56 protein-coding genes and 1 pseudogene (1 of these 57 running past the window's edge) are annotated in these 57,671 nt (G+C 44.0%); 19 read left to right on the top strand and 38 right to left on the bottom strand.

Annotated elements, in window-relative coordinates:
- Window positions 1–113: 113 nt before the first annotated feature.
- From ACRQQK_RS11310 to ACRQQK_RS11325, 4 genes are all read right to left on the bottom strand, one after another.
- Window positions 114–941 (bottom strand): ABC transporter ATP-binding protein, encoded by an 828-nt coding sequence (locus ACRQQK_RS11310; RefSeq protein ID WP_457511471.1) that lies wholly within the window; start codon window positions 939–941, stop codon window positions 114–116.
- Between the two features lies 1 nt (window position 942).
- Window positions 943–1,995: a FecCD family ABC transporter permease gene (locus ACRQQK_RS11315; protein WP_457511473.1), complete on the bottom strand. Its 1,053-nt coding sequence runs from the start codon at window positions 1,993–1,995 to the stop codon at window positions 943–945.
- Window positions 1,996–2,376: 381 nt separating this feature from the next.
- On the bottom strand, window positions 2,377–3,294 hold the full coding sequence (locus tag ACRQQK_RS11320) for an EamA family transporter (RefSeq protein ID WP_457511475.1): 918 nt from the start codon (window positions 3,292–3,294) through the stop codon (window positions 2,377–2,379).
- Window positions 3,295–3,424: 130 nt separating this feature from the next.
- Complete coding sequence (locus ACRQQK_RS11325; RefSeq protein WP_457511477.1) at window positions 3,425–4,480, bottom strand: lactonase family protein; 1,056 nt, start codon at window positions 4,478–4,480, stop codon at window positions 3,425–3,427.
- A gap of 235 nt (window positions 4,481–4,715) precedes the next feature.
- Between ACRQQK_RS11325 and ACRQQK_RS11330 the strand changes: the two genes are divergently transcribed.
- On the top strand, window positions 4,716–5,627 hold the full coding sequence (locus ACRQQK_RS11330) for a ZIP family metal transporter (RefSeq protein ID WP_457511479.1): 912 nt from the start codon (window positions 4,716–4,718) through the stop codon (window positions 5,625–5,627).
- 62 nt (window positions 5,628–5,689) lie between these two features.
- Here ACRQQK_RS11330 and ribB read toward each other — a convergent pair.
- From ribB to ACRQQK_RS11385, 11 genes and pseudogenes are all read right to left on the bottom strand, one after another.
- Window positions 5,690–6,319 (bottom strand): annotated as a pseudogene (ribB, locus tag ACRQQK_RS11335) (3,4-dihydroxy-2-butanone-4-phosphate synthase); the annotation flags it as partial.
- A 48-nt stretch (window positions 6,320–6,367) separates the two neighbouring features.
- Window positions 6,368–7,129, bottom strand: a complete 762-nt coding sequence (locus ACRQQK_RS11340; protein ID WP_188233700.1) for an SDR family NAD(P)-dependent oxidoreductase — start codon at window positions 7,127–7,129, stop codon at window positions 6,368–6,370.
- A 72-nt stretch (window positions 7,130–7,201) separates the two neighbouring features.
- Window positions 7,202–8,683, bottom strand: coding sequence for an NCS1 family nucleobase:cation symporter-1 (locus ACRQQK_RS11345; protein ID WP_457511481.1), 1,482 nt, complete (start codon window positions 8,681–8,683; stop codon window positions 7,202–7,204).
- 273 nt (window positions 8,684–8,956) lie between these two features.
- Complete coding sequence (locus tag ACRQQK_RS11350; RefSeq protein ID WP_457511483.1) at window positions 8,957–9,514, bottom strand: flavin reductase; 558 nt, start codon at window positions 9,512–9,514, stop codon at window positions 8,957–8,959.
- Entirely contained in the window at window positions 9,507–10,097 is a 591-nt protein-coding gene (locus ACRQQK_RS11355; RefSeq protein ID WP_457511485.1) for a malonic semialdehyde reductase, read from the bottom strand. The genes ACRQQK_RS11350 and ACRQQK_RS11355 overlap by 8 nt, the downstream gene beginning before the upstream one ends.
- Window positions 10,098–10,109: 12 nt before the next feature.
- Window positions 10,110–10,886, bottom strand: a complete 777-nt coding sequence (rutD, locus tag ACRQQK_RS11360) for a pyrimidine utilization protein D (RefSeq protein WP_457511487.1) — start codon at window positions 10,884–10,886, stop codon at window positions 10,110–10,112.
- Window positions 10,887–10,923: 37 nt separating this feature from the next.
- Window positions 10,924–11,313 (bottom strand): pyrimidine utilization protein C, encoded by a 390-nt coding sequence (gene rutC, locus ACRQQK_RS11365; protein WP_042481033.1) that lies wholly within the window; start codon window positions 11,311–11,313, stop codon window positions 10,924–10,926.
- A 14-nt stretch (window positions 11,314–11,327) separates the two neighbouring features.
- Entirely contained in the window at window positions 11,328–12,056 is a 729-nt protein-coding gene (gene rutB, locus ACRQQK_RS11370) for a pyrimidine utilization protein B (RefSeq protein WP_457511490.1), read from the bottom strand.
- Window positions 12,053–13,144, bottom strand: a complete 1,092-nt coding sequence (gene rutA / locus ACRQQK_RS11375; protein WP_457511492.1) for a pyrimidine utilization protein A — start codon at window positions 13,142–13,144, stop codon at window positions 12,053–12,055. The genes rutB and rutA overlap by 4 nt, the downstream gene beginning before the upstream one ends.
- Before the next feature lie 364 nt (window positions 13,145–13,508).
- Window positions 13,509–14,192 (bottom strand): HTH-type transcriptional regulator RutR, encoded by a 684-nt coding sequence (rutR, locus tag ACRQQK_RS11380; RefSeq protein ID WP_457511494.1) that lies wholly within the window; start codon window positions 14,190–14,192, stop codon window positions 13,509–13,511.
- Window positions 14,193–14,505: 313 nt separating this feature from the next.
- Entirely contained in the window at window positions 14,506–14,928 is a 423-nt protein-coding gene (locus ACRQQK_RS11385; protein ID WP_457511496.1) for a (deoxy)nucleoside triphosphate pyrophosphohydrolase, read from the bottom strand.
- Window positions 14,929–15,071: 143 nt separating this feature from the next.
- On the opposite strand from ACRQQK_RS11385, the gene ACRQQK_RS11390 reads away from it, so the two are divergent.
- A complete protein-coding gene (locus tag ACRQQK_RS11390; RefSeq protein WP_457511498.1) occupies window positions 15,072–16,010 on the top strand; it encodes a DUF3427 domain-containing protein in 939 nt (312 codons plus the stop codon).
- Between the two features lie 55 nt (window positions 16,011–16,065).
- Here the strand turns inward: ACRQQK_RS11390 and ACRQQK_RS11395 are convergent, their stop codons facing one another.
- Window positions 16,066–17,109: a GMP reductase gene (locus ACRQQK_RS11395; protein ID WP_457511500.1), complete on the bottom strand. Its 1,044-nt coding sequence runs from the start codon at window positions 17,107–17,109 to the stop codon at window positions 16,066–16,068.
- Between the two features lie 571 nt (window positions 17,110–17,680).
- Between ACRQQK_RS11395 and ACRQQK_RS11400 the strand changes: the two genes are divergently transcribed.
- Window positions 17,681–18,235 (top strand): outer membrane beta-barrel protein, encoded by a 555-nt coding sequence (locus tag ACRQQK_RS11400; protein WP_457511502.1) that lies wholly within the window; start codon window positions 17,681–17,683, stop codon window positions 18,233–18,235.
- Between the two features lie 26 nt (window positions 18,236–18,261).
- Here ACRQQK_RS11400 and ACRQQK_RS11405 read toward each other — a convergent pair whose 3' ends face one another.
- From ACRQQK_RS11405 to ACRQQK_RS11425, 5 genes are all read right to left on the bottom strand, one after another.
- Entirely contained in the window at window positions 18,262–19,734 is a 1,473-nt protein-coding gene (locus ACRQQK_RS11405) for an NAD(P)H-hydrate dehydratase (protein ID WP_457511504.1), read from the bottom strand.
- 59 nt (window positions 19,735–19,793) lie between these two features.
- Window positions 19,794–20,240, bottom strand: coding sequence for a PAS domain-containing protein (locus ACRQQK_RS11410; RefSeq protein WP_457511506.1), 447 nt, complete (start codon window positions 20,238–20,240; stop codon window positions 19,794–19,796).
- Complete coding sequence (locus ACRQQK_RS11415) at window positions 20,240–21,244, bottom strand: response regulator (RefSeq protein WP_457511508.1); 1,005 nt, start codon at window positions 21,242–21,244, stop codon at window positions 20,240–20,242. The genes ACRQQK_RS11410 and ACRQQK_RS11415 overlap by 1 nt, the downstream gene beginning before the upstream one ends.
- Before the next feature lie 101 nt (window positions 21,245–21,345).
- Entirely contained in the window at window positions 21,346–21,579 is a 234-nt protein-coding gene (locus ACRQQK_RS11420; protein WP_457511510.1) for a hypothetical protein, read from the bottom strand.
- Window positions 21,580–21,726: 147 nt separating this feature from the next.
- Window positions 21,727–22,095: an NADH:ubiquinone oxidoreductase gene (locus ACRQQK_RS11425; protein ID WP_457511512.1), complete on the bottom strand. Its 369-nt coding sequence runs from the start codon at window positions 22,093–22,095 to the stop codon at window positions 21,727–21,729.
- A 468-nt stretch (window positions 22,096–22,563) separates the two neighbouring features.
- On the opposite strand from ACRQQK_RS11425, the gene ACRQQK_RS11430 reads away from it, so the two are divergent.
- Window positions 22,564–23,727, top strand: coding sequence for a threonine/serine exporter family protein (locus tag ACRQQK_RS11430; RefSeq protein ID WP_457512340.1), 1,164 nt, complete (start codon window positions 22,564–22,566; stop codon window positions 23,725–23,727).
- 53 nt (window positions 23,728–23,780) lie between these two features.
- Here ACRQQK_RS11430 and ACRQQK_RS11435 read toward each other — a convergent pair whose 3' ends face one another.
- Window positions 23,781–23,984, bottom strand: a complete 204-nt coding sequence (locus ACRQQK_RS11435) for an alternative ribosome-rescue factor A (protein WP_042481127.1) — start codon at window positions 23,982–23,984, stop codon at window positions 23,781–23,783.
- 358 nt (window positions 23,985–24,342) lie between these two features.
- Between ACRQQK_RS11435 and ACRQQK_RS11440 the strand changes: the two genes are divergently transcribed.
- Window positions 24,343–24,552, top strand: a complete 210-nt coding sequence (locus ACRQQK_RS11440) for a cold-shock protein (protein WP_042481129.1) — start codon at window positions 24,343–24,345, stop codon at window positions 24,550–24,552.
- Window positions 24,553–24,623: 71 nt separating this feature from the next.
- Entirely contained in the window at window positions 24,624–25,166 is a 543-nt protein-coding gene (locus ACRQQK_RS11445; protein ID WP_457511515.1) for a YaeQ family protein, read from the top strand.
- 49 nt (window positions 25,167–25,215) lie between these two features.
- Here the strand turns inward: ACRQQK_RS11445 and ACRQQK_RS11450 are convergent, their stop codons facing one another.
- The 3 genes from ACRQQK_RS11450 to ACRQQK_RS11460 form a co-directional block, all read right to left on the bottom strand.
- A complete protein-coding gene (locus ACRQQK_RS11450; RefSeq protein ID WP_457511517.1) occupies window positions 25,216–26,091 on the bottom strand; it encodes a mechanosensitive ion channel family protein in 876 nt (291 codons plus the stop codon).
- Window positions 26,092–26,240: 149 nt separating this feature from the next.
- The gene (gene pepT / locus ACRQQK_RS11455) at window positions 26,241–27,473 is read right to left on the bottom strand and encodes a peptidase T (protein WP_457511519.1); all 1,233 of its coding nucleotides are present in this window, start codon (window positions 27,471–27,473) and stop codon (window positions 26,241–26,243) included.
- Window positions 27,474–28,189: 716 nt separating this feature from the next.
- A complete protein-coding gene (locus ACRQQK_RS11460) occupies window positions 28,190–29,539 on the bottom strand; it encodes an alpha-amylase family protein (protein WP_457511521.1) in 1,350 nt (449 codons plus the stop codon).
- Window positions 29,540–29,850: 311 nt separating this feature from the next.
- On the opposite strand from ACRQQK_RS11460, the gene ACRQQK_RS11465 reads away from it, so the two are divergent.
- Window positions 29,851–30,507: a DsbA family oxidoreductase gene (locus ACRQQK_RS11465; protein ID WP_457511523.1), complete on the top strand. Its 657-nt coding sequence runs from the start codon at window positions 29,851–29,853 to the stop codon at window positions 30,505–30,507.
- Between the two features lie 68 nt (window positions 30,508–30,575).
- Here the strand turns inward: ACRQQK_RS11465 and ACRQQK_RS11470 are convergent, their stop codons facing one another.
- Both ACRQQK_RS11470 and ACRQQK_RS11475 read right to left on the bottom strand, forming a co-directional pair.
- The gene (locus tag ACRQQK_RS11470; protein ID WP_457511525.1) at window positions 30,576–32,936 is read right to left on the bottom strand and encodes a Lon protease family protein; all 2,361 of its coding nucleotides are present in this window, start codon (window positions 32,934–32,936) and stop codon (window positions 30,576–30,578) included.
- Window positions 32,937–33,079: 143 nt separating this feature from the next.
- On the bottom strand, window positions 33,080–33,979 hold the full coding sequence (locus ACRQQK_RS11475; RefSeq protein WP_457511527.1) for a LysR family transcriptional regulator: 900 nt from the start codon (window positions 33,977–33,979) through the stop codon (window positions 33,080–33,082).
- Window positions 33,980–34,099: 120 nt separating this feature from the next.
- Here ACRQQK_RS11475 and ACRQQK_RS11480 point away from each other — a divergent pair, with 120 nt between their 5' ends.
- The 4 genes from ACRQQK_RS11480 (at window position 34,100) to ACRQQK_RS11495 (ending at window position 39,864) form a co-directional block, all read left to right on the top strand.
- Window positions 34,100–34,858 (top strand): (Fe-S)-binding protein, encoded by a 759-nt coding sequence (locus ACRQQK_RS11480; RefSeq protein ID WP_457511529.1) that lies wholly within the window; start codon window positions 34,100–34,102, stop codon window positions 34,856–34,858.
- Entirely contained in the window at window positions 34,855–36,318 is a 1,464-nt protein-coding gene (locus ACRQQK_RS11485) for a LutB/LldF family L-lactate oxidation iron-sulfur protein (protein ID WP_457511531.1), read from the top strand. Before ACRQQK_RS11480 ends, ACRQQK_RS11485 begins: the two co-directional genes overlap by 4 nt.
- Window positions 36,315–36,974 (top strand): LutC/YkgG family protein, encoded by a 660-nt coding sequence (locus ACRQQK_RS11490; RefSeq protein WP_457511533.1) that lies wholly within the window; start codon window positions 36,315–36,317, stop codon window positions 36,972–36,974. Before ACRQQK_RS11485 ends, ACRQQK_RS11490 begins: the two co-directional genes overlap by 4 nt.
- A 61-nt stretch (window positions 36,975–37,035) precedes the next feature.
- The gene (locus ACRQQK_RS11495; RefSeq protein WP_457511535.1) at window positions 37,036–39,864 is read left to right on the top strand and encodes an FAD-binding and (Fe-S)-binding domain-containing protein; all 2,829 of its coding nucleotides are present in this window, start codon (window positions 37,036–37,038) and stop codon (window positions 39,862–39,864) included.
- A 96-nt stretch (window positions 39,865–39,960) separates the two neighbouring features.
- Here ACRQQK_RS11495 and ACRQQK_RS11500 read toward each other — a convergent pair whose 3' ends face one another.
- Complete coding sequence (locus ACRQQK_RS11500; protein WP_457512342.1) at window positions 39,961–40,380, bottom strand: PaaI family thioesterase; 420 nt, start codon at window positions 40,378–40,380, stop codon at window positions 39,961–39,963.
- 428 nt (window positions 40,381–40,808) lie between these two features.
- Here ACRQQK_RS11500 and cspE point away from each other — a divergent pair, with 428 nt between their 5' ends.
- The 5 genes from cspE to ACRQQK_RS11525 all read left to right on the top strand — a co-directional run bounded on the left by cspE (window position 40,809) and on the right by ACRQQK_RS11525 (window position 45,381).
- Window positions 40,809–41,018, top strand: a complete 210-nt coding sequence (gene cspE, locus ACRQQK_RS11505) for a transcription antiterminator/RNA stability regulator CspE (protein ID WP_042481174.1) — start codon at window positions 40,809–40,811, stop codon at window positions 41,016–41,018.
- A 98-nt stretch (window positions 41,019–41,116) separates the two neighbouring features.
- Complete coding sequence (gene trmY, locus ACRQQK_RS11510; protein ID WP_457511538.1) at window positions 41,117–41,713, top strand: tRNA (pseudouridine(54)-N(1))-methyltransferase TrmY; 597 nt, start codon at window positions 41,117–41,119, stop codon at window positions 41,711–41,713.
- A 9-nt stretch (window positions 41,714–41,722) separates the two neighbouring features.
- Window positions 41,723–42,106: a GFA family protein gene (locus tag ACRQQK_RS11515; RefSeq protein WP_457511540.1), complete on the top strand. Its 384-nt coding sequence runs from the start codon at window positions 41,723–41,725 to the stop codon at window positions 42,104–42,106.
- A gap of 244 nt (window positions 42,107–42,350) precedes the next feature.
- Complete coding sequence (locus tag ACRQQK_RS11520; RefSeq protein WP_457511542.1) at window positions 42,351–43,907, top strand: methyl-accepting chemotaxis protein; 1,557 nt, start codon at window positions 42,351–42,353, stop codon at window positions 43,905–43,907.
- Between the two features lie 148 nt (window positions 43,908–44,055).
- The gene (locus ACRQQK_RS11525) at window positions 44,056–45,381 is read left to right on the top strand and encodes an MATE family efflux transporter (RefSeq protein WP_457511544.1); all 1,326 of its coding nucleotides are present in this window, start codon (window positions 44,056–44,058) and stop codon (window positions 45,379–45,381) included.
- A 51-nt stretch (window positions 45,382–45,432) separates the two neighbouring features.
- On the opposite strand, the gene aroG is transcribed toward ACRQQK_RS11525, so the two are convergent.
- Together aroG and ACRQQK_RS11535 are read right to left on the bottom strand one after the other, a co-directional pair.
- On the bottom strand, window positions 45,433–46,485 hold the full coding sequence (aroG, locus tag ACRQQK_RS11530) for a 3-deoxy-7-phosphoheptulonate synthase AroG (RefSeq protein ID WP_042481189.1): 1,053 nt from the start codon (window positions 46,483–46,485) through the stop codon (window positions 45,433–45,435).
- A 177-nt stretch (window positions 46,486–46,662) separates the two neighbouring features.
- On the bottom strand, window positions 46,663–47,271 hold the full coding sequence (locus tag ACRQQK_RS11535; protein ID WP_457511546.1) for a TetR/AcrR family transcriptional regulator: 609 nt from the start codon (window positions 47,269–47,271) through the stop codon (window positions 46,663–46,665).
- A gap of 199 nt (window positions 47,272–47,470) precedes the next feature.
- Between ACRQQK_RS11535 and ACRQQK_RS11540 the strand changes: the two genes are divergently transcribed.
- On the top strand, window positions 47,471–48,532 hold the full coding sequence (locus ACRQQK_RS11540; protein ID WP_457511548.1) for an MBL fold metallo-hydrolase: 1,062 nt from the start codon (window positions 47,471–47,473) through the stop codon (window positions 48,530–48,532).
- A 17-nt stretch (window positions 48,533–48,549) separates the two neighbouring features.
- On the opposite strand, the gene cyoE is transcribed toward ACRQQK_RS11540, so the two are convergent.
- Genes cyoE through ACRQQK_RS11560 form a run of 4 tightly spaced genes read right to left on the bottom strand, consistent with a single transcriptional unit; the run spans window position 48,550 to window position 51,779 of the window.
- The gene (cyoE, locus tag ACRQQK_RS11545) at window positions 48,550–49,452 is read right to left on the bottom strand and encodes a heme o synthase (protein ID WP_457511550.1); all 903 of its coding nucleotides are present in this window, start codon (window positions 49,450–49,452) and stop codon (window positions 48,550–48,552) included.
- Window positions 49,445–50,524, bottom strand: a complete 1,080-nt coding sequence (locus ACRQQK_RS11550) for a COX15/CtaA family protein (RefSeq protein WP_457511552.1) — start codon at window positions 50,522–50,524, stop codon at window positions 49,445–49,447. The genes cyoE and ACRQQK_RS11550 overlap by 8 nt, the downstream gene beginning before the upstream one ends.
- An 8-nt stretch (window positions 50,525–50,532) precedes the next feature.
- The gene (locus ACRQQK_RS11555; protein ID WP_457511554.1) at window positions 50,533–51,078 is read right to left on the bottom strand and encodes a hypothetical protein; all 546 of its coding nucleotides are present in this window, start codon (window positions 51,076–51,078) and stop codon (window positions 50,533–50,535) included.
- The gene (locus ACRQQK_RS11560) at window positions 51,075–51,779 is read right to left on the bottom strand and encodes an SURF1 family protein (protein ID WP_457511556.1); all 705 of its coding nucleotides are present in this window, start codon (window positions 51,777–51,779) and stop codon (window positions 51,075–51,077) included. The genes ACRQQK_RS11555 and ACRQQK_RS11560 overlap by 4 nt, the downstream gene beginning before the upstream one ends.
- Before the next feature lie 31 nt (window positions 51,780–51,810).
- On the opposite strand from ACRQQK_RS11560, the gene ACRQQK_RS11565 reads away from it, so the two are divergent.
- On the top strand, window positions 51,811–52,035 hold the full coding sequence (locus tag ACRQQK_RS11565) for a DUF2909 domain-containing protein (RefSeq protein WP_042481210.1): 225 nt from the start codon (window positions 51,811–51,813) through the stop codon (window positions 52,033–52,035).
- 16 nt (window positions 52,036–52,051) lie between these two features.
- Here ACRQQK_RS11565 and ACRQQK_RS11570 read toward each other — a convergent pair whose 3' ends face one another.
- From ACRQQK_RS11570 to coxB, 4 genes are read right to left on the bottom strand one after another with little or no spacing between them, the layout of a single operon-like run.
- The gene (locus tag ACRQQK_RS11570; RefSeq protein WP_457511558.1) at window positions 52,052–52,936 is read right to left on the bottom strand and encodes a cytochrome c oxidase subunit 3; all 885 of its coding nucleotides are present in this window, start codon (window positions 52,934–52,936) and stop codon (window positions 52,052–52,054) included.
- On the bottom strand, window positions 52,933–53,544 hold the full coding sequence (locus ACRQQK_RS11575) for a cytochrome c oxidase assembly protein (RefSeq protein WP_457511560.1): 612 nt from the start codon (window positions 53,542–53,544) through the stop codon (window positions 52,933–52,935). The genes ACRQQK_RS11570 and ACRQQK_RS11575 overlap by 4 nt, the downstream gene beginning before the upstream one ends.
- 24 nt (window positions 53,545–53,568) lie before the next feature.
- Window positions 53,569–55,206 (bottom strand): cytochrome c oxidase subunit I, encoded by a 1,638-nt coding sequence (gene ctaD, locus ACRQQK_RS11580; RefSeq protein WP_457511562.1) that lies wholly within the window; start codon window positions 55,204–55,206, stop codon window positions 53,569–53,571.
- A gap of 5 nt (window positions 55,207–55,211) precedes the next feature.
- Window positions 55,212–56,390 (bottom strand): cytochrome c oxidase subunit II, encoded by a 1,179-nt coding sequence (coxB, locus tag ACRQQK_RS11585; RefSeq protein ID WP_457511564.1) that lies wholly within the window; start codon window positions 56,388–56,390, stop codon window positions 55,212–55,214.
- A 382-nt stretch (window positions 56,391–56,772) separates the two neighbouring features.
- Here coxB and ACRQQK_RS11590 point away from each other — a divergent pair, with 382 nt between their 5' ends.
- Window positions 56,773–57,671: the 5' portion of a phospho-sugar mutase gene (locus ACRQQK_RS11590; protein ID WP_457511566.1), read on the top strand. The gene runs 808 nt beyond the window's last position; only the first 899 of its 1,707 coding nucleotides appear in the window; the start codon lies at window positions 56,773–56,775; the stop codon falls past the right edge of the window.

Consider the following 57,671-nt stretch of genomic DNA (forward strand, 5'->3'; position numbering starts at 1 on the left):
CCTTAAAATACAAAACGCCCGATGAAGTACACCGAGCGTTTTAACTAAAATGTGTCAACCCATATCAGGACGGGTCACACTCATATCAGAAACATAGAAGTGAATACTTTGTGTTACGCAGCACTAGGTCGGCGAGTACGGACGAAAGGCGTTCCGTTGTCATCGGTAAGAACATCCGCTTCCACATGATACAGCTCTTGAATCAGTTCGCTGGTTAACAGTGCCTTCGGACTTCCAAAGGCTCTCAACTCTCCCTGCTTTAATATCAGAAGGTTATCAGCGTATTGTGCCGCTAAATTGAGGTCATGCAGAACCATTAACGTAGTGTAATTTCGAGCTTTGGTTTGAGTGACCAAATGGTTTAACAATACGTGTTGGTAGTGTAGGTCTAATGCACTAACTGGCTCATCCAGCATCAAAATCTCAGGACAACGCATCAGTGCTTGTGCGAACAGAATCATCTGACACTGACCACCACTGAGAGTTCTTACGTCACGACTGGCAAGATGTTCCAAACCAATGCTCTTGAGAATGCTTAATGCTTCTTCCAGCATTTTAGTTTCAATTCGCATACTCAGCGCATCAAGTCTACCTAACAACACCACTTCGATTACCGTCATATTGACATCGAGATGAATGTCTTGCGGCATGTAACCAAACTTAGTTCGCCACTCAATCAGCGACTTGCTAGATAGAACATTCTTACCATACTGAATCGCTCCGCTTACGGTTTTGATATCACCGAACAAAGTCTTCAACAAAGTACTTTTACCCGTACCATTTGGACCAAGAATAACGTTCACCTGCCCCGGTTGCAGTGTAAAGCTGATGTCTCTTGCTAGGACCAAGTCGCCTAATCGTACATTGAGGTTGTTGACCTGCAAGAGATTGCTTTTTAGTACTAAATCGTGGGGTTGCGATAAATGGTTTACTTCAAACATATTATCTTCTCTTCGCAATGATGAGCCAGAAGAAGAAAGGCACACCAATGATGGCAGTTACGATGCCGATTGGAAACAATGCCCCCGGTACGATCACTTTTGATAGAACAGAAGCAGTCGACAGCAAAAATGCACCGATTAAGAATGAAAGCGGCAAGAAGAAACGCTGATCTTCACCAACCAGAATTTTAGCGATATTAGGTGAAACAATGCCGATGAAACCAATGATTCCAACGAAACTGGTCACTGTTGCTGTCATCACAGCGACAATCAGCAAGGTTTTCAAACGCAGCTTTACGATGTTGACGCCAAGGCTTTTTGCACGCTCTTCGCCAAGTTTCAATGCAGTCAACTTCCATGAATCTTGCAGTAACAAGAACAGGCTCACCATCACTACCGTTGCCGTAATGGCCAAGTTTGTCCACGTGGCTTTTGAAAGACTTCCGAATAACCAAAAAAGAATCTGTTGGCTTAATTCAGGTGAAGAAACGAACTGCACCAGTGATAGTAAAGATTGGAACAAAAACAGTAACGCGATACCCGCAAGGATTAGCTGCCCCGAACCAATATGCCGAACAGAAGCCAGTGCAAATAGAAAACACGCCGAAAGCATACAGAATGCAAACGCACCGATAGGTACAGCTAAGTTGCTATCAATACCCAGTGAGCCAGTGTAGAGCATTAATGCAGCGCCAAACCCCGCAGCCGCAGCCATACCTAAAGTGTATGGGCTTGCCATGGAGTTGTTCAACAAGGTTTGCATTTCCGCACCACCCATACCTAACGATCCGCCAACAAAAATGGCCATCAGGGCGATAGGTAAGCGTAGATTACTGACAATGACTTGCGTTGAGGCATCCACTTGAAATGGTAATCCAACCCACTCAAGTAGAGCATAAATAACCGAGCTGGCATCAATCATTGAAGGGCCGGTCATAATATCGAGAACAAAAGAAGCGGCGAGTAATGCGCCAAAACTGGTTAATATCATTCCGCGACGCTTTTCGCTTTTTCGCTGCGCCTCTACGGCCTGCTGTACTACATCCGATAGCATCTCAACTCACCAAACTTAGAATATCGCTTAATCTCCAGACCTTATTAATATTGGCTTTCACCGTCATTAACGTACAAGATCCGAGTTAATTTTTAAGGTCAGATGGTAACACCATGTAAATGATAATTGCTAGTATTTATAGTTCTATTTGCAATTGAAAAAATAAGTAGCACAAGCTCGAGTACTGGTAATAGCCAAGTACCATAAGCCGACTTTCTTGATAGAGAGCTTTAATCGTATTGAGATGGTTCTGCGAGTAGCAAACACGCTCGCTGGCAAAGTGGAAGGCAAACATCCTTATGAGCCGATTGAATCTGACATTTGCTATTAAACGCGGAGAGCCGTTGAACGGCTCTCGCTTTTGAAACTATTTGCCCGCTCTTACTTATCAAGCGCTGGCGCTTTAGCTACCCTTTTCACACCAAACCAGTTCTTACCAAACACGTTGATCACTAGGCCCATTGCGATCACTATCACGCCGATGATTTGATACATACTTAAGCTTTCGCCAAGCAGTATCCATGCGCTTAGCAAACCAAACACTGGTACTAACAACGAAAGCGGAGCGACCATTGAAGTTTCATAACGGCTAAGTAAGTAGCTCCAGCCGCCGTAACCCAGAATTGTCGCCAGTAGAGACAAGTAAACAATGGAAAAAACGTTATGCCATTCGATATTGACCAGTGATTCAACAATAAGCTCTGACCCTTCTATCACATACGAGGAAATGAAGAATGAAACCATTGGAACCAGCGCGCTCCATACGATGAGCGACATAGTAGGAACCGGATAACGTTGCATGATGACTTTATTCACGATATTACCTAGAGCCCAAAAGGCCGCAGCACCGATAATTAAAACCAAGGTGAATAAGGTTAATGACGTTGAATCATGCCCCTGAGCTGCCGCGAGAAGGTATATCCCCGCACCAGCAACAGACACCGCTATCATATTGTGAATGCGTAGTTTCTCTTTCAACAGCAAAACGCCAAAGCCCAGAGTAATAAACGCTTGCGCCTGCAAAAGCAGAGAGGCTAGACCTGCCGCCATACCTACTTTCAATGCCCAGAAAAGCAACGAGAACTGTAGAAAGTTGATGGTTAAGCCGTAAGCAACCAGCCACTTCAAAGGCACTTGAGGTCGCTTAATAAAGAAAATGGCTGGCAAAGCGACAAACGCAAAACGTAACCCAGCTAATAGAAGAGGCGGCATCCCTTGCAAGCCCACTTTGATAACCACAAAGTTAACACCCCACACCAAAACAATGGCAAGAGCTAAAAACCGATCACGTACCGACATCCAATATCCTTAAAACGCTACTCTACGCATCCTTGATACATTCTATCGGCACTTCACATAGACGATTTCAGTACATATGCATAAACAAATTTTAACCAAATTGAAACAGCAGAGTGCCTCAAAGTGTGAGCTAAGACAAGCGATAATCCGTCATTGAAACCCAGCCAGCACCCTTACCACATGGCGCTGCGGATACTTTGGATAATTGCCCAGTATTTGCATCGATAGAGTAAGCGCCTAGTTCAGCAGCCAATTCACCACTGGCTAAAATGTATTGATCATCCGGTGAGATGATAAAACTACGCGGTTGCTTCTCAACCTGATGGTGATGTCGGTAATAAGGAATATGCGTTTCTTTATCAACTTCAAGACATGTAACAACACTTAATGTCCGTTCTGACACATAAATGAACCGACCATTCCGAGTGATCTGAATATCAGCAGCCCAAACTCTTGGTACATCATTGGCCACTTTTTGTGCTGGCGGAAGGCCTCGTTCCAACCCTAACGCTTCTCTTGGTATCGCTGGTGATTCGGCAACGAATGCCAACTGGCCTGTTTCAGAATCAAATGTTAACGTCACCACTGTCGCGTCCATTTCCGTCACTACATAAAGGAATGCTCCACATGGCGAAAACGCAATGTGTCTTGGGCCAGCGTCCTTTGCAAACTGATAACTCGCTACAGGCTTATCAACCGTTCCCTGTGAGTTTGGTCGCGGGTAAACAAGTATTTTGTCTACTCCGAATTCTGTCGCTACCATCCATTTATCATCAGGACTGAAGAGACAAGTATGACAAGCACTGCTGTGCTGAATCGTTACCGTTTTATCGGTAAAGTGCCCAGTTTCAGTCATAGGTTTGGCGACAACATTATGTTGATCGAACGACGATGCTAACAACCACTGGTTGTTTCTGTCGGTAGTTAAACTTACAAGCCCCTCATTAACTGGCGTTTCACCTTCAAGAGTCAGATCGCCCGTCTGCGGATCTATTCTCAACTGTTTTAAGTGAAACGGCTCGTTATGAATGGCCGCATAAAGGTAATTCTGACAAGGGCTTACCGCCATTGGCATTACCATGTAACCTACTTCTGTTTCTCCTAGCAATGTAAGCTCGCCCTGATGAAGTTTATAGCGAGAAATTGTCCCTGATAATGCGTTAGACAAATAAACAAACTGTGTCATTATTAGCCCTAATTAAGCGTTAAATAATAAGAAGATAAACCCAGACTACTCGATTTATGGAAGCAACGTAAACCGTATGGGTTACCACTATATCCCAGTTAAAACTATATCCCAGTTAAAAAAGAAGGATAGAGTCGAAATTTGCCATTCTCGGTAGATTTACGACATTGGGTAAAGGTACATGTGAGCAGGAAACAACCGTATATTTCTATAAATAATCTCTAGGATTGACTCTATGAACCACACTCAAGAACAGTCATGGGTTGAAGTGTTAAGAGGACACTCAAACCAGCACCCAATTATGGCGGGTGGATTGATTGTCTCTTTGCTTTTAATCGCCTTTTTCCTTTTTCACGCCTTAACTGGTGAAAGACAACTAAACGCGCAATATGCACTGGTTGGTGGTGGTATTGCTTTTCTCGCCACTGCATCTGGCACCTTACCTGCCCTGTTCATTCGAGATATTCCGCAAAAGCTTTCTGACTGCATGCTTGGCTTTGCCGCAGGCATGATGCTCGCCGCTTCTGCTTTCTCACTTTTATTACCCGGCATAGAAGCAGGCACAGCGTTTTTTGCTAACGGATTTCTTGGTGGCATGATCGTTATCCTCGGCATGGCTATCGGTGTTGCCCTGATGCTCGGTTTGGATGCTTTCACACCTCATGAACATTTGGAAACCGGACCTTGTGGTCCAGGGCACGACAGATGCAGTCGCGCTTGGCTATTTGTGTTTGCCATAGCACTGCACAACTTTCCTGAAGGAATGGCGATTGGTGTCGGGTATGCGCAAGGCGACCTTTCTGTAGGTATTCCACTGACCACCGCCATTGCTCTACAAGACATTCCCGAGGGTTTAGCCGTGGCTGTGACTCTGAGAGCCGCAGGATTCAATGCAAGATTATCAGTTTTAGTCGCCGCACTGACTGGCTTACTGGAACCGATCGGCGCTTTGCTCGGTGTGAGTTTAGCTGGAGGATTAATGATTGCTTACCCTATCGGGCTCGGCTTAGCTGGCGGTGCAATGTTGTTCGTGGTTTCACACGAAGTAATTCCAGACACCCACCGCAACGGTCATCAAACGTTAGCTACGATTGGTTTGATGATAGGTTTTGCTTTGATGATGGTATTAGATACCACTCTAGGTTGAGCAATGTTTTATTTAGGAATCACAACACCGTGGTTCCTAATCCTTCCAATTAGTTAACGCTAAGCAACAAGCTCCTGCGGTGTTTCTTGTTTTAGTCGGTAAGCGATGAGATCAGCGATAGTCCCTAGTTTGATCTTGTGCTTTTTGGCGAAGACTTCTAAGTCTGGTCGGCGAGCCATGGTTCCGTCTGTGTTCAATACTTCGATGATCGCGCAAGATGGTGCCAAACCAGCCAGTCTTGCCAAATCACACCCTGCTTCGGTGTGACCGGGACGTACTAATACCCCACCTTCGCGCGCGACAACTGGAAAAATATGCCCCGGAGAAACCACATCTTTGGGCGTTGCTTTTGGAGAGATAGCGGTCTGGATCGTAACCGCTCTATCGTGTACTGAAATACCCGTTGTCACGCCTTTTGCGGCTTCAATTGAAACCGTAAAATTGGTGCCAAACTGCTCGGTATTGTTTTTCACCATCAGAGGTAATTCTAGCTGCTGCGCCATCTGTTCAGTAATCGTCAGACATAACAGACCACGAGCTTCAGTAACCATAAAGTTAACAATTTCGGGCGTTATCTTCTCAGCAGCGACAATAATATCGCCCTCATTTTCTCGGTTTTCATCGTCCATTAAGATCACCATTTTTCCTTGACGAATGTCTTCGATGATCGCTTCAATTGCACTCAATTCCATTTTTAATTCCTTTTAAAAATACGTTGATATGAGTTCGTAAATGGAAAATCAACTTTCTCTGTGAATAGCGAAAGGATTCCAAGCCTGTGCCGTTGGCATCACTTCCAAGCGGTTTACACACATATGTGCAGGAAGTGTCGCTAGATAGAACATAGTGTCTGCGATATCTTCGGCGGTTAACGCTTGAGTGCCTGCATAAAGCGCATCAGACGCTGCTTGATCGCCTTTGGTTCTGACCAGAGTAAACTCTGTTTCCGCAATTCCCGGAGCCAAGTCTGTCACTCGTACACCTGTGCCTAGAAGATCGCAACGCAGGTTATAGCTGAACTGTTTCACAAAAGCTTTGCTTGCTCCGTAAACGTGGCTCCCCGGATAAGGCCACTGACCTGCAATAGAACCCACGTTAATAATCGACGCGCCTTTGCCCACTTCAATCAATGTGGGAAGAAGCGCATGAGTCACATTGACTAGCCCTGTGATGTTGGTATCAATCATGGTGTGCCAGTCTTGAATATCGACGGTTTGTGCAGGGTTTGGAGATAAAGCAAGACCCGCATTATTCACCAAGCAGGTTACTTGTTTGAAAGATTCGGGCAACGACTTAACCAGAGCGTCCACTTCTTCTTTACTACGTACATCGAGTGTTTGGTAATGTACTGGAACGGTTTCAGACAACTCTGCCGCCAGCTCTTGCAAACGCTCTTCTCGTCTGCCTGTGATGACTAACGCCCAGCCCTCAGAGGCAAATTTCCGCGCGGCTGCTCGTCCAAAACCCGATGTTGCTCCAGTTATAAATACCACTTTACCCATATCAATTTTATCCCTTAAATCTTGAGTCAATTAAGGGTATAGGGAATGCCCCCATACCCTTCAAACAACGGTTTACGCTTTTTCCAGCTCCGCTTTCATCACCAACTGAGGTGTGAACTTACAAATAACGTAGTACAAAATGGCACCACTGAAAGCACCTGTAAACCAGCCATAGTCATAGAACCACGTCATTACGTTGAAGAAAATCGCCATCATTGTAAAGGAGACTGGTACCAACAACGCGATAAAACCAGCCCAGTTAAATGCCGGATACGCATCTTCCTTATAGAGCGCAAGTACATCCAATTTCTGCTTCTTGATTAGGAAATAATCCACAATCATGATGCCAGCAATCGGACCAAGCAGGCTTGAGTAACCCAATAGCCAGTTAGAAATATAGGCTTCTACGCTCAGATCTGATTCGACCAAGCCGACTTTTTTCAATAGCTCCCATCCCATCAACAAAATACCGATTGCACCCGTAAGCAGTACACCTCTGGTGTGGTCAATATGCTGCGGTGAAATGTTTTGGAAGTCGTTAGTCGGAGACACAATGTTCGCGGCAGTATTGGTCGATAGCGTAGCAATCACAATCATCACCATTGCAACAGCCACTAAAAATGGGCTGTCAATCTGACCGATAAGAGTGATTGGATCTGAGATGGTTTGACCAAACATGGTTTCAGAAGCGGCTGTCATGACCACACCAAGTGAAGCAAACAAGAACATGGTAAGCGGAAGCCCCATGATTTGGCCTACTATCTGATCTTTTTGCGATTTTGCATAACGGCTGAAATCTGGAATGTTGAGTGACAATGTTGCCCAAAAGCCGACCATTGCGGTTAAACCAGACATAAAGTACTTAGCAAAGCCTTCACCTTCAGGACGATTGGCTGGCGTCGAAAGCAGTTCCGTGTAGGACACTTTATCACTCGCCCAGAACAGCAGACCAAGCGACACAATCAACAATAACGGTGCTGACAATGTTTCCAGCCACTTGATTGAGTTTGCACCTTTAAGTACAACACCAATATTCAGCGCCCAGAAGATAAAGAAGCCAATCACTTCACCCACGCCACCTAAAGAAGCCCATCCTGATGAAACTTCTGATAGGAACAGGTGAATAGCTAAACCGCCAAACATGGTTTGAATACCAAACCAACCACAAGCGACAAAACCGCGAATCACACATGGAACGTTTGAGCCCATAATACCGAACGAAGAACGAAGTACGACAGGGAATGGCAAACCATATTTCGTTCCTGCGAAGGCGTTCAGTGTTAGAGGCACCAAAACGATGATGTTGGCAATAAGAATGGTGAGTAGTGCCTCAACCACCGATAAACCAAAGTAGTTTGTTAATATGCCGCCCAGAGTATACGTCGGCACACAAATGGAAATACCGACCCACAAAGCCGCGATGTTGAACTTGTTCCACGTTCGCTCTTTGATCTTGGTTGGTGCTAAATCACTGTTGAAATTTTTGCTAGAGATGAGGTCTTCACCGACTTCTAATTCGTAGAAATCCCCCACTTGCTTTATTTCCGTTTTCATTTGAATCCCCTCTTCCTAATTGAGATTGATTATTTCCCTTCGGCTTTATGTTGCTACCTATCCAAATAAATCAAATGAATCACTAAACCACTCGTTTAATTCTGGAAAACATGAAACGTGAAGTTGATAACTATTTTGTCTTGTGAGAACTATTGCCCTTTGATAACTAATGCATTTATTGATTGTTAAAACAAAAACCGTATAGGTAATACGTATCCATAGAAATCGTCATTGCGAAACTCCTTCCCTAAGTCGTTTATATAAGTAAGCCTGTTAAACAAGACTGTGATACTGGCGATTGAAATAGACCAAATTTGACGCTTGTTCAGTTTGGCCAATACCAAGAACTTCACAGAAAAACACATCGTGAGTTCCTACCGATGTACGGGATGAAATACGGCAATCAAAGACTGTTGAAGCAGCATTTAACGCTGGCGAACCTGTGACAAACTGTTGCCATTCCACCGAATCGAAACGTTCTGCTTGATTGAGTTTGCTGGCAAACACACCCGATACCGTTTCCTGCCCTGCTGCCAATGTGTTTACACACAGAAACTCTGCCTCATCAAACAAAGCGAAAACCGATGACGAGCGGTTTAAGCACACCAACAGTGTTGGCGGTGCATCGGTCACACTGGTTACCGCTGTAGCAGTAAATCCAACCGGAGCGCCGTCAACCATAGTCGTGATGACATTGACTGACGCACCAAGCCCAGACATTCCATCTCGGTACAGCTTTACGCCTTTATCGTCGGTGTCAGTAAACGGGGTAAAGTTGAGTTCATTTTCTTTTGCCAAAGCAAAAGGAATATTGAGAGCTAAATTAGACATACAAACACGCCTCTTCTAACGGTAAGCGAGGTAGACGATCATACAACTTAGAAGCGTCTCCATAGCCGATATTGATGATTAAATTGACGCTCCAGCTTGTACCTGAAAAAAACGCTTCATCGACCGCTGCTGCATCAAACCCCGAAAGTGGCCCCGTATCGAGTCCCATAGCCCTCGCTGCCATAATCATATAAGCCGCCTGCATAGAGCTGTTTCTCATCGCAGTTTCAGACGCCAGCGCCTCGCTTGAGGTAAACCAGCTTTTCGCATCACCATGAGGGAAAAGTGTTGGTAAGGCGTCGTAAAACTTGCGGTCATAAGCCACTAATACCGTCACGGGTGCGGTCATGGTCTTTTCTAAATTACCGCTCGACAGTGTCGGAGCTAAACGCTGCTTTCCTTCTTCAGAGCTAATAAAAACAAAGCGCGCAGGAGAGCAGTTTGCCGACGTCGGCCCTAAGCTGGTCAGTTGATACAACTGTTCAATCTGCGCTTGGCTGACTTTCTTATCCAACCAACCGTTGTGCGTTCTCGCTTCTGTAAACAGTTGCTTTAACGCTGACGAATCCATCGTCTCGTTCATTCGGATTTCTCCTTAAATCTCGTTATAAAAATCAAGCATCGTTTTATTAAACGTCGCAGGGTCGGAGACATTACAGGCGTGTCCCCCTTTCTCTAATAAATAAAACGAAGAGTGGCTGAGTTTTTTATGTAACGTTTCTGAGCAGGAATATGGCACCAGTAAATCATCACAGCTTGCGATAACCCCTGTCACACAACGAATCGAATCGATGTTTTCAGAGATATCGAAATTTTCCACCGCCGCGATTCTCCTTAGTAAGTCGCTTTCATTGAAAGGCGAAGAAAGAACCTTATCAGCTTCTTTCTTCAACAAATCAGCATTGTTTTTCATCCATTCCGCAGGATACAAAAACAGTGGTTGCGCTTTGAAAAACATCTCTATACCCGAATTTCGCAGCAGCGACTTTCTGATTTCAAAGCACAGCTTGGTGTGTTCGTCGGTTTTATCCCAAGCGTTAATCAGCAACAAACTTGATATTCTGCTCGAAAACTCAGCCGCCAGTTGTAACCCCACTAAACCACCGAGCGCATGACCAATGAAATGAACGCGTTCGCTATCTGTATGATCCAGCAACGTGACAACTTCCTTTGCCATGTCCGCGATGCTGTAACCTTGCGGAATATCGCCTTGGCTCTGACCTGTCCCCAAGTGGTCGTACACAATCACTCGAAAGCGACTTTTCAACAGTGGCAACTGATGATGCCAATAGCTGTGCGAACCACCCAAACCAGAGGAGAGAATCACCGTCTCTTTGTTTCCCTGACCATCGTCATGAACTTCGTAATACATGTGCTGCTTACCTTTCAAAGCGTTGAGTCAAAGCAACTCAGGCTTTACCAACGTGTGCAATAGACGCAATTTCAATCAACGCTTCTTCTTTCACTAAGCCACATTGAATGCAGTAGCGAGCCGGTTTTTCACCCGGAAAGAAATCGGCATACACAGCGTTAATCGCGGCGTAGTCCGCCCAGTTTTTAATCATGATCATGTTGAAGGTCACGTCATCCATTGTGCCGCCAGCTTCTTCAACAACACTGCGAATGGTGCTGAGCACGTGACGAGCTTGCGCTGCTGCATCTCCCGGAAAAACCACGTTATTTTCACTGTCAAAAGGCAGTGTTCCGGAAACATACAACACTCCATCGGCCATAGAACCAGGCACATAAGGGGCAAGCGGTTTTCCTGTTCCTGCAGGAAGTACGGTTTGTTTAGGCATAGTAATCTCCTTATTTAGCCAACATTTACCAAAGCGTTTGAATAATCTTCCACTGTCGTCACCCAGCCAAAAAAGGTTTGGATATTGAGTAACGCGGCATCCTGCGCCGACCTCGGGCCAGCCTGATGAGTGGCATCTGAAAGCGCGACACCAAAATATTCAAGATGAAAACCATCACGTAATGTCGATTCAACGCAGACGTTGGTAGCTATGCCGGTAAAGACGAGATTACGAATGCCGCGTGAGCGCAACATGGTGTCTAAATTGGTATTGAAGAAACCGCTGTAGCGAGTTTTGGGAATAATCCAGTCTTGTTGCTGCGGTTTGATTTCGTCGACAAGTTCGTAATCCCAACCACCTTTCGACAGGAAGCGGCCAGAAAGCTCTGACTGCTTACGCATGGTTTTCAAAGCATTCGACTTATGCCAGTTTGGAGAGCCTTCACCACCCGCTTCAACGTAATTGCTGTCCCAACCGTTTTGTAGAAATACTATTTGGATTCCCGCTTTGCGCGAGACATCAATGGCTTTATTAATGTTTTCAATAACAGAACCTGTACCAGAAACATCAAAGCCAGCTAGATCCAAATAGCCTTCTTTGCTTGCATATGCGTTCTGCATATCCACCACAATCAGAGCGGTTTCACTCGGTTTGATGGCAAGTTTTTCAGGCTCGGTGTTGAGTATTACCTGCGCAGATTCACCTGTGTTCAGAGAGTAGCCAGAAATAGACTGCTTGATCATGCTGCGTACTCTCCTTGAACTGAGATGTGTTGACGCGTTTTCATCAGTGGCTGAATTCGTTCGCCAAACGCAGTTACCCCTTCAACAAACTCATCGAAAGTCAGCAATACGCCGCCCGTGCCTTCCACTTCATCCACTTCGTCCAATAAACGGGCAACGGTTTCGTAAGACCCAACTAAAGTCCCCATGTTGATATTGACCGCTGAGGTCGGGTCCGACATTTGGCGCACGTTAGTATCGCTACCTGACGTAGTATCCTGCGCAGCTTGAACGCCCAGCCACTCCAACGCTGCGTCATCTTTCCCTGCTTTGTAGTGTTCCCATTTCGCACGTGCGGCTTCATCTGTTTCGTCAGCAATGATCATAAACAGAACGAAAGAACTCACTTCACGCCCTGTTTTTTCGGTTGCTTCAAGCAGACGACTCGCTTGCGGAGCGAACGCTTTAGGTGTGTTGACACCCTTACCAAAAATGAAGTTGTGATCGGCATATTTGGCCGAGAATGCCATACCCGCATCACTGGAACCGGCACAGATGATCTTCATTTTTTCCTGAGGTTTAGGGCTTACGCGGCAGTCTTCCATAGTGAAATAGTCACCTTTGAAATCCGAACATCCGGTATCCCATAAATCGCGTAGAACTTGTGCATATTCAGAAAGGTAATCATATCGAGAAGAGAAGAACTCATCGCCCGGCCACAGCCCCATTTGCGTGTATTCCGGTTTTTGCCAACCTGTCACCAAGTTAACGCCAAAGCGACCATGAGAAATAGAGTCAATGGTGGAAGCCATACGAGCAACAATCGCTGGCGGCAAGGTTAAAGTTGCAGAAGTCGCGAACAATTGAATTTTAGACGTTACCGCAGCAAGGCCCGCCATTAAACTGAATGACTCTAGGTTGTGTTCCCAGAACTCTGTTTTTCCACCAAAACCGCGTAGTTTGATCATCGATAGAGCAAAATCTAATCCGTAATGTTCTGCTCTCAACACAATCTCTTTGTTCAGATCAAACGTCGGCATGTATTGAGGTGCATTTTCCGAGATCAACCAGCCGTTATTTCCAATAGGAACGAAAACACCAATCTGCATATAAAACTCCTTGTATTTAACCATGCATATATTTACTTCCTCGCATTGATCTAAATCAAAGTTTGTGCCAACAATTTATTTACCTTGATTAACAATTAGTTAACGTACCTTACACTCAAAAACCAGACCATATGGTCTGTTTTGAAACATCTGGAATGGTGCAAAAGCACTAATCAAGTGCATAAAAAACACTCAATACGCGCACAAAAGCAAACGAGAACTTGTAGCTAAACGAGTAGATTTATAAGCACAGATGACAGGTGAAATGACAGATAAAAGGAAAGGAATAAGGAAAGAAAAAGGTCACCCTTTTGGTGACCTCTCAAAGCTGAAACAGCAGGTATTAAAAGCGCTTACTCAAGCGTTAAGCAATGCCATTAAAGACAATGTTTTGGATGGACTGGCAAGTATCTTCAAAAAATTTCTTATTAGTCAGATCTTTACCTGTAATCGCCTTAACCTGAACACTAAAATCCGCATAGTGCTGTGTGGTTGACCAAATAGTAAAAATCAATTGTGTTGGATCGACAGGCTTAATCTTACCTTGGCTTATCCAACGTTCTATGACTTTAGATTTCTCCTCAATGATGTTTTTCAAATCACCATTTAAGTAGCTTTTAAGAATCGGAGCGCCTTGAATGATCTCTAAACAGAACAGACGCGAAGCTTGCGGCTGGTCTCTAGAGAGTTCCAACTTAAGGCGGATATAGTTTTCTATCGCGGTTTTCGGATCATCCACTTCGTCAAAGCCTGCAATCGGTGCAAGCCAGTCGTTAAGGATATTTTCCAAGATGGTTAAGTAAAGCTCTTCTTTACTTTTGAAGTAGTAAAACAGATTGGTTTTAGAGATTTCAGCACTGTTGGCGATTTGTTCAATCGTTGTTCCGTGAAAGCCATACTGCGAGAACACAGAGAGAGCCGTTTCCAGAATAAACTGTCTTTTATCGTCAGACTTCTTCCGCCTACGAACACCGGGTTCTATGGCAGTGCGACTCTTCTTTAACGTACTTACTGTCGTTCCTTTTAGCGATATGCCTGCTTTAGCCATACGTCTTCCTGACACCTTCTCAATACTGCTCAATGAGAGCCATACTAGCATCTTCGAATCAAAATGTGTTTTTGATATGTAACGAATAAACGTTAAAACGCGGCATTAATCTTACATCAGCCACAGTGAAATAAACTCATATACAACATGACCAAAATAATAAAGGAAAATTCATCAACGACTTAATTCAAACCTATCAATATGCCATCCAAGCCTTTTACGATAAGGGATGCCGTTACTTGCAACTCGACGATACCTCATAGGCGTCATCTTTTCTGATGAAGGGATAAAGAGCCTAAACTTATGCTAGCACCTACACATCAAGAATTAATGGTAAACACTCAGCAATAGGGACATCAGCGGGAGCTAATTTTTTTTCTAAAATGGCAGAAACATCTACCCATTCATATTTATCGTGGTCAGTCATTAAATAGCTACTCCGTTGAAAATAACAAGTGAACGCAACTAACTCTATTTTAAACGTACCGTAGTCGTGCAATACAGTTTTAAGACATTGATTTACTTCAACTTCCATATCCAATTCTTCAAGTAACTCTCGCTTTAAACATTCCTGTAATGACTCGCCTTCTTCTACTTTACCGCCAGGAAACTCCCAATACCCTCCCATTGATTTTTCTTGCTTACGGCGACAGATAAATACATTTCCATCTTCATTGAATATAACGCCACAGGTAACTTTAATGGGTGAGTCACTTTCATATGATATTAATTTCATAATAATCATTTACTTCATCAAAGACTTTAAACATTTGTCATTATGATCCCATTTATTGCGGGATTCAAACGTTGTATGAGTGCACTAAACGGTATACCGTATATCTTTACGGTATATTGTTCCAAAGTGCTTTATGAGGACCTATGGCAAGAGAAAATGAAGTTTTTCGGTATGAAAAATTCATCGTGGGAGATAAGTACGATCGTATGAGCGTTATGGAGATAGGCGAAGTAACTATTCCCCAACAAGCTCGCGACATTACAGGTATTACTCGCTTCAAGAATTCTATCCTTCTGTTCGTTACGTTAGATAAATCAAATAAAGATAAAGCGCACAGATACAACGACACATTTTTACTTGATGGCAAACAGTTTTTTTGGGAATCACAAAACTCAAACACACCTAAATCCCCTGCTATTCAAAATATTATCGACGGTTATCCAACCATTTTGTTTATTCGTATACATGACAAGATAAAAGGCGTCACTCAACCCTTTGTCTTTGCGGGAAACCTAAAGTATCTCGAACACGACAAAACTAACCCTGTAGAAGTGCTATTTGAAGTAGAAAACTATCAAAATAAGCCAAATGCGTTGCTGGGGAAAATTTACGCATGGAGTACAGATACCAAAGAGTCACTGCTTAGCGATTTGCCTAAAGCTCTAATGAAAGTCAAAAACTCAGCTCAAGGCAGAATGACTGACTCAAAAAAGAAGAAAGCTATTGAGTTACATGCTATGAAAGTGGCGATTGAGTATTACCAACAGTTGGGATATGACGTAAAGGACACATCATCTAACTGTCCCTACGATTTAGAATGTTTTCAAAACGAGTCTTTCCGTCGAGTTGAAGTAAAAGGGACAATGTCCACGGGGCAGTTTGTTAACGTCACTAGAAATGAAGTGCAAGACGCTCTTTCTGAAAAATGTGAGACAGACTTATTCATTGTTAGTGATATCGAAGTGTCGGTTATGAGTGCAGGAGAATATATAACTGACGGAGGAAAAATTAAGCTAATTACAAATTGGAAACCTAAAGTTGAAGATCTAGAACCGACCATGTACAGATATAACGCGGGATAAAAAGAGCCGCAAAATGCGGCTCGTAATAACTCGAATTTTCCGAAGAGTTGGAAGTTTACTCTTTACCGTAAACGTTGTTCTCTTGCTCTTGTACGCGGATGAAAGTTGTACGCTTAGTTAGCTCTTTAAGCGAGGCTGCGCCTACATATGTACAGGTTGAACGCACGCCACCAAGCACATCTTGAATGGTGTTTTCAACAGGACCACGGAATGGAATTAATACGGTTTTTCCTTCAGCTGCACGGTAGCCAGCAACGCCGCCAGAGTGCTTGTCCATCGCACTCTTAGAAGACATTCCGTAGAACTTCATGTAAGTTTCACCGTTCTTCTCAACAAGCTCACCATCAGCTTCTTCGTGGCCCGCTAACATACCGCCAAGCATGACGAAGTCAGCACCGCCACCAAACGCTTTTGCCACATCACCCGGGCATGTACAGCCGCCATCGCCAATAATGCGACCACCTAGGCCGTGAGCAGCGTCAGCACATTCAATGATTGCAGACAGTTGAGGATAACCAACACCAGTTTTCACGCGAGTTGTACATACAGAACCCGGACCAATCCCTACTTTTACGATATCCGCACCAGCAAGGATCAGTTCTTCAACCATGTCGCCAGTCACTACGTTACCAGCAACAATCACTTTGCTTGGAAATGCTTCACGTACTTTTTGAACGTAATCAACAAGGTGTTCTGAGTAGCCATTTGCGATGTCAATACAGATGAAAATAAGCTCTTCACTCATCGCCATAATGTCTTTCGTTTTTTGGAAGTCATTATCCGATGTGCCCGTTGATACCATCACATTTCTCAACGTTTGAGCTTCTGCGTTTTGAACAAACTCAGCCCATTGCTCAACACTGTAGTGTTTATGAATAGCTGTCATCACGTTGTGTTTAGCGAGCGCTTCCGCCATTTTAAAGCTGCCTACAGAGTCCATGTTTGCAGCAATAACAGGTACTCCAGACCATTGACGACCACTATGCTTGAAGGTAAACTCGCGGGTTAAATTTACTTGAGAACGGCTTTTTAGGGTTGAACGTTTCGGGCGAAACAGTACATCTTTGAAACCTAACTTAAGTTCTTGTTCGATACGCATTGTGTAATTCCTTGATTAATTCACAGTTTGTGTCTCTTTTGCAGAGTGCGTAGTGAACACGTTGGCAGACGTAGTCACTTTTCGGACACAAAAAAACCGGAGCGTTGGCAGACGCTCCGGTTTTCAGCATTATAGGTTGTGATTTCTTTCCGGCAAGTCTGATATTTGCATTTTTTTTGTGTTATCCTGCCGAAGATTTCATATCACCCGCTCTGAGAATTCTTCTCTTCAAATTCAAAACTCAACAATAACTTAAATATCAATAGATTAGCTTTCCATAGTCAAATTATTGTCGTTTAGCAAACGTTTGGTTATTGGCTTAAAAGCAGTACGTCATTCTAATAACGTGAACTAAATCACCTTATGTTGAAATTTCCACACCTTAACTTTCGTTCATTTTTTACTCAATCAACGTCTGATCACAGCTTTTTACTTACGCTAGAGATAAAAACAATCTGCGGTTCATAACTTGCTTATATTTAAAAGAAACCGATTTATTAAAACGAATAAGACAGAGTGTCAAAATTCTATAAGACACCAGTGCATCTTCAGATGGCAGTGGAGAACAAAGATGAAATATTTAGGACAAACTTGTGTTGGTTTAATCTTTTTGTTTTTGGCTTTACCAACTCTAGCAGCAGAGAGCAGACATCAGTTTTACGCCGATAGCGGCTTTAACTATATCGATAACAGCAATTCTACAGAAAGTGCTTGGACAACGACGCTTGGTTACAGCTATTTCTTGTCGCCTTTTGTCGGTGTTGACTTCGGCTATACCGATACCATGTCTGATGGTGCGACGTTTTATGACAAAAACGGCGATTCACAACAGGTTAAGTACCGTAGTTTTTTTGCGGGTGCGACGATAGAGCAGCCTATTAATAGCTTCTCCAGTGTGTATGCAAGGGGTGGTGTTGGGCAAACAAACGTAGAAGAAACGAATACCAGCGTTGTGCCAGAAACCAGTCAAGATCATTCGGGCATTAATCCATACATAGGCATCGGCGCAAAGATTCAGCCTATGTACGTTGAGAAGTTGGAACTGAGTGTCGAACTTAAATATCAAGACTTACAGAACGAATACTCTGCAACTTCATTTACTCTGGGTGCGAAATTTAGTTTGTAAGCCAAGTTGTTAAGTGACTGAGCTGATCAATTAACCAAACTGCGTAAATGGCTAAGCAAATCGCTGGCTAGCATTCCTCGTTCGCCTTTTTCTTTAGCGTTGAGATCCGCTGCTTTGCTGTGAATAATAACGCCCAGTTTTGCCGCTTCGAAACAGCTTAAACCCTGCGCGAGAAGTGATGTAATCACGCCGGTTAATACATCTCCCATTCCACCGCTCGCCATACCCGGATTGCCCGCTAAACACACATATATTTCGTTACCATCACTCACTAACGTTCCTGCACCTTTTAGCACCACAACACCGCCAAACTTCTTCTGTAGATCTTTAATAGCTTTGAATCGGTCGGCTTCGATAATCTCAACTTCCACACCAAGTAGCCTCGCCGCTTCCGCTGGGTGAGGGGTAATGATTCGGTTATCGTCAAAATTGGCATTTTTTGCTAGAAAGTACAGAGCATCAGCATCTACAACTTTGTTTATAGATAGATCCTGTATTTGACAGAATAGCCGCTCTGACTTTGAGTCTCTGCCGAGTCCGGGACCAATAGCGACAACGTTGCTCCATTCAATCCTCTGTTGAATTCGCGGTTCATCATCCCAACCCGCACTCATCACTTCAGGTACTGATACCAAAATCGAAGAAACATTTGAGGAATGAAGTAGCGAAGCCGTTAAACCACAACCCACTCGGGCGCAGGCTTGAGCAGCTAAAATGATTGCCCCCCCCATACCTTCATTACCACCAATAAGCAGAGCTTTGCCGTACAAACCTTTGTGAGCACACGCTTCTCTTTGAGCCAATATCGATTTGATGGATTTTGGAGAGATCGATCTTAATGTTGGTGTGTTTTGCTGTTCAAAACTTTCTTCAACACCTAATCCCGCAAAATGTAGCTGACCCACATAGTTACGAGCCTGCCCCGTCACTAAGCCTTGTTTTAGACCAATAAAGCTAATGGTGTGATCAGCTTTTACTGCGATGCCGAGAACCGCACCAGTATTCGCACATAGCCCTGAAGGAACATCTATAGCGACGACGGGAACGTTAGCTGCGTTGATCAATTGGATAAGGTCGTAGATTCGCTCACGAACCGTGCCGGATAAACCCGTCCCTAACAATCCGTCAATGATAAGATCAACATCATCGGGAATCACGTCATCAAAAGGATAAACTTCACCACCATGATCCAACCAATGATAATAAGCAGAAAGCGCGTCCCCTTTGAGATTTTCAGGATCGCCATGCTGCCACACAGTCACATGTACCCCCATCGACTTCGCTAAACAGGCAACAATGTAACCATCACCACCGTTATTACCTCCACCACAGCACACAAGCCAATGATGCGTCCCTGGGTATTGAGCAAACGCGATAGTAAAGGCGGCTTGCCCTGCTCTTTCCATCAAACTGAACATTTCCAGCCCTGTTGATTTTGCAGCTCTAACTTCACCTTGCTTTACTTGTTGGGCTGTGTAAAAAACGCTGGGTATAGGCATAGTAATCCCTCTCTGCTCCCCCAATGCTGAAATCTATCAATTGTGAAACGGTAACTCGCTCAACTCTGGTGCGCTTTTAAAACCACCAGCGCTTCTGCGGTTGTATCTTGAATAGAAAGAAACAGTGAATTTATCACACCCGTCGGCGTCCGCATTGGGTTTAACGTTATGTTTTGATACATAAAATCTGCTTGCTGGGTCACAGGGCGAACGTTGCGACACTTAAATAAATACGGACGTTGCTGCCATGTAATGAAGCTGCGGCAACCTAGATCGTAAACAGGTTTAGTTTTAAGACGAAACCAATCTTGTGGAATCTCAGGAAATACCTCAAACAAAGATTTCCCAATCACTTCCTGAGCCATTTTGCCACTATGGTGCGTCATAAAACCATTCCACACCTGAATGTTGTAATCGCGATCGATCACAATTAATCCCATGTCGACGTTTTGCACCATGTCGACCATCCAATGAAACTGTTCAAATTCTGCTGGAAGAGACAACATTAGAAATCCTCCATCAAGTAGGCAAGTTTGCTATCAAGTAACGGTAGTGACTCGTCAACAAACATAAATAGCAGGTCACATCGAATCGAAGTGTCTTCTATCGTATAGCTGACCTCAAACGTCATCGTTTTACTGAACGATCCCGCCGTGGAGCTAATCACAGAATCAATCGTAATGTGTTGACCAAGCAGGACTGGCGAACTTTGGAAAAAGCGTACTTCCGCCTGCTCTCCTAGTCCATTAAGAAATGAACCCACTAAGATATTGGACACATCCATAAGCAGTTCCAACTCTTCGAGATCTTCACTCTCGGCTGGTACTTTCATCAGCTTTTTCAAATCAGAAACACTGGTATCACTAAGAAGCACTAAAGCTTCACCTGCGATACCCTCACCACTAAATCCTTGGCATACACCGGACACATGCGCATTATCCGCAAGATCGCGAAGTGCCATATGGAGCTCAGTAACTTCAAAGATATTTACATTGGGCAAAGGCAGACGGACAAATACATCAAAGTGCCTTGCCAGTGCATCCGCAGCACGACCAATAGCCACGTTAGCCACTTCCATATAGATATCGCGTCGGCGAAGTACGGGTAGTTCAAGTGAAACCTGAGTGACTATTTTCGGAACCGAGACAGGTTCAACCAGGGTTTTTAATACGTCTTTAAGAACATTGATATCTATAGGTTTTTGAATAAAGGCTTTCGCACCCAACGCCATTACACGTTCTTTCGCTTTGGGTTGAATATCCCCCGACACAACCACAACAGGAGTAGAGATACCTCTACTCTTCATTTCCTCTAACGTGCCAAAGCCATCCAGCTCAGGCATTGTCAGGTCTAGGAACATGAGATTGAACGTTTGTTGTTGCAGGATTTGCAACGCATCTAGCCCATGCTCAGCAAAGGTAATATTTGCATTCAGAGCCGCAGGTAGGGAACGCGCCATCTGCTTTCGAGCAAGAGCTGAATCATCACAGATGAGTACAGGAAACGACATATCATCACCTTCCCTTTAATTTGATAAGACTCTCTAAAGTGTATACCTAAAAGTGTGATTAAGGCTAAAAATAGATGACTAGTTATTGATTAATTTAGAGATTACGGCCAAAGAGTAAGCACAATAATACGTATTAGAACGGCACAAACCAGTAGGGCAACGCCTATTCGGTACCATTTATATTCGGAAATCGACATAGGAACGCGCTTATAGAACATAGTGATGACGCCTTTCCAGTCATGGCTGCGTCGGCCGTATTGCGTAATGCTGGTAAGAACCAAGATTATACCCGCGACTAAGATACTTTTTTCTATCCAAAACAGTGCAATATCCATAACATTTCCTTCATACATCATTTGCAAATAAGTATATAAGGAAAAACAGCGGGACACTTTAGGACTATAGTCGTACAACACACAGCAAAAAGGGGCCTGTTGGCCCCTTAGAAGAATCTAATCTGTTATGCAGAATCTAGTGCGGTTTTACAAATGCGCCACATGGTTACGGAACTTCTTTGGTAATTCTGTAATGCTTTCTCGGTAGCTGAACCACAAGTAAGTTACAGTGATAGAGAAGAACAAATACGACAGAGCGAACACGAGCGGAGACGTGATAAGTTGTGCCGATAAGCCCCACATTACACCTACAACGGTAACGGTTAGCTTAGCCAACAAACCACATACCAATAAGAAAACTGCCAGCTCAGGAACACGTGTGCTTCTAAAAGCAAACCAATAGCAGCTACCTACAGCCAGAGCAGCGACAGACATGCCTAAAAGAAAAGAATGAATATGAGCTGCAGAAGCGACACCAGCAGAAAGCGACGTCATTAATATCAATAATAGTTTCATAACATGCCTACCTCTTTAAGTGACAGCAATGAATCCTTTCAATTTTGGAAATTAATTTTTCAGTCATTTTCGCTCATCTTTTATTTATTTCAAGGTTGAAAAATCAACAAAACTTATACTTATTAAACAGCCAGTTGCTTTGTTAAATATGCGTTAAATTGTCACATTCATTTACAAAGATAAGAGCCAGAATTTACGAGAAAACAAATTATAAAAGGCTTATTTATTAACATTTATTTAACTGAAAATATTTTCAAAAAAAGTATTACAAATTGTAACTAAATGGGGAGATTTTGTATTTACAACTTAATTCAGACAAAAAATGTTATTCGTTCATAAGCCAAATCAATAAAAGACACACTAAAATTAAAAAACACTATATTTTTGTTGGTAACAATCACTAACCTCTCGCCAATTAGACAACGCTCTGATACCTTTACGCCACTTTCATTTCAGCCTTCAAAAACCATGTTGTCTCAACACCGAATTAACAAAATTGTAGAAATTGGCGACACGCTACACCGTAGTGGCTGTGCACCGTATAAAGTAGAAAAATACACCCAGTATTACGCCAAAAAGCACGGTGTCGATGTAATGATCCAAGCGACACCTACGGCCATTAATTACCAATTTCCTGACGACAACAACGCTGTGGTAATGAAGCGCCATAAACCTGCATCGATTAACTTGAGTTTGTTGGCGAACACCATCATCCGAATTAATCAACCAAGCAGTGAACCACTGCCTGAACCTGTTGGTTATTCTAAATGGTTTATTGCTTTAGCCAACATGGGCATTCCACCAGCGTATTTAATGCTGGTCGGCAGTACTCTCGAAGCTGTCTATATATCGGTAGTTTTAGGGCTTGTGGTTTGGTTAAGCCAACTGATCTGTCATTCAAGAAGAGCGATTGCAGCGGAGTTTCTTGCCTCAATGCTTACAGGCATATTTGTTGCGTTTTTAGCAAGTACTGGCTTACCAATCCCTGTCTGGGCGTTATGCGTTGCTGCCGTGATCTTATTTGTCCCCGGATTGTCTATTGCTAACTCGCTTGAATGTTTAGCCTTTAATGACTTAGTTTCCGGCACCAGTTTACTCGGGCAAAGTGCTTTAACTCTGATTAAGCTCTTTGTGGGTATTGTGATCGGACTGAATATTGGTGAAGCCATATGGGGACAAGCGGTAGCTGCTACCTACAAGAACGAAGTACCGATGTTACTGCACATCTTTGGCTTGTTTCTTCTGTCAGTTTCAATTGGTGTTATTTTCAATGCAAGACCAAAAGATATTCTGCTTGGTTTACCCGTTGCAGTATTAGGTATGTGGGGGCCATTTTATCTAGGCTTTGACGCTGGTTGGGTTGTCGGTACTTGGATAACGACTGTGCTTATTACGCTGTATGGAACTTGGCTGGCAAAGAAAATGGAGCTAACGGGTTCGATATATATTGTCCAAGGTATCATCATCTTGGTACCGGGAAGTCGAGTGTTGATCAGCGCCAGTCAGTCGGTATTTGAACAGTCTATATTGCCAATCCCGAGTATAGGCTTATCGGCGCTGTTTATGTTCTCTGCGATTGTTGCAGGGCAAATTACCGCTTATTCCATCTATTCACCGCAAATAGACAGATAACCGCTCTATAATAGTTAATTTTGTAATGACAGAGCCCTATTCGAAAACAGCGATTAAGCAGCTTTTGAATAGGGCTCTTTACCCTTATGTTTCATTTTGCGATTGAAACTTCCTTTACCTTTCTTGGCTTTCTCTACTCTTTGTCTAAATAACTGGCTTGTCACTACCGCTTTTAATGCGTTGTCTTTAATAACACCTCGACCAAATTCCGTATCAACCACTTCGTTTGGTAGAGATTTTTTGATTGATTTACTCATCTCACTCTCCTTTTAAAAGTTATGCGTATTCTGCGCTCAATATTGAAAGTGTCAATAAAATCGGTGAATCGATAGCAATCAAAAAGTTATTCAACCTCACTTAAATCGCTAAGAAATGGTGTTTAGTGCAAAAAATTGGTTGAAACTTGTTTCACTGATTCGACTGAGCTAAAGATCCGATTGACAAGTGAATTCAATTGCCTAGACTCGTCATTAGCTAGAAAGAAGTTCTTTGTTTACACATTGTTTCGTTGGATTACTCGTAACTCCCCCGTCGTGTCGTACGCAATAGCAATCTATTTTTCCACGCTATCAGCGCCCTAATCGGCTTTAAAGTAAAAATTTTAGGAAAAGAAATATGTCTACACCTGTTACTGGTACCGTTAAATGGTTCAACGAAACAAAAGGTTTTGGTTTCATCAAGCAAGAAAACGGTCCTGACGTTTTCGCTCACTTCAGTGCAATTCAAAGCGAAGGCTTCCGCACTCTAGCTGAAGGCCAAAAAGTTGAGTTCGTTGTAACTCAAGGTCAAAAAGGCCCACAAGCTGAAAGCATTAAAGTTATCTAATTTTATTGCTACATACTTGTTTAATAGCCAGCGTAATGCTGGCTATTTAGTTTCTACGAGAAAAACTCCTCATGGCCCTTAAACCAACTATCTATAAGTTTCGAATTGCCTTAACTGACTTAAATCGTGACTACTATGATTCCCTTAACTTAACCGTTGCTTTACACCCTTCCGAAACCAATGAACGCATGATGGCTAGAATCATGGCATTTTGTTTAAATGCGCACCCTGATTTGCAGTTCACCAAAGGCATATCAACAACCACTGAACCCGATATCTGGCAACAAAATCTCGAAGGTCGTTCAGAAGTGTGGATTGAGCTGGGCGAGCCAGACGTGGACCGAGTAAAAAAAGCCACACGCGTTGCAGATGTGGTGAAGGTTTACACATATCAAGTACGTTCTGACATTTGGTGGAATCAGCACAAAGGTAAATTCGGCTACCTTCCTGTTGAAGTGGTTCGTTTCGATCCCCAAGCCATCGACCTTATCGCTGCATCACCTTCAAGAACGGTGGATCTTTCCGTGATGATCACAGGCCAATCTCTATTCGTTGAAGGCGATATGGGAAGCCATGAAATCTCCTTTGAAGTTTTACAAAACCTTCCTGAATAATTCTGCCCTGAAATAGAAAAAGGTCTGTATAAACAGACCTTTTTAGCAATCACTTCTGGATTTGGGCTTGTGCCATCATTTCAACTGGTACTCTTGGGTATTTCTGTTCATAGAGTTCCATAAAGTCTTTTCTTATCAACTGCTCCAAATAGGTAGCACGTTCTGTTGGACAGAAAATTTTGATATGTACGACTTGCTCACCAGCTGCAGTGCTGGTGATTTCCACATGCGGATCAGCGCCAGGTAAGTCAACACCAGCATGTTTTTCGATAACAGCGTTATAGCGTCTTGCAACATCCATAAAGTGAGCGAAGTGAACCTCAATACGTTCATGTATTTGCGGAATCAAAGGGAAAAGATTGAGGAACTCAGGTACCACAATCGTGATGTCATGAAATACATAGCGCTTCATAAAGTTCAAGTTCTTTACCGGGTATAGAAAGAACATACTGTTTGGTAACGTCGCCGTTTTACCCGTGTAATGATAATGGGATTTTTGCAACGCTATCTCTTGAATAACAGTTGCCATCATATTGTGCTCAATCACTTCACCACTGATGGAACCCACTTCAATCCAATCTCCAATGCGGAATGAGCGAGAACTTGCACGCTGAATAGAACCTGTAAAACACAGGATAATTTCTTTTGATGCCACAACGATAGCCACAGCGATAGCCGTTACCGATAGAGCAAACTCACTGATCTCTGATTGCCAAAGCATGAACAATAGAAGCACGATAATGGTAAATGCGCCGTTTTTTGTACGCGACATCCATTTCCTTTGCTTCTCAGTAATAAATGCAACATCACCACGGATATATGAAAGAACTACTCGGCGCACCAGCCATATAACAACCAAAATTAGCGTGGATAACAACATTTTGTGCGCGAATAGAAAATCTACCACCGCATTAAATTTTTCCATAATTCTTCCTACTGCAAACAACCGATCAACTTACTGAAATACCTATGACGACTAAGTTCTGTCGGTATCAATATAAAAAAAGCGTTGGCAAACACATTATTGCCAACGCTCAAATAAGTATAACCGACCGAAATCGTTGATAAAGCAGTTTATTGTTTATAGTGCCGTGCAGTTTTCTCAGCTAGGGTCACGATCACATTAACCGCCTGTTCCATACCCTCAATAGTTATAAACTCGTGGATACCGTGGAAATTATAGCCACCCGTGAATATGTTCGGGCAAGGTAATCCCATGAAAGAAAGCCGAGCGCCATCTGTACCACCTCGAATCGGTTTGATTAGAGGTTCAACACCGCAATGTTCCATCGCGATTTTTGCCAATTCGATAATATGCGGATGAGGTTCTACCATCTCTTTCATGTTGGCGTAGCTGTCGTAAATTTCCAGTTCAACACTGCCTTTTGATAGCTGTTTATTCAGTTCATCCACTTTTTGTTGCATGAATGCTTTGCGAGCCGCTAAACCTTCTCGCTCAAAGTCACGAAGGATGTAGCTTAACTGTGATTTGGCTATACCCATTGAAGCGGAAGATAGATGGTAAAAGCCTTCATAGCCTTCGGTATTCTGTGGCGTCTCTTGTTCCGGCATCGCAACAACGAAGCGGGAGGCAATATGCATCGCATTCACCATTTTGCCTTTTGCTGTACCAGGGTGGACACTCACGCCGTGACAAGTTACTTCTGCCGTTGCTGCATGAAAGTTTTCGTATTCCAGCTCTCCGACAGGACCACCATCAATGGTATAAGCCCACTTGGCACCAAATTTTTCCACATCAAAATGGTTCGCGCCACGACCGATTTCTTCATCTGGCGTAAAAGCGATACAGATATCGCCATGGGGAATAGATGGATCAGCAAGCAGCATTTCGATTGCCGTGATGATCTCAGCAATTCCCGCTTTATTGTCTGCACCTAAAAGAGTATTGCCATCGGTGGTGATTAGGTTTTTACCATGCAATTTATGCAATTCAGGATACTGAATGGGAGAAAGAACTTCATCGCCTTTGCCCAAAGCAATATCGCCACCTTGGTAGTTTTCTACAATCTGTGGAACCACATGTTTACCCGAGGCATCAGGCGCTGTATCCATGTGGGAAATAAAACCAATAGCTGGTACCGAGTAATCGACGTTTGATTTCAGTTTCGCCATTACATAACAGTGGTTATCAATGGATACGTCACTTAGGCCTAGTTCAAGCAATTCTTCATAAAGAGCTTGGGCAAACACTTTTTGCCCCGCAGAACTTGGGCAGTGATGGTTCTTGGGTTTTGATTGGGTATCGTAAGTAACATAACTTAAAAAACGTTGAATAAGATTTTCCATAACAAGTTCCGCTTTTAATTCATTACGCAGCAACAGAAAACTCTATGCTGCAACCCGTATCCCAGCATTAAGTGATACGCAGCTTATTGCATTCCATAGTACGTTTTATTTGAAAGTAAGAATTGCTGTAAATCAGTTTTTGGTAACTTAAGCGGTATGGGCGCAAAGATAAGCCCAGTCACGGGAAATGATGCAGTACGAAGAGAGGTTGTTGACCATACTAAGCGTGTCATAAATAAATGTTCTGTTTCATTCACTACATCTAGTTGGAATTAACATCACAAACCACTAAAAAGCTTAAAGGAAAATCATTCACAACTTTGCTGTTTAAGTTTTGTACAGCTACGTTTAACTATGTCTCCTTTATTTTCCCCCCTAGAAAATATTAAATGCTGACAACGTCAAACTTCTAACGAGGTTTCATAAAAGACCTAAAGGCTCAAAAATAAAAAATCCCCAGTGTGCTCAACTGGGGATTTTTATTTGATGGTCTAGCGATTATAAAGGCTTACGTAAAAGAACCGCTAAATCCTGACATAACGCTGGCAGAAACCAAGCATACATTTAACTGAGTGGATGCATGATGACTGGGTACTTTTTCATGTTAAGTAAGTTACCCCCTATTAAACTACTGCTAGCTTAAATAGTTTTGCCGCATCGAATCTGAATGCGGCATTTTTTTGTCTTAATGTCAGGGTTTACTTCGTTTTCGATCGCTACTTGCAAAGCATATAGCTAGTTAGAGGAGCAGCTTCGACTACAACTTTCGTACCAGTGCTGGAGAACACTTGTTCACTTAACAAATCCCGTAATGCGTGATTCCAGTTAAGCTCTACTGTCTGTGGTCTTGCAGATTTATTGATAATAACAATTCCTTTCTCGCCACGACTGAACACCAGTAAGTCATCACTGGCTTCAATCATCACCATAGGCAACCCATGCATTCGGTTGTGGAACTCAATTTGCGCGATGATTTTTGGATCGTTCCATGCATTCAACCAACGAGGTTTACCCGATTTATTGTGGATACGGCTGGTATCCAAATCGGTGTAAATCAACGGCACTCCGCCATCACGCCCTAATATATAGCTGTACGCCAAGCTTTCTAAAGCTTCATCCATCACTAAGTTCTTGAATACATCATTGTTAGGGATGTCATGGGTAACCGTGAAGGTAATGGCTCGTTCCTTCGAAAGCGCTTCGCCAAAACAGTAAGGGTCAATGAGCGCTTTCAAGCTGCCTGATTTTTGCAATGCATTGAACACCGTCTGAAATAGAGGGAAATCGTAAGCACTGAGTTGGGTTTCAGCCAAATAAGGTTCTAGGAACAACTGGTATTCTTCTTTGGTTGCTCCGCCATCAGTAATGATTTCGCCGAAAATATGCACATCTTGGGTAATATCATCGCTCCAAACTTTCTTTAGATGCTCAATAGACATGTGCTTTGCAGCGTCAATTCTGAATCCTTTCACACCCAATGTTTTCAGTGCTTTTAGATAGGTTTGCTGCATTTCTATCACATGCGAACAATCTCTTAGAGTTGGCAATCCCTGATCATGTGGACCGCCAGTAATACGACCATTCTGCACTTGCCATCTGTCTTTCCAGTCTTTGATACCAAAGGCTTCAACGAAGTCTTCTTCTTTAAACAAAGGCTCAGACAAATCACCAAACAACACTTGTTTTTGATAATAGCGTGAAGATTTTTGATAGTGCTTCATATCCTCTTCACTAGGGTATTGAAGATCGAGGCGTTTTTTCGATTCATTGGCCATGTGGTTGAACACCACGTCGGCGTAGACATGTACACCAAAAGCTTTCAAAGCATTGGTCATGTCTTTAAATGATTGAGTATCACCGAGTTGATTGTCGATGACTCTGTAATCTTGTGGTTGGTAGCGTTGCCACCACTCTGTACCGTGGTCGCTTTTCGCGGATTTCATTGGAGGGGAAATCAATACGGCTTTATACCCTGCTTCGAATATTGCTGAAGCTCGCTCAGCTACGAGGGCATAAGGCCAGTCAAATGCGTGCAATATAACGTCAGTTGGCTGATGAAGACTCATTGTAAATACTCCTTGTTAATCAACAAGCCGAATGAAAACTAAAATGAATGCGCGGCTTGCTAGGGCTAAAAGCCCTTATATATAACCGAGTATAAAATATTCAATCTATTTGAAATCCACCTCTTAATTATAAATAACGGTGGAGAATGAAGGCGTAGATTGACATATTTAAGCTAGGTTGGGTTATCCTTAACCTCATCACAGTATAGACGCCTATACTTTACTAGGCTGTGCAACGTTGTTTTCATTTACGAGACAGCAGGGTTTGGTGTCATAAATAAGTGATCAATTCGCTCACTATGGAGGATTATATGCGGTCCCTAAGAATCGATATCGTCTCTGATGTAGTCTGCCCTTGGTGCATTATTGGATATAAGCGCCTGCAAGCGGCTTTGAAACTGGTATCGAATGAGATTCAGGCAGAAATACACTGGCATCCATTCGAACTTAACCCAACCATGCCTGAAGGTGGAGAAAACCTTCGAGATCATCTTGCTCGCAAATATGGCACGACCAAAGAGGCGAGCATTGAAGCCAGAAAGACTCTGACTCAGTTAGGAGCTGAGGTGGGATTCCAGTTCAACTTCTATGAAGAAATGCGAATCTACAACACGCGCAAAGCTCATCAGCTGTTGATGTGGGCAAATCAACATCACAAACAAAGTGAACTCGAACTTGCATTGTTCCAAGCATATTTCTGCCAAGAAAAACAGATTGATGACGAGAATGTACTAATACAAATCGCCGTAAATGCTGGGCTAAATGAATCTGAATGCCTGCAAGTATTGCATGATGAATCATGGGCAAAAGCGGTGGCAAGTACTGAACAGCAATGGCTTCAGGCTGGTATCCATGCCGTTCCTGCCATTATTATCGATCAGAAACATCTCGTGTCCGGTGCTCAAACTACAGAGCGACTGGTAGAACTATTAAAAAGTATTTCTCAAAACACAGCATCAATTCATTAGATATAAAATTCATATGAAAAAGGCCTTCATTTGAAGGCCTTAATATTCAGCTTAAACAACTTACGCTGCTACTTTCTTAAAGCATTCAATTTGGCCTGAGCCAGTCCGTAAATGCTGTCCACCGGATAACTACCATCTTCTGTTGCAATACCCACTTTTTTACCAGTGAAAATTTCAATCGCTTCAGATACGTGGCTTATCGCCCAGATATTGAACTCACCTTTTTCTACTGCTCTGACAATATCAGGTCTTAACATCAAGTTGTGCTTATTGGCCTGAGGAATGATAACCCCTTGAGAATGACTGCGTCCTTTGATGCAACACACATCAAAGAAACCTTCAATTTTCTCGTTCACTCCGCCAATAGGTTGTGACTCACCAAACTGGTTCATGGAACCAGTAATCGCAATATCTTGTCGATTTGGCTGCTTAGAAAACGCCGAAACAATCGCACAGAACTCCGCCATACTCGCACTGTCTCCATCAACACCACCGTAGGATTGCTCAAATGTGATGGTAGTGGTTAGCGGTACACGCGCCGTGCGTCCAAATACCGAGTTTAGATAAGCAGAAAGAATCATCACCCCTTTCGAGTGAATACTTCCCCCTAGATCGACACTGCGTTCAATATCAATGATGTCCCCTTCACCGTAAGACGTTGTTGCTGTGATACGGTTTGGGGCGCCAAACATATGATCTTTGGTAGCCAGAACAGATAAAGCATTCACCTGCCCCACCGCTGAGCCTTCGGTTTGAATAAGCGTTGTGCCATTGGAGAAAGTTTCCATCACACTCTCTTGCAAACGATTGACGCGCATTTGTTGATTACTTAGCGCTTCTTCTACGTGACTTTGGCGAATCATGTTCGAGTTCGCCTGCTTCGCGACGTAATTTGATTCACGCAGTAAGTTAGCAATATGAGCCGAATGAAGAGAGAGTTTTGACTGATCGCCTGCCATTCTCGAACTATGTTCAATAATTCTTGCAATGGCCTTACGGTCACAATGTAACAAGTTGCTGTCGTGAACAATGCTGGAAATAAAACGCGCATAGTGAAGCTCTGTATCATCGGTACGCTTCATCTCATCTTCGAAATCAGCCGTAACGCGGAACAACTCACTAAACTCTGGATCATAATGAGCCAGCAATTCATAAGTGCGGTAATCACCAAACAGAATAATTTTGACATCCAGCGGTATAGGTTCAGGATCTAGTGACACCGTCCCCGTCAACGTCACTTCTTTCTCTAAAGAGGTAAAACTGATTTGGCGAGAGCGCAGCGCACGCTTTAAACCGTCCCAAACGTACGGCTGCTCTAACACTTTCACCGCATCCATCATCAATACGCCGCCATTCGCCTTATGCAAGCTGCCGGCACGAATCAATGAAAAGTCAGTGAATACTGTTCCTTTATAAGTTGCGGTTTCTATATAACCAAACAGTGAGTGGTAGTTAGGATTCTCCTCAACCACAATAGGGAAATCGTCAGAACAACGGCTCACCAGCACGTTCACTTTATAGCGACGTGGCAGTTTCTTATCTAACGCTGCCGTTGCAATATCACCCTGCTCTCCTGTTCCTTCTAAAAAGATATCTACGTTTTCCAGAATGTCTTTTTGCAGGTCTGTCAGATAGCTTTTGATCTCCGCATACTGCGAATAATCTTGCTTCAACTGCTTAATGAAATGAGCAACTACATCGAGCGTCACGTCATCATTGAGCTTTTTGATTTTTTCTGTATACGACTCTTCCCACTCAGTTAAGTGACGCACCATATTACGTAAAGCAACTTCAAGTTCATCAATCGTCTGACTGAAATGTTCTTGCTCTTTTTTGGTTAGCGCATCGAAGGATTCTTCGGTGTGCAGTTCTTCACCATTCAAAGCAACAAACTGGTATTCACCTTGGTTGGTAATGGTTAGGCTGATACCTTTTTCTTTGGCATCTTTAGTAATGCTTTCCAGTTCACTTTGTTGTTTTTGATCGAGTTGGTTTTTCAGTTTTTCAGCACGACCAATGTATAACTCATTGTCAAAAGCTAACGGCATACCATTCATCAGCTTGGTCATTAATTTTTCAATGTCTTGGCGAAATGCGCTGCCTACGCCACGTGGCAGTTTTAATACTCTCGGAGTACGAATGTCATCGAAGTTTGCGACATAACACCAGTCATACAGGTTATCTGTCTCATGTTTATGGCGACTGAGATAACGCATGATCATAGTACGCTTGCCTAAACCATTGCGGCCAATCGCGTAGATGTTGTAACCCTTCTCTTTGATCGACATGGCAAACTCTACCGCTTTTTGCGCACGTTCCTGACCAACGATTTCGTCAAGTGGGGGAAGTTCTTTGGTGGATTTGCAAGGCAATTGTTCTAGCTTTGCTACGTGGTAAAGCTGATCTGCGTTCAGTTGTTGAATAGCCATAGCTCCACTCCTTTGGTTTTATATTCTTCTTTTGTATATCAAGTTTAGCCGTAAAGCTTTGACTTTTTAGTGATTTAGCCCCTCTTAACGTTCAAGTGGACAAATAATCACCAAACGAGCTAAAAACACAATTCGTTCAGCGACTAGAAGTAATGAGAGATGGCTAAATAACGAGTACGGATATGTTCTATAAGCAAACGGACTTTGTTCGGTGGCTGACGTGTAAACGGGTAGACCGCGTATATACCAAGCTTCTTGCCTACCTGCTCTGGGAAAATATCCACCAATTCACCATTTCGAAAGTCATGATAGACCAAGCATCTCGGTACATAAGCAATACCGTGACCTCCAAGCGCAGCTTTGCGCAATGCGGTCGCATTATCTGTTGAAAAAGTGCCAGACACTTTAACGATATAGTTGCCTTTGCTGCCCTTAAACTCCCAGTCACTCGCCCCTGTGGTCTGATACGCATATTGCAGGCAATTATGATTGACTAAATCTTCAGGTTTAAGTGGCTTACCGTTAAGTGCAATGTACGAAGGAGATGCACACACTACCCATTGCGAATCCAATATATGACGTGCAATCAGACTGGAATCGTCCAGGTAACCCGTACGAATAACCAAGTCATAGCCCCCTTCCACTAAATCCACAAAGCGATTATCGAGTGACATATCTACTGTTAATCCCGGATGCATATTGCAGAATTCAGCCACTGCATCGGCGAGAATTAGGTCTCCGGAAATAGAGGGAACCGACATCTTAATGTGCCCACTGATGTTCTCACCAAACCCCGCAACGGCATCCATCGCTTCCTGAGTGGCTTGCTTCACATTTTTAGCACTCGACATCAAAGCCTTGCCCGCTTCAGTCAAAGTTAATTTACGCGTTGTTCGATATAATAACTGCACACTCAACTCTTCTTCCAAACGCGCAATTCTTTTGCTAACTACCGAATTTGTCAGGTTATTTTGTTCAGCCACTTTACTAAAACTGCCAAATTCAACCACTTGGGAAAACAAGATTAAATCATCTGCACGCATCAAATTATGTCACTTTTGGAAATAATGAATTTCATTATTTCCCTATATTAAGAAAAAGGAAAGCGCTAGATTCACATTTAATTAACACGATAATTACAATAACTCCCGTTAGGAGAAGCAATGCGTATCTACCCTGCAAAACCACAAAAAGTGTATTTCTACGCCACGTGTCTGGTGGATCTGTTTGACCCTCAAGCAGGGCTAGATGCGATAACCCTTCTTGAACAGCAAGGGCTTGAAGTTATTTTCGTTGAAAAACAAACCTGCTGCGGACAGCCCGCTTACACCTCGGGCTATGACGACCAAGCCAAGAAAGTGGCATTGAGCCAAATCGCGCTGTTTCCTAAACCTTATCCAGTGATTGTGTTATCGGGTTCGTGTGGCGGAATGATGCATCATCATTACCGACGCTTATTCAAAGAGGATTCCCAGCAAGATCAGGTTAATGAATTCTGTGACAGAGTGTTCGAACTGACTGAATTCTTAGTCAATGTCTGCCGTGTCAAGCTGACGGATACAGGCGAACCCACTTCCGTGGTGATGCATACTTCCTGTGCCGCTCGTCGGGAAATGAATGTCCATGTTACGGCCACTGAATTGCTGAATCAGCTTGAGAGTGTAGAGCTTAGCATGCAGGACTATGAGAGTGAATGTTGTGGATTCGGCGGCACCTTTTCAGTCCGTCATCCCAATATTTCTCAAGCCATGGTTGAAGATAAAACCCATCACATTACTCAAACCAACGCAGAGACGTTAGTCAGTGCCGATTGGGGGTGTTTGCTCAATATCAATGGCGCTTTGCAATACCAAGGCAAAGCACTACAAGGCCGCCACCTAGCAAGTTTCTTATTAGAGCGCACCAAAGGAGTACAATCATGAGTCAGACTCCTCAACAGTTTCATATTCAAGCAAAAGTAGCGCTGGAAGATCCTCAACTACGCGCCAATTTCCGTGGTGCCATGGACTACCTGAGAGATAAGCGTAAAACTGCATTTTCGGATGCAAAAGAAGAGAACGCGATTCGTGATTTAGCGGAATCCATCCGACAACGCTGCCTGAGTAAGTTGCCGACATTGCTGGAACAACTTGAACAGAAATGCTCCCAAAACGGTATTCAAGTCCATTGGGCAGAAAACCCAGAACAAGCCAATGGCATTATCGCTGAAATAGCACAACGCCATCAGGCGAGAATGATCATCAAAGGTAAATCGATGGTCAGCGAAGAGATCGAGATGAACCATGAAATGGCAAAACTCGGTATTGAATGTTTAGAAAGTGATATGGGGGAATACATTGTCCAGCTTGACGGCGACAAACCTTCTCACATCATCATGCCGGCGATTCATAAGAATAAACAGGAAGTGAGCGATACCTTCGAGAAAAATCTCGATGGTTTTACCCCAACTCTCGACGTTGATGAACTGATTCAAACGGGGCGTACCCGTCTTCGTCAGAAATTTCACGATGCCGATATTGGTCTCTCAGGAGTTAATTTCGCCGTTGCTGAAACAGGTACACTGTGCTTGGTTGAAAACGAAGGTAACGGTCGGATGTCGACCACTATTCCTAAGGTTCACATTGCCATCACAGGTATAGAAAAGGTGGTTGAATACCTTGCCGATGTACCGCCACTTTACAGTGCTTTAACTCGCTCAGCGACGGGGCAGGCTATCACCACCTATTTCAATATGATCACTTCGCCGCGCAAAAAAGGTGAGAAAGACGGTCCGCGAGAAGTGCATTTGGTCTTACTTGATAATGGTCGCAGTCAGGCTTATCAAGACGAGGAAATGCGTAAGACGCTGCAATGCATCCGCTGCGGCGCTTGTATGAACCATTGTCCGGTGTACACCAAAATTGGTGGGCACGCTTATGGAACCGTTTATCCGGGGCCGATTGGTAAAATCATTTCACCGCATCTATTGGGTTTAGAAGCGACAAAAGATTTGGTTACCGCATCAAGCTTATGCGGCGCGTGCGGAGAGGTTTGCCCAGTACGAATTCCAATTCCAGAACTGTTACAACGTCTACGCAGAGAAGCAAAGCATGATGCGAAATCAGGTAACACGGTCATGGAAGGACAGAAAACCTCGCACAGCAATCTAGAAAGTATGGCGATGTCAAGTTTCGCCTTTGCGGCTACCCACCCTACTTTTTACCACTCTGCAACAGGGTTTACCACCAAGATGCAAGCGCTTATCCCAAACAAGCTTGGCGCGTGGACACAATGTCGAACCGCACCAAAACCTGCGAGTAAAACCTTGCATCAGTTGCTCAAAGAAAAGCAAACCTTGGCAGACGACCACTCAGATAACAAAAGTAGTGAGGACAAATCATGAGTACGGCACGCGATAACATCTTAAAAAGACTCAAAAACGCCAATGCTATACCAGTCCAAAGCACAGAAATTGCTTTCGAACCATGGGGATTCGATAAAAGTAAAACTGAGCAGGAAAAAATGGCGCGATTTTGCCAAGCGCTCACCGCAAGCCATGCTCAAGTTATTCAACTAGAGAGTTCAGAAATTGGTACGACTCTAGAGACGCTCTGCTCAGAAAAAGGATGGCAGCGAGCAGCCATTGGTACTGAGGGTGAATGGATTAGCGACTTCAAACAAGGCCTGAAAGCGTTAGATATTATTGAATATCAGAATGACATAGAAAACTGGAAAAGTGCGCTGTTCCATGAAGTAGATGTGGGGGTCACGCATGTATTAGCAGGCATTGCTGACACTGGCGCTCTGGTCCTATGGCCAAGTGAGCATGAACCAAGAACATTATCACTGGTGCCTCCCTGCCATATTGCTGTGATGCATGCATCGACATTACACAATCACTTTCTCGAAGTGATGGCCGAACAGAACTGGGCCGCAAACATGCCGACCAACGCACTTTTGATATCGGGGCCTTCCAAAACGGCTGACATTCAACAAACCTTAGCTTATGGCGCACATGGACCAAGCGAACTTATCGTCCTCATTGTTAAAGATAAATAGACGAAAGATAAATAATTGATGAACGATAAATCATCGCGTAAATGGCAACGAGATAACTAAAATGGAAATCAAGACTCGCTATCAACAATTGATGGATGTTCTGAAAACTCAAATCGACGAAGAACGCATTATCACTCAGGAAGCCCAAAGACTCGCTTACGGTACAGACGCCAGCTTTTATCGGCTTATTCCACAGGTAGTGCTGCGTCTTAATAGCCTTGAAGAGGTGGTGTTCACCATTAAGAGCTGTGAGAAATTGGCTTTACCTTTTACCTTCCGCGCGGCTGGAACCAGTTTGTCCGGTCAAGCCGTGTCAGACTCAGTACTGATAACCTTAACCGATGATTGGCGGAAGCATCAGATCTTAGAGCAAGGCGATAAAATCCGTTTACAACCGGGAGTGATTGGCGCAGACGCCAACAAATATCTCGCGCCTTTCCAACGCAAAATAGGTCCAGATCCAGCGTCTATAAACACGTGTAAAATTGGAGGTATTGCTGCGAACAATGCCAGTGGTATGTGCTGCGGCACCGCGCAGAATTCTTATCAAACTATCGATAATATGAAGGTGGTGTTTGCAGACGGTCTAGTGTTGGATACCAGTGATTCAAACAGCGTAGAAGTATTTAAGCAACAAAGAAGCGACCTTGTTTCTGGACTAGAAACGTTGAGAAAAGAGACGCTGGCGAACAAAGAACTGAGCGCTCGGATCAGGCACAAATATCGTTTAAAAAACACAACCGGCTACGCCCTCAACGCGCTGGTCGATTACGATGACCCGATTGATATTCTGAAGCACCTGTTTATTGGTTCTGAAGGCACACTCGGCTTTATCGCCGAAATTACCTATAACACGGTGGTCGAACACAGCTATAAAGCCTCTGCATTGCTGGTATTTGAAAATATCGAGCAAGCAAGCCAAGCCGTAATCACGTTAAAACAATCACCCGTTGCTGCGGTTGAAATGATGGATGGCAGAGCCATGCGTTCTGTCGCCGACAAAGCAGGTATGCCTGATTTCATCAAGTCTCTCGATTTAGAAGCTGCGGCTTTGCTTATTGAATCTCACGCAAGTCACCATAAAGCATTACAGCACCAATGCGGTGAAGTAATGGAGTCGCTAAAAAGCTTCAATATTATCGAATCGGTTCCTTTCACTTCCGACGCCAATACCGTCTCGACCCTTTGGGGCATTCGCAAAGGCATGTTCCCTGCTGTCGGAGCGGTAAGAGAAGTGGGAACCACCGTTATTATCGAAGACGTTGCTTTCCCGATTGAAAATCTTGCCAACGGCATTCGTGACCTGCAAAAACTATTTGATAAATACCATTATCAAGAAGCGATCATTTTCGGCCATGCGCTGGAAGGCAACTTGCATTTTGTCTTTACTCAAGGGTTTGAACAGCAACAGGAAATCGAGCGATACGGAGCCTTTATGGATGACGTCGCAGATTTGGTTGCGGTGAAATACCAAGGTTCATTAAAAGCGGAACACGGTACGGGTCGAAATATGGCTCCGTATGTTGAACTCGAATGGGGTAAAGAAGGCTATGCATTGATGCAGCAAATCAAAGTCTTATTTGATCCAAACGGCTTGTTGAATCCTGGGGTAATCATCAACAGCAACCCCAAAGCACACTTAGATAACTTGAAACTGATGCCTGCTGCAGATGAACTTGTAGATCGCTGCATCGAATGTGGATTCTGCGAACCAGTTTGCCCTTCTCGAACGCTGACGTTGTCACCACGTCAACGCATCGTTCTCTACCGTGAGCTTCAACGTCGACGCAAAAACGGAGAACAAACATCCGCCGACGAATTAAATAAAGTGTTCGAATACCAAGGTTTAGATACTTGTGCCGCAACCGGACTGTGCGCCGACCGATGTCCCGTTGGAATCAATACCGGCGATCTTGTAAAAAAACTGCGCAGTGCTAAATACGAAAAGTTTACACCGATAGCACGTTGGACAGCAGACCATTTTTCCGCCACAACTGCGATGACACGCTCCGCTTTAAAAATGAATAAGCTTGCTTCTGGAATTCTTGGTGAAACATCGGTCAAGCGTATCGTCGAAGGTACCCGAAAACTGACTCATGGAAAAACTCCGGTTTGGCTTGCAGAAATGCCGCAAGCAAACCGATATCCGCTTGAGAAAGTGGCCAGTGACCTTCCGCAACGTGACAAGAAAGTGGTTTATCTTCCATCATGTGCCAGCCGTAGCATGGGGCAACAAACCGATGCTAAAGATCAGCGTCCATTAACAGAAGTTACTCTTTCCATTCTCAATAAAGCCGGATACGAGGTAATTCTCCCTGACGATATTAATCAACAGTGCTGCGGAATGCCTTACGACAGTAAAGGTATGAGCGACATTGCCAATGATAAAGCTCATCAACTGGAAGAAGTACTATGGAAAGCCAGTCAGTTTGGTCGTTACCCAGTGTTAATGGATACCAGTCCATGTGCTAAACGCAGTATTGAGAGGTTCACAAAACCGCTAAAAATTTACGAGCCTTCTGGGTTTGTAAGCCAATACTTGCTGGAACATCTCAGTATCACGCCGAAGGAAGAAACCGTGATGTTGCATGTAACCTGTAGTTCGCGACGAATGGGGCTCACTAATGAGATGGCGAATCTCGCCAAAGCCTGTGTAAGCAACGTCGTCATACCGGAGCATATTGAATGCTGTGGTTGGGCGGGAGACAAAGGTTTTACTACTCCCGAACTCAATGCAGCAGCGGTTCATCCACTCAAAGAGCAAGTTCCTGAAGATTGCACAAGAGGATTCAGCAATAGCCGAACCTGTGAAATTGGCTTATCACATCACAGCGGAATCACTTATCAGTCGATTCTATATCTGGTTGATGAAGTTTCCCGACCACATTAATAGAAACGAACAACAAGAAACTAACGAATAGCAATTAACTAAAAGAAACGACGCTGACTATTTAGAAGCTAACCCTTTATTTGGTTAGCTTCTCTTTCAATCAATTTCCGCGAGCTTTGAAGCAATAAACTTTCCATTTGCAGACACACGTGTATCTTGCCCCACTTTCAAATACGCTTTTAAGAAATAGATACCTCGCTTCACCGTCAACAGCTCGCCAATAACCTTAACTTGATCACCGACTTTGATCGGGCTGTGATAGCGTACATCTAGTTGAGCAGTTAATGCGGTAATTTGTTGGCTAAGCAAACAATGCGTCATTGCGGCATCAAGCAAAGAACTCGCAATTCCTCCATGCAACAAACCAAAGTAACCCTGATGCCGAGGTAACACCGTAAAATCACTCTGCACGGTATGGTCCTGTTTCACCTTAAACTCCGCGCCCAAAGAGTAGTAGTTGTTTTCTTCATTACCGCACACTGCGCACATGACATGTGATTTATGGAAATGCTTCATATCAATACGTTCCTGACTTTTTAACATGTAAACGATAATTAGCATATGCCATTTAAACGCATCACAGTTTTCGGTAATCATTGTTTACTCCAAAAAATTTTTTGGCATCCGCTTCAATCAACCGACCAAAACGTGACCCAATAACTTTACAGAGCCACAAAAGTTACATAATTATGGTCTAAACTTACTTTGTTTTCGTTTGAGTGTGCTTGCTTTCACTTAATTTGAAATATTCACTAGTTTATTACGGATAGTTGCGTTATTATTCGCGCGTCCAATCGATTCACGCTCGATAGGTTGTGCGAAGGAAACCTTCCGGTACTAGCGTTTAGCCAGTTATATGTAGAAGCATTTTGTTCAAACGTCACCTAAGTAATAAGCGCCTTCTTTTGGCTAAATAGATTAATTTTTTAAGATTTGGAGACATCATGTCTAACACTACTGGTACCGTTAAATGGTTTAACGAAACTAAAGGTTTTGGTTTCATCGCTCAAGATAACGGCGGCGCAGACGTATTCGTACACTTCCGTGCAATCACTGCAGAAGGTTTCAAAACTCTGAAAGAAGGCCAAAAGGTTTCTTTCACTGTTGAAAACGGCCAAAAAGGCCCACAAGCTGCTAACGTAACTGTTATCTAAGCTTGTTTACAATCTTCGGATTGACGTGAAAAGGTCGCTATATGCGGCCTTTTGTGTTTTTGTTGTCTCCTAATTTCGCTACACATTAGAGGAACCCAATGCGTACTTTTGTTCTTAGAGCACGTTCAGCCCCAACCGATAGTCAAAAACTGCAAGCTGAAGTGGGTGGCAAAGCCCACGCGGAAATTCTTGCTCACGGTATTATGAACGCGATTTTCACCGCTCAGTCGCACCGTGAAGATGCTGTTATTCACCTCGTGCTGGAAAGTACCCAAGATTACTCACGCACCATCACGATTGATGCAAATACCATCAGTGATGTTGGTGGTTTCCACGAAGCAGCGTTAATCGCTTTGTTGGTCAAAGCATTGGATAAGTCACTCGGAATGACCAAAGAACAAATTCGCGAAGTTCAACCAGGTCTCACGGTGCAGACAATCAGTTTCGAAGCTTTAGTCACTAAGCTGGCTGATATACATTCTATGTACATGATGGATAAAAAAGGCGAATCCATTCGTACCATCGACATTGGTCCAAACCCATGCTTCCTTCTGACTGACCACATTCCTATGCCAAAGAAAACCGGAAATTCACTGAAACGGTTAGGCGTTGAAAAACTCAGCTTAGGTCCAAAAATGCTATTTGCTTCCCAATGTATTACGCTTATTCACAACGAACTTGATATGCGTGAATAAAGGTAAACCATGACGCACTCTGACAGTGAAGAAATGCTTACTGGCCGTTGCCACTGCGGGAACGTCACATTAACCATTCCCTATCCTTCAAAAACAGCCACTGCATGTAACTGTTCCATTTGCTCACGTTACGCTGCCATTTGGGGATATTTCAAACAGTCGCAGGTTACTCTCACGGTAAAAGAGAGCGGCGTGGAAAGCTACAGTTGGGGAGATAAAGCGATTCTCTTCTACCATTGTAAAAACTGTGGTTGCATTACTCATTATTCATCAGCGAGCAAATCTGACAACGATCGGCTCGCAGTTAACTACCGTATGTTCAACCCAGTTCTGCTAAACAGTATCAAAATTCGACATTTTGATGGCGCAAACAGCTGGACCTACCTTGATTAAAAATGTGTTTCAGGCGGTCGGATGTTATCCGATGTCAGACCAGAACTACAAATTTAGTGAGATATATCCCGTTTTAATACAACGTTGAGTTTGTCGATTGCATTTCCAATGTGACATGAGTATAAACTGAGCAAATAATAATCATAAACCCTACAACAATAATAAGTACGCGACGTCTTTTAACCATAAATCTCGTCAAACGCTAGGTGTACATTTTTGAATTATTTTTAGGGTGCTCAACACAATGCGTATTAATCAACCTGTTACACAAAAAGAAGTTCTTTACCCTCCTCATTACAACTTACTCTCTATTACTCAACCCAATAGTCATATCACTTATGCTAGCGAAGAGTTTTGTGAAGTCGCTGGATACAGTCTAGAAGAGATGGTTGGTCAACCTCATAACTTGGTTCGCCATCCAGACATGCCAGAAGCAGCATTTCAGGACATGTGGTCACATTTAAAGAAAGGCCATTCTTGGATGGGATTGGTTAAAAACCGAACTAAATCTGGTGATCACTACTGGGTTGATGCTTTTGCTTCGCCAATTATTGAAAATGGTAAGACTGTTGAATACCAATCCGTCCGCCTGTCACCTAATCGCGAGCATGTTGAGAATGCGGAAAAGGTGTACGCACAGATCCGCGCTAACAAAACACCCTGGCAGCTCAAGTTACCTAGAACGCGTTTATGGCAGCGTATGACAGTAGGATTTCTTGGCGCCGCAGTGATTGCAGCCGCAGTTGATCATTTCTTGGCAGGTGCTGGTGTCCCAATGATGCTGCTACTAAGTATCTTGACCAGCTACAGCTTAACTCGTCGTTTAGAAAGAGTAACGGAAACAGCACGTAAAGTGTTTGATAACCCATTAATGGAACTTGTTTACAACAAGCGAGTGGATGATATTTCTGAAATTCAGCTAGCGCTAAAAATGCGTCAATCTGAATTAAATGCGGTAGTCGGCCGAATTCAGGACTCGAACTTGCAATTGGTTGAAGCGGCTAAAGTATCGTCCGTAAACTGCAACCACACTGCTGACAACTTAGACGGTCAATCGCGCGAAACTGAGCAAGTGGCGACCGCTATTACTGAAATGAACTCAACCGCCAACGAAATTGCAAGCAATGCACAAGCCGCATCCGCCGCCGCAAACAGTGCCCAGACAGCAGCAAGTGAAGGCATGGATTCTGTCGAAGATACAGTGGGTTCGATTATTCAGCTAGCCAAACAGCTAGATTCGGCCACCACTGTTATTGAAAAACTCTCGGCTCAAAGTGCAACCATCGGTCAGGTTATAGAGGTCATTCAGAGTGTTTCGGATCAGACTAATCTTCTTGCGCTAAACGCTGCAATTGAAGCGGCACGAGCAGGAGAACAAGGTCGCGGTTTTGCCGTAGTTGCAGATGAAGTCCGCAAGCTGGCGCAACGCAGTTCTGAATCCAGCAGTGAGATACAAAGTATTGTTCAAACCATTCAGAGCAGCACACGTGAAGCGGTGGAAGCCATCAGTCAAGGTAACTCGCTTTCACAAAGTTGTGTGAACAGTGCAAATGATTCTGGTGACAAACTTAAAGCTCTGCTGGCGCAGATGGCCGATATTGCTCAAAGAAACGAACACATAGCGACAGCGGTAGATGAAATGGCACGCGTAACGGAAAGCATGAACGTAAGTGTTCAGTCTATCAGCGACGGTTCAGCCGCTACTTTATTGCTAGCAAATGACACCCATGAACAGTGTAAAGCTCTGGTTTCTAACTTAGCGTCACAAGGTGTACTTGTTAAACAGTTCCGCCGCTTATAAGGCATGAACTCTTTTCAAAGCGTCTCATTTGAGGCGCTTTTTCTTTATCTAACCTATTAGTTAGCTTTTCAAGGTACCAATAGTGGCTACATTGGCTCATAATGAACGCCATTAACATTCTTAAAACAACGAAGATCATAATTCACTAATGAATCCTCCATCATTATCTAATCAGCTATTTCAAATGACTTGGCCGATGCTTTTTGGCGTCCTGTCACTAATGAGCTTTCAGTTAGTCGATAGTGCATTTATCGGCCAACTTGGTGTTTTGCCGCTTGCTACGCAAGGTTTCACTATGCCATTACAAATGGTGATTATCGGCGTTCAAGTCGGCCTAGGCATTGCTACAACAGCTGTAATCTCCAAGGCTTTAGGGGCTGAAAAGACACGATACGCCAAACAGCTAGGCGGTTTAGTGTTGGCAATGGGTAGCGGCTGCGTCGCTATCTTCGGCTTGATCATTTACTTACTTCGATACCCTATCCTTTCATTGCTTGATGCTCCTGAAAGCATCTATTCAATTATTGATGTCTATTGGATTTGGTGGGCTATCAGCGCGTGGACAGGCGCAGTTCTGTATTTTCTTTACAGTGTCTGTCGTGCCAACGGAAATACTATGCTGCCGGGCACTATGATGATGGTGACCAGCGTGTTAAACCTTGTGTTAGACCCTCTGTTTATCTTTGTGTTCGACCTCGGTATCAATGGCGCTGCGATCGCAACCATTCTGGCGTTTAGCATCGGTGTGGCCGTTGTTTTACCAAAAGTTTATAACAAGCACTGGATGAGCTACGAATGGCATGATCTGGATATTGTCGCTAGCGTGAAATCTATCGGGCATATCATGGGACCAGCAATGCTGAGCCAATTGTTACCACCGCTTTCCTCTATGCTGGCAACTAAACTACTAGCAAGCTTTGGCGCGACAGCGGTTGCAGCGTGGGCGCTGGGTTCACGTTTTGAATTTTTTGCTATCGTTGCGGTATTGGCGTTGACTATGTCAATGCCACCGATGATCGGCAGAATGTTGGGCGCAGGAAAGCTCGCGGATATCAGGAAGCTGGTGAATATCGCCATTCGCTTTATTCTGATTTCCCAACTCGCTATTGCGCTGATTACTATCGTGCTATCCACGCCTCTGGCATCACTGATGACCAGCGAAGCGAGTGTCGAGACTATCTTGAACTGGCACTTAATGATTGTACCGTTAAGCTTAGGTTCGCTAGGGGTTTGTATGCTGATGGTGTCAGTGTCCAACGCTTTGGGTAAGTCTTACATCGCTTTAACGATTTCAGCATTAAGGCTGTTTATCTTCTTCCTGCCTTGTCTATGGATAGGTTCTGAGTTCGGCGGATTACAAGGTCTGTTTATCGGCGCTTTTATCGGTAACTTATTGGCTGGCAGCACCGCTTGGTGGGTATATCAAAGAACTTTGAAACAGATAGAACAGAACTATACGCTTCAAACTTCCTGATCAAAAAAGGCTCTCAATTGAGAGCCTTTTCTTCATCTATGCACTTATGCATTAGCCTTTACGACGTTTTTCTACCGCATCAGCAAGTTGACGCAATACAGTCTCGGTATCATTCCAACCAATACATGCATCTGTAATCGACTGGCCGTAAGTCGGCGCTTGACCATCGACTAAGTCTTGGCGACCTTCAACAAGATGTGACTCAATCATCACACCGAAAATTGCGTGTTCGCCACCAGCGATTTGTGCACTCACATCTTCGCTTACAACCATTTGACGTTGGTATTGTTTAGAGCTGTTTGCGTGGCTGAAGTCAATCATCACTTTTTGACGCAGACCAGACGCTTCCAGCTGGTTCTTGATGTCACTAACATGTTCAGCGCTGTAGTTTGGCTCTTTACCACCGCGAAGAATGATGTGGCAATCAGGGTTACCTGCTGTTTCAACAATCGCTGAATGACCAAATTTAGTGACTGATAGGAAGTGGTGTGATGACTCAGCTGAGCGAATCGCATCAGAAGCAATTTTAATGTTGCCATCAGTACCGTTTTTAAAACCAACCGGACATGAAATACCAGAAGCCAGTTCACGGTGTACTTGTGATTCAGTCGTACGAGCACCGATTGCGCCCCAGCTAATTAAATCAGCCACGTATTGCGGAGTGATCATATCTAAGAATTCACTCGCAGTCGGCATACCCATGTCGGTCAAATCAAGCAATAGCTTGCGACCCATGCGTAAACCGTCATTAATCTTGTAAGTATCGTTAAGGTATGGGTCGTTAATCAGACCTTTCCAGCCCACTGTTGTACGCGGTTTTTCAAAATAAACACGCATCACAACTTCAAGTTGACCACTTAACTCATCACGCAGTTTCTTCAAACGCTTACCGTACTCGATCGCCGCTTCTGTATCGTGGATAGAACATGGGCCAACAATAACGAGTAGTCTGTCATCTTCGTCATTCAAAATGTTGTGGATTGCTTGGCGCGCTTGAAACGTTGTTGAAGAAGCAACATCAGTCGCTGGAAATTTTTCTAATACTGCAACTGGGGGTAATAATTCTTTAATTCGTTTAATATTTACATCGTCGGTTTGATACATCGCTTACTTCTTCCTATTTTGCTTTGCTGCTGGTGCTATTGAACGGTGAATAGCAAATCCTTTGGCAGTCTCGTTTCCTCAGTCCGTAACTTAATCTACCTAGGCAGATGTGTGCAACCATTATTTTAAATAAAATGCAATATGCAGAAATTATTTACAAAACAGAAATGGTGTAACTTATTTTTTACACCCGTAATGACTGATGAAGAATAACGTGGTTTGTTGTGCCAAATAGCGCTTTTCTTGGTCTGACAAACTGGATTTAATCCCCATAACTTGCGGCCAGAAGCAGCCACCTTTAACTAGGCTGTGCAACTGACCATTAGCGAGATCAACATCCTGAATATTAAGGTTTTTTAACGAAGCCTGATGTTTAAGCCAACTGAGGATCTGACCCTCTTTTTTTGCCATCAGTTCAGATTGTTCAATCAACTCATCTGGGCGATATAGATAGTAGCCGAGCACCACTCGCGCTAGGTCGATATACTCATTTGACGACAGAATTTCTATTTCGCTGTAAAGCAATTGTTCTAGCTGCTCTTCCATTGGTAGTGACATTAGCTGATCAGAATCGACAAGGTTAGCCGTTGCACTCCACAAGTCTGCCAGCAAGGTCATGATCAGCACTTCTTTTGACGAAAAGTGATTATACACGGTGCGCTTGGAAACCTGCGCTAACGCCGCAATCTTATCCATACTGGTGCTTTGTGCCCCGAACTCTCGGAAAGCTTCCTTTGCAGCCAACAATATCGCTTCACGTTTTAGTTCACTTCGAGTTTTCTTCATTACTGTGTTCTGCGTATGTCTTAAAAATATTCTGACACCAATATTACACTACTCAGTTTACTTTTCATCAAAAATACGTAAACTACACCGTATAGTTTACTTTAAAAGTTCTAAGAAACGTCACAAACGTTTCATATCTCTATTCGATCATAGAGTTCAGAAGTAAGGAAACTTTTCACTTGGCTACAGGAGAAAGACAATGAATACAGTTGAAAACAATCAAGTCTCAGATACAGCAGCACTTGATGGCAAATTTGCTAACCACGAAGTGGATAACAAAAACAGCATTCGCGATTTTTTAGCTATCTCTTGGGCTTATCTGACTGAGAAACATGAGGATACAGTGCCAAAAAAGCCGATTCCGGTGCAAAGTATCACTAACGAACAGCTAGAAGTTGAAAACGATGATGTGGTCTATCGACTTGGTCACTCTTCAATTCTGATGAAACTAGATGGTCAATGGCTCCTTACCGACCCCGTTTTCAGTGACCGCGCTTCACCGGTGCAATGGGCAGGTCCAAAACGTTTCCACCAGCCACCCATCTCCATTCAGGATCTGCCAAAGATTGATGTAGTGTTGATCAGCCATGACCATTACGATCACTTAGACAAAGCCGCTGTAAAAAGCTTGGCGAAGAAAGTTGACCACTTTCTTGTTCCATCAAAAGTAGGCGCTTTATTGCAGAAATGGGGCGTACCTGCCAGCAAGATTCAGGAGTTTCGTTGGTGGGACAGTGCGAACCGAGGCTCTTTGGAGTTTGCTTTCACGCCTACTCAACACTTCTCTGGCCGAGGCTTAACGGATCGCAATCAGACCCTCTGGGGAAGCTGGGTGATTCGCAGCAGCAAAAAGTCTATTTTCTTTAGTGGCGATTCCGGCTATTTCAGCGGATTTAAAGAGATTGGCAATAAATACGGCCCTTTCGATTTAACCATGATTGAGACTGGCGCTTACAACAAACTTTGGTCTGAAGTGCATATGTTCCCTCGCCAGAGCTTACAGGCGCACATCGATCTGAAAGGCAAAATGATGATGCCGATTCACAACAGCACTTTTGATTTGTCTATGCACCGTTGGTATGAACCTCTGGAGAAAGCATCGAATCTCGCAAGATCTTTGGGTATTACTTTGGTCACGCCTGTTATTGGTCAACGTATGTCGTTAAACGAATCATTTCAATCGGTGAGATGGTGGGAACAACTTGAAGTGGAAATGGAAGCAGAGCCATCAGTACAAAACTGTTTTAACTCCGCCTCATAAACTTCTCACTTCACTACTTACACCAAGTAGTGATCGAGCAGCAGCGCAATAAATAACATCATCAAATGATAAATAGAATATTTGAAAGTGGTGATGGCTGACTGCTGATCTGAGCGATATTTCAGTACCCATGCTGAATAAATGAAACCTAAGCTCAAAATAGTGGACGCAACAAAATAAAGCACCCCGCTCATTCCCACTAATACTGGCAACAAACAGACAATCGCCAGTAATACTGTATAGAGCAGAATCGACGTTTTGGTGTATTCGACGCCATGCGTCACAGGCAACATAGGGATAGCCGCTTTGGCATAATCTTCTTTGCGATGAATCGCCAAAGCCCAGAAGTGAGGTGGCGTCCAGATAAAGATGATCATCACCAACAACCAAGCATGCCCGTGCAGTTCATTGGTTATTGCTGTCCAGCCCAATAGTGGCGGCATCGCTCCAGCCAAACCTGCAATCACAATATTTTGCGGTGTTGCCCGTTTTAGATAAACGGTATAAACCAACGCATACCCCAACAAACTGGCAAATGTCAGCCAAGCGGTCAGTGCATTTACCCCAGCATAGAGCACGACAAATCCCGCAATTCCAATCGCCGTAGCAAATGCAAACACTTTATAAGCCTGAATCTCTCCAGAAGGTAGCGGACGACGATACGTTCTCGCCATAATCGCATCGATTCTTCGGTCAATCAGATGATTGAACGCTGCCGCAGAGCCTGCCATCAAGGCAATGCCACTCAACCCCAACACCACCGCTTGCAAAGGAAGCGCAGCTGGTTGGGCTAAACACATTCCGACCATCGCGGTAAGCAGCATTAATGCGACCACTTTAGGTTTGGTCAGAGTCCAATAGATTCTCCAACGAGAAGGAGATACGGCGATACCAGATGCGACAGTGACCGACTTATTCATGGGAAACACTCCTTGTTGTAACTTTAGAATTGGCTTTAGTGTCAATGATTGCTTGGCTCATAGGCTGAGAAGACCACAATCGATAGTTGCATTTGAGTACTGCAATCATGAGCAGTGCTGCGCCCAAATTGTGCATAACCGCAATCGTTAATGGCAGATTAAAAACCACATTGCTGATGCCGAGAACAACCTGAACCAAAAGCGCGCCTAACAACATTTTCGATAGAGAAAGCAGGCCGACTTTCCATAAACGAAACGCTAACGCTGACAGGACTAAGATGGTCAAGATAGCGCCAAATCGATGTGATACATGAATAGTCAGCCTTGGACCGTAATCCAGAACGCCGAACTCATAGCTGTCATGTCCGTGATGAATCAAAGTAAAGGCTGTTTTGAAATCCAGATAAGAGAGCCAGTTACCTTCACATATTGGCAAACTGCTGCACATCAACGCCGCGTAGTTAGACGATGTCCAACCACCAAGCATGATCTGCACCACCACCACCACCATAGTGAGCGCCGCGCCCAGCTTAAGATTCAAATAGGAAGATAATGCTGATGTGCTTGTAAATTCGTTATTTTCAGGCGCTGACGTCCGTTGTAACTGCCACAACAGTAACCACAAACTGGCGAGCAAGGTGAATCCCCCCAGTAAGTGCCCCATCACTACTATCGGCAGCAGCATCATGGTTACCGTCCACATACCAAGTAAGGCCTGAAAAATCACAACTGCTGCAATCATCAGAGGCAGTGTTATCGCCACAGGTCGAGCTTTAATACAAAGAAAAGTGATTAGAAACACCACCAGACCAAGAGTGCCGGCAAAATAACGATGAATCATTTCCGGCCAAGCTTTATGCGGCTCCACATCAAGATGAGGGTATAACAACTCTGCTTTTTCCAACGCGTGGGAAGACTGCGGAACCGTGAAATGACCGTAACAACCCGGCCAGTCAGGACAGCCCAATCCAGCATCGGATAAACGAGTATAAGCACCCAATGCAATTACTGTCAGCGTTAACAACAGCGCAAACTTAACTAATCGAATTAACCCTGTATTGGAATTGGTCATCGTCCACCTCACCCAACGCGAGAGAGTTTGAGTAACTTACGTAGATCCGCCAGCACACTTTTACTTTGCATCACCAGTTGCGAAGGGTCTGTTTTGGGGTAATGCATAACCAGTTGACCAAGTGGATCGACAATCACAATTTCAGAGCTCTCAATTGCCGCCATAAAAGCTTGATTTACCGCCAGTTTCTCAACGGAAATGTGCTCAACGCTTTGAATATCACTTTCAGGTTCAATTAGTAATACCGGTTCCACTCTACCCTGCTCTTTGCCCAATGCTGTATGGCTTTGCATCAGCATATAGATGTGCTGCTGGCACTGCTCATCACACTGTTTGGGAACCACATACCCTACGCGCCAAAGCTTATCCTGTGTCGAAGTTACTAACCCTAATGAGTTCAGAGTAATTCTTGGTTCAATCAACACACCTTTATTGGTCACTCCTGACTGATACCAATGGTTGCTTAAGACCGTCTTTGCCATTACAGCAGGAAGCGCAAAGAAAAGCACAATCGCTAGCAGCATCAAACGCCCTTTGGTCTTTGAATTCATCATGGTCTCCTTGCTTTAAAAGCTCTGAAACAGATAAGCAGAACAATCATTAACAACACCGCAGCCATAGCGAACCACTGCACGGCATAGCCAAAATGCTTTTCTGCACTGAGAGGAAAAGGAATCCATGGCTGCGCGTACGGCCAGTTCTTTTCCTGTGGTTGAAACAGAGCAGGTAAAATTGGCTCTCCTAACCACTGAGATAACTGCTCAATGTTTAAGTTCTGGATACGGTGCGGGGTCCGGCTTTCAATATTCAAATCCGAACTCAGTGGATTATTGGATTTTTGGTACAGACGCCCAACTAAATCTTGAGGCTCAATAAGCCAGTTAACCTCCGGCAAGACGCGTCTATCATTAGTTGCTGCAACAAAACCCCTTTCGATCAACATCCAGTGCCCGTTTCGCTCTTTTGCCAGTTGGTAAGCCAGATAACCTACTTTCCCTTGATAGGTTTGGTTATCGAGCAGAAACGTCATATTGCTGACTGGCGAGATAGAAACTCGTACCTGCAAACCGGTCAAATCAGAGATTGGATACCTTTCTAAAGCCATGCCTAATGAGATCGGTTCCATCTGCTGACGAAGCAACAACTCCTGCTCAAGTGCCTGCTTTTCTTCGCCACGCGACAATTGCCAGAAACCCAATTTGACCAATAACAGAAACACAACCACAGTTAAAACAGCACCTAAAATTACTTTCATAGACAACACTCGACTCTTTAGAGGATCAGACATGCTGCCACTTGTTGTAAAAATCATTTTGGTTCTGTTTCTGCTGTTCATCATATTTAACCTTGCTCGCGCCTTAATTCAGATGGTTAGAGAACCCAATGATGACGATGAGCGCCCGATGAGCTATTACCTTGGGCGACGCCTTATATTTTCAGCTTTCGTCGTTATATTGCTCATTTTTGCTCTCCTCAGTGGCTGGCTTCACCCCAACCATACACCTTACTAAAGCGTTAACGCTGTGCTTATAAGACATAGACAAAGACAAACAGACACAACCACACCACATCGACAAAGTGCCAATACCAACTACCCGCCTGGAACGCGAAATGATCTTTGGGTGTAAAGTGGTCTTTCGCGATACGCGCAAGCAGTACAATTAAAAACAGTGTACCGAGACAAACGTGTAAGCCGTGAAAACCCGTGAGCATAAAGAAGGTGTTGCCATACACGCCAGATTGCAAAGTCAGTCCCATTTCCTGATAAGCGTGAGCATATTCAACCCCTTGGAAATACAAGAAAAAGCCAGCAAGAACGATGGTAATTTCCAACCATACAATCAGTGCCATACGGTGATTTTTCTCTAAACTGATGTGGGCCATGTGCAAAGTAATCGAAGACATCAATAGGATAATGGTGTTTTTGAGTGGGATCCCCTGCCAAGGCATGGCTTGTACTGCCTCCCCTGCTGGCGTTGTAATCAGTGGCCATATCGCTTCAAAACCCGGCCACAACAACTCGTTGGTCATGGCATTGTTGCTGGCACCGCCTAACCAAGGGACAGCCACCATTCGCGCATAGAACAGAGCACCAAAAAATGCACCAAAGAACATCACTTCCGAAAAGATAAACCAGCTCATTCCCTGACGAAATGAACGTGCTATTTGTTTGGAATACAACCCCGCCAGTGATTCACCAATTACGTTACTAAACCAGCCCGCCAACATGCTGAGCAGTACAATAAAACCGATAATCAAAATTGCTTTGCCAAAGACACTTCCCACACCACCAGTGCCAACATGTTGCACTGTTAAGCCTGCCCCCACCGCCACCAAAAACAGAGCTACAGCGCCGATAATCGGCCAACGACTTTGAGTCGGAACATAGTAAGAATCGTGTTTAGTACTCATAGAGTTGCTCCTTGCGTTGGTGCGCCGTTCACGTGAGCACTTTGGCTTGTTTTGACCAGTTGAGGCTCTGCTTTTTCCGTTATGTTGTACAAGGTATAGGAGAGCGTAAGGGTATGAATGGAATCAGGAATATCCGGTTCGATATAAAATATCAGCGGCATCTCAGCGTCTGCCTTGGCCGACAGTGGCTGCTGATGAAAACAGAAACACTCAATTTTATTGAAGTAACTGGCGCCTTGTCCCGGAGATACAGATGGAACCGCTTGGCCAACGAGTTCGTCACTGGAAAGGTTGTTAGCCAAAAACGCTGTTTGTATTACCTGCCCAGGGTGCACGTCCATGTGCGAAACTTTAGGTTCAAATTTCCAAGGCATGCCGTTACTGACATGTGCCATAAACTGAACGCGAATCGTGCGCGATTCGTCTACCACCATGGTTGTCGGTTGAACTGCCGCCACTTCGTTGGTTTTCCCATTGATGCCTAGTGCTTTACACATCACATCGTACAAAGGCACCAATGCAAAACCAAACCCGAACATCAGCACAGTACCAATGGTCAGTTTTATTATCAGTTGTCGGTTCTTGCTTTTAAGTGATTCGTTGTCCATTTTTCACGCTCCTAATCCACCCAACTATTCAACTTTGGGTGGTGTAGAGAATGTATGGTGCGGCGCAGGGCTTGGAACCGTCCATTCCAATCCTTCAGCTCTTTCCCAAGGTTTAGCTGGTGCAGGTTTTCCTCCCCGCACACACTTAATCACAACCCACAAGAAGATCAGTTGTGATAAACCAAAGGCAAAGCCACCAATCGAAACAATCTGGTTTACATCGGCGAACTGAATCGCGTAATCAGGAATACGTCTTGGCATTCCGGCCAAACCCAAGAAATGCATCGGGAAAAACAGTACATTGACCGAGATAACAGAACACCAGAAGTGCCACAGACTTAGGCGTTCATCGTACATATGCCCTGTCCATTTCGGCAGCCAGTAATAAGCCGCCGCCATAATCGAGAACACAGCACCAGAAACCAGAACATAGTGGAAGTGCGCCACCACAAAGTAGGTATCGTGATACTGGAAATCCGCAGGCACAATTGCCAGCATCAACCCAGAGAATCCACCGATGGTAAACAGCACAATAAAGGCGATGGCGAACAGCATTGGCGTTTCAAAAGTAAGCGAACCTCGCCACATGGTCGCAACCCAGTTAAATACTTTTACCCCTGTTGGTACGGCGATCAGCATGGTGCAGTACATAAAGAACAGTTCGGCAAACACTGGCATACCAGTGGTAAACATGTGGTGCGCCCAAACCAAGAACGAAAGCAGCGCAATACTGCTCGTGGCGTATACCATCGAATGATAGCCAAACAGTTTTTTGCCACTAAAAGCAGGAACGATGGCAGAGATAATACCGAAGGATGGCAGAATCATGATGTACACTTCAGGGTGACCGAAGAACCAGAAAATATGCTGGAACATCACAGGGTCGCCACCACCAGCCGCATCAAAGAAGCTCGTACCAAAATACTTATCGGTCAAAACCATAGTGACCGCCCCAGCTAACACTGGCATCACCGCAATTAAGAGAAACGCTGTGATTAACCAAGTCCAAACGAACAACGGTAATTTAAACCATGTCATACCCGAAGCGCGCATGTTGACTATGGTCACGATGACGTTAATCGCCCCCATAATCGAGCTGATGCCCATAATATGCACCGAGAAGACAAACAATGCGGTACTGTCTGGGCCATAGGTTGTTGATAGCGGCGCATAGAATGTCCAACCAAAGTTAGGGCCGCCACCTTCCGTAAACAGTGATGCAAGAAGAATGAGGAAGGCAAATGGCAGAATCCAGAAACTGAGGTTATTCATCCTTGGCAAAGCCATATCTGGAGCACCGATCATTAAGGGCACCATCCAGTTCGCTAACCCTGTAAATGCCGGCATTACCGCACCGAACACCATAATCAAGCCGTGAACTGTGGTCATTTGATTGAAAAATTCAGGCTCTACAAGCTGTAAACCCGGTTGGAATAACTCGGCACGAATCACCATTGCCATCGCGCCACCAATCAAAAACATGGTGAAGCTGAACCAAAGATACAAGGTGCCTATATCTTTATGATTGGTTGAATAGATCCATCTAGCCAAACCTTTAGGAGCGTGGTGTTCATGTTCGCTCTCGCCATGATCAACAGAGCCGGTATCTGGATTCGAGATATCAGCGTCCGCCATTGGAGCCGATTTTTCCTTATGAATCATTGTCCTTATCCTCCACTACCCGATTGACCAGAAGCTCCAGCGCCCTGTGACTTAAACGCATTAACATCAGATGCTTGAACCGCATCGCCAGTGTTGTTACCCCAAGCGTTACGTTGATAACTGATCACGGCAGCCAGTTCTTGATCACTCAACTGGTTACCAAAAGCCTGCATTGCCGTTCCCGAACGACCATTAACAACCACATTAAGATGAGCACTTAGATCCCCCGTAGCCACAGGACTGCCTTTGATGGCAGGAAAGGCACCCGGTATACCTAAACCTGTTGGCTGATGGCAGACAGCACAGCGATCCATGTAAACTTTCTCGCCCATAGCCATCAGCTCATCCAACGACATTGAGCTTTGCAGTGCTTTTTCTGCTTCTTGTCTGGCGGTTGCAATTTCGGCCTTTTTATCCGCGAGCCATTGGTCGTATTTCTCCGGCTCCATCGCCTGAACCACAATTGGCATAAAGCCATGAGCTCGACCACACAACTCAGCACATTGACCGCGATATATGCCCGGTTCATCAATGCGTGTCCAAGCTTCATTGATATATCCAGGAATGGTGTCTTTCTTGACGGCAAAAGCCGGAACCCACCAAGAGTGGATCACATCATCAGATGTCAGTAAGAAGCGTACTTTACGTTCAGTCGGCAGAACCAAAGGCTGATCCACTTCTAAAAGGTAGTGAGCGCCTTTTGTTTCTTCGCCCTGAATTTGTTTTTGCGATGTCGCTAAAAGACTGAAAAATTCCACATCTTGTTCAAAATAGCTGTAATGCCATTTCCATTGTGAACCGGTGATCTTGATAGCGAGGTCAGATTGAGAAGTATCTTCCATCGCAACTAAGGTTTTCGTTGCGGGAATCGCCATGGCGACCAAGATAATGATTGGGATAATCGTCCAAATAATTTCGACTTTGGTACTTTCGTGAAAATGAGCCGCCACCGCTCCCTTCGATTTGCGGTGCTTGAAAATGGCATAGAACATGGCACCAAAGACCACGAGAGCTATCGCGACACATATATAAAAAATAAGCATGTGTAGCTCATACACCTTACCACTAATTTCGGTAACGCCCGGTGTCATGTTTAATGCTCGTTCTGCAGAAAAAACCTGTGGGGAAAAGCTGATTAACAGCCCAACCATTGGCAGCCACAGATCGGTTACAAATCTTCTCAAGAGCTCTCTCCTCTGCTTCGCTGTACTTCAACACCTCTCTGTACTTCAATACTTCTGTGTACTGCAATACAAGGAACGTGAATCGACACAAACAGCAAGTTTGACTCAATTGTTACATTTGTTAATTTTTTGTTATTTCAAAATATTAAGTAAAGGCTAGTTAGGGTTTCAGATTTGTTCAAGAAAATATCAAAACAGTTTGATAAAAGTGGGTTGTCAAAAACTGTCCTAGAATAGTTTTAAAACTCATGAAGATATTTAAATATAACGACTAGCGTCTGTTGACCTAAGGTTTAATACAGGTTTTAGCGATTGCGCGCTCATAAATGAGAATAGATATCAATTATGCTGCGTCATCAAATTAATACACAAGGTGGCAATCATGATGGAAAAAGTCACACAATGGTTATCAGCAGATCCTGATCCTAAAACTCGGGAAGAACTGCAATATCTGATTGACCATAAACAATATGAAGAGTTAGAAGACCGCTTTAAATGCCGACTCGAATTTGGCACAGCAGGTCTACGCGGAAAAGTAGGTTGTGGTCCAAACCGAATGAACCGTTTAGTGATTCAACAAACCGCCTTAGGCCTTGGTGAATACCTAGTGAAACACGTCGATAATGCTAAACAGCGTGGCGTGGTGATCGGCTATGACGGCCGCACAGATTCTAAATCCTTTGCACATGACACAGCTGCCGTTTTAACGGCTTTAGGTATTAAGGTTTACCTAACCCATAAAGTGGCAGCTACGCCAATTGCGGCCTTTGGTGTGAAGCATTTCAACGCGGCAGCAGCAGTTGTGGTAACAGCGAGCCACAATCCGCCAGAGTACAACGGATTTAAAGTCTACTGGGAAAACGGCGCGCAAATCATTCCTCCGCACGATTCTGGTATAGCACAAGAGATTGATATTGCAGCGACCCGCGTGATTCCTTTGATGCCGCACTCCGAAAGCGAACGTCAAGGTCTGCTGGTTTGGTTACGTGATGATTATTACCAAACTTACCGCGAAGCGATTAACAGTAATCCTCTGCTTTCTCATCATACTGACCCAAGCAGCATTTCTATTGCTTATACGGCAATGCATGGTGTCGGCGCAAACATGGCAGAAGATCTTCTCCATGATGCTGGATTCAAGAAAGTGATGAGCGTGAAAGAACAGCGTGAGCCAGATGGCACGTTCCCAACCGTTAACTTCCCGAACCCAGAAGAAGCGGGCGCGATGGATATGGTGATTGAACTGGCTGATTCGATCTCAGCGGAGCTTGCTTGCGCTAA

It is taken from the genome of Vibrio sp. C8 (genome assembly GCF_054051265.1).

Excerpts from the sequence above, each read along its gene's own strand:
- ACRQQK_RS11310 (WP_457511471.1), bottom strand. The coding sequence starts at position 941 with ATGTTTGAAGTAAACCATTTATCGCAACCCCACGATTTAGTACTAAAA.
- ACRQQK_RS11315 (WP_457511473.1), bottom strand. The coding sequence starts at position 1,995 with ATGCTATCGGATGTAGTACAGCAGGCCGTAGAGGCGCAGCGAAAAAGC.
- ACRQQK_RS11320 (WP_457511475.1), bottom strand. The coding sequence starts at position 3,294 with ATGTCGGTACGTGATCGGTTTTTAGCTCTTGCCATTGTTTTGGTGTGG.
- ACRQQK_RS11325 (WP_457511477.1), bottom strand. The coding sequence starts at position 4,480 with ATGACACAGTTTGTTTATTTGTCTAACGCATTATCAGGGACAATTTCT.
- ACRQQK_RS11330 (WP_457511479.1), top strand. The coding sequence starts at position 4,716 with ATGAACCACACTCAAGAACAGTCATGGGTTGAAGTGTTAAGAGGACAC.
- ACRQQK_RS11340 (WP_188233700.1), bottom strand. The coding sequence starts at position 7,129 with ATGGGTAAAGTGGTATTTATAACTGGAGCAACATCGGGTTTTGGACGA.
- ACRQQK_RS11345 (WP_457511481.1), bottom strand. The coding sequence starts at position 8,683 with ATGAAAACGGAAATAAAGCAAGTGGGGGATTTCTACGAATTAGAAGTC.
- ACRQQK_RS11350 (WP_457511483.1), bottom strand. The coding sequence starts at position 9,514 with ATGTCTAATTTAGCTCTCAATATTCCTTTTGCTTTGGCAAAAGAAAAT.
- ACRQQK_RS11355 (WP_457511485.1), bottom strand. The coding sequence starts at position 10,097 with ATGAACGAGACGATGGATTCGTCAGCGTTAAAGCAACTGTTTACAGAA.
- rutD (WP_457511487.1), bottom strand. The coding sequence starts at position 10,886 with ATGTATTACGAAGTTCATGACGATGGTCAGGGAAACAAAGAGACGGTG.
- rutC (WP_042481033.1), bottom strand. The coding sequence starts at position 11,313 with ATGCCTAAACAAACCGTACTTCCTGCAGGAACAGGAAAACCGCTTGCC.
- rutB (WP_457511490.1), bottom strand. The coding sequence starts at position 12,056 with ATGATCAAGCAGTCTATTTCTGGCTACTCTCTGAACACAGGTGAATCT.
- rutA (WP_457511492.1), bottom strand. The coding sequence starts at position 13,144 with ATGCAGATTGGTGTTTTCGTTCCTATTGGAAATAACGGCTGGTTGATC.
- rutR (WP_457511494.1), bottom strand. The coding sequence starts at position 14,192 with ATGGCTAAAGCAGGCATATCGCTAAAAGGAACGACAGTAAGTACGTTA.
- ACRQQK_RS11385 (WP_457511496.1), bottom strand. The coding sequence starts at position 14,928 with ATGAAATTAATATCATATGAAAGTGACTCACCCATTAAAGTTACCTGT.
- ACRQQK_RS11390 (WP_457511498.1), top strand. The coding sequence starts at position 15,072 with ATGGCAAGAGAAAATGAAGTTTTTCGGTATGAAAAATTCATCGTGGGA.
- ACRQQK_RS11395 (WP_457511500.1), bottom strand. The coding sequence starts at position 17,109 with ATGCGTATCGAACAAGAACTTAAGTTAGGTTTCAAAGATGTACTGTTT.
- ACRQQK_RS11400 (WP_457511502.1), top strand. The coding sequence starts at position 17,681 with ATGAAATATTTAGGACAAACTTGTGTTGGTTTAATCTTTTTGTTTTTG.
- ACRQQK_RS11405 (WP_457511504.1), bottom strand. The coding sequence starts at position 19,734 with ATGCCTATACCCAGCGTTTTTTACACAGCCCAACAAGTAAAGCAAGGT.
- ACRQQK_RS11410 (WP_457511506.1), bottom strand. The coding sequence starts at position 20,240 with ATGTTGTCTCTTCCAGCAGAATTTGAACAGTTTCATTGGATGGTCGAC.
- ACRQQK_RS11415 (WP_457511508.1), bottom strand. The coding sequence starts at position 21,244 with ATGTCGTTTCCTGTACTCATCTGTGATGATTCAGCTCTTGCTCGAAAG.
- ACRQQK_RS11420 (WP_457511510.1), bottom strand. The coding sequence starts at position 21,579 with ATGGATATTGCACTGTTTTGGATAGAAAAAAGTATCTTAGTCGCGGGT.
- ACRQQK_RS11425 (WP_457511512.1), bottom strand. The coding sequence starts at position 22,095 with ATGAAACTATTATTGATATTAATGACGTCGCTTTCTGCTGGTGTCGCT.
- ACRQQK_RS11430 (WP_457512340.1), top strand. The coding sequence starts at position 22,564 with ATGTTGTCTCAACACCGAATTAACAAAATTGTAGAAATTGGCGACACG.
- ACRQQK_RS11435 (WP_042481127.1), bottom strand. The coding sequence starts at position 23,984 with ATGAGTAAATCAATCAAAAAATCTCTACCAAACGAAGTGGTTGATACG.
- ACRQQK_RS11440 (WP_042481129.1), top strand. The coding sequence starts at position 24,343 with ATGTCTACACCTGTTACTGGTACCGTTAAATGGTTCAACGAAACAAAA.
- ACRQQK_RS11445 (WP_457511515.1), top strand. The coding sequence starts at position 24,624 with ATGGCCCTTAAACCAACTATCTATAAGTTTCGAATTGCCTTAACTGAC.
- ACRQQK_RS11450 (WP_457511517.1), bottom strand. The coding sequence starts at position 26,091 with ATGGAAAAATTTAATGCGGTGGTAGATTTTCTATTCGCGCACAAAATG.
- pepT (WP_457511519.1), bottom strand. The coding sequence starts at position 27,473 with ATGGAAAATCTTATTCAACGTTTTTTAAGTTATGTTACTTACGATACC.
- ACRQQK_RS11460 (WP_457511521.1), bottom strand. The coding sequence starts at position 29,539 with ATGAGTCTTCATCAGCCAACTGACGTTATATTGCACGCATTTGACTGG.
- ACRQQK_RS11465 (WP_457511523.1), top strand. The coding sequence starts at position 29,851 with ATGCGGTCCCTAAGAATCGATATCGTCTCTGATGTAGTCTGCCCTTGG.
- ACRQQK_RS11470 (WP_457511525.1), bottom strand. The coding sequence starts at position 32,936 with ATGGCTATTCAACAACTGAACGCAGATCAGCTTTACCACGTAGCAAAG.
- ACRQQK_RS11475 (WP_457511527.1), bottom strand. The coding sequence starts at position 33,979 with ATGCGTGCAGATGATTTAATCTTGTTTTCCCAAGTGGTTGAATTTGGC.
- ACRQQK_RS11480 (WP_457511529.1), top strand. The coding sequence starts at position 34,100 with ATGCGTATCTACCCTGCAAAACCACAAAAAGTGTATTTCTACGCCACG.
- ACRQQK_RS11485 (WP_457511531.1), top strand. The coding sequence starts at position 34,855 with ATGAGTCAGACTCCTCAACAGTTTCATATTCAAGCAAAAGTAGCGCTG.
- ACRQQK_RS11490 (WP_457511533.1), top strand. The coding sequence starts at position 36,315 with ATGAGTACGGCACGCGATAACATCTTAAAAAGACTCAAAAACGCCAAT.
- ACRQQK_RS11495 (WP_457511535.1), top strand. The coding sequence starts at position 37,036 with ATGGAAATCAAGACTCGCTATCAACAATTGATGGATGTTCTGAAAACT.
- ACRQQK_RS11500 (WP_457512342.1), bottom strand. The coding sequence starts at position 40,380 with ATGAAGCATTTCCATAAATCACATGTCATGTGCGCAGTGTGCGGTAAT.
- cspE (WP_042481174.1), top strand. The coding sequence starts at position 40,809 with ATGTCTAACACTACTGGTACCGTTAAATGGTTTAACGAAACTAAAGGT.
- trmY (WP_457511538.1), top strand. The coding sequence starts at position 41,117 with ATGCGTACTTTTGTTCTTAGAGCACGTTCAGCCCCAACCGATAGTCAA.
- ACRQQK_RS11515 (WP_457511540.1), top strand. The coding sequence starts at position 41,723 with ATGACGCACTCTGACAGTGAAGAAATGCTTACTGGCCGTTGCCACTGC.
- ACRQQK_RS11520 (WP_457511542.1), top strand. The coding sequence starts at position 42,351 with ATGCGTATTAATCAACCTGTTACACAAAAAGAAGTTCTTTACCCTCCT.
- ACRQQK_RS11525 (WP_457511544.1), top strand. The coding sequence starts at position 44,056 with ATGAATCCTCCATCATTATCTAATCAGCTATTTCAAATGACTTGGCCG.
- aroG (WP_042481189.1), bottom strand. The coding sequence starts at position 46,485 with ATGTATCAAACCGACGATGTAAATATTAAACGAATTAAAGAATTATTA.
- ACRQQK_RS11535 (WP_457511546.1), bottom strand. The coding sequence starts at position 47,271 with ATGAAGAAAACTCGAAGTGAACTAAAACGTGAAGCGATATTGTTGGCT.
- ACRQQK_RS11540 (WP_457511548.1), top strand. The coding sequence starts at position 47,471 with ATGAATACAGTTGAAAACAATCAAGTCTCAGATACAGCAGCACTTGAT.
- cyoE (WP_457511550.1), bottom strand. The coding sequence starts at position 49,452 with ATGAATAAGTCGGTCACTGTCGCATCTGGTATCGCCGTATCTCCTTCT.
- ACRQQK_RS11550 (WP_457511552.1), bottom strand. The coding sequence starts at position 50,524 with ATGACCAATTCCAATACAGGGTTAATTCGATTAGTTAAGTTTGCGCTG.
- ACRQQK_RS11555 (WP_457511554.1), bottom strand. The coding sequence starts at position 51,078 with ATGATGAATTCAAAGACCAAAGGGCGTTTGATGCTGCTAGCGATTGTG.
- ACRQQK_RS11560 (WP_457511556.1), bottom strand. The coding sequence starts at position 51,779 with ATGAAAGTAATTTTAGGTGCTGTTTTAACTGTGGTTGTGTTTCTGTTA.
- ACRQQK_RS11565 (WP_042481210.1), top strand. The coding sequence starts at position 51,811 with ATGCTGCCACTTGTTGTAAAAATCATTTTGGTTCTGTTTCTGCTGTTC.
- ACRQQK_RS11570 (WP_457511558.1), bottom strand. The coding sequence starts at position 52,936 with ATGAGTACTAAACACGATTCTTACTATGTTCCGACTCAAAGTCGTTGG.
- ACRQQK_RS11575 (WP_457511560.1), bottom strand. The coding sequence starts at position 53,544 with ATGGACAACGAATCACTTAAAAGCAAGAACCGACAACTGATAATAAAA.
- ctaD (WP_457511562.1), bottom strand. The coding sequence starts at position 55,206 with ATGATTCATAAGGAAAAATCGGCTCCAATGGCGGACGCTGATATCTCG.